Annotated in this window: 51 protein-coding genes, 6 tRNA genes and 2 other RNA genes (1 of these 59 running past the window's edge); 31 read left to right on the top strand and 28 right to left on the bottom strand. The window is 37.4% G+C overall.

Annotation, left to right across the window (positions count from 1 at the left end):
* The 9 genes from sucD to sdhC all read right to left on the bottom strand — a co-directional run.
* Positions 1-718 carry the 5' portion of a succinate--CoA ligase subunit alpha gene (gene sucD, locus C9E89_RS03170; RefSeq protein ID WP_107006987.1) on the bottom strand. 173 nt of this gene lie to the left of the window's left edge, so 718 of the gene's 891 nt are visible here — the first part of the coding sequence; the start codon lies at positions 716-718; its stop codon lies off the left edge, out of view.
* 12 nt (positions 719-730) lie between these two features.
* Positions 731-1,894, bottom strand: coding sequence for an ADP-forming succinate--CoA ligase subunit beta (sucC, locus tag C9E89_RS03165; RefSeq protein WP_107006986.1), 1,164 nt, complete (start codon positions 1,892-1,894; stop codon positions 731-733).
* Between the two features lie 168 nt (positions 1,895-2,062).
* Entirely contained in the window at positions 2,063-3,499 is a 1,437-nt protein-coding gene (gene lpdA / locus C9E89_RS03160; RefSeq protein WP_107006985.1) for a dihydrolipoyl dehydrogenase, read from the bottom strand.
* A gap of 60 nt (positions 3,500-3,559) precedes the next feature.
* Positions 3,560-4,771 (bottom strand): 2-oxoglutarate dehydrogenase complex dihydrolipoyllysine-residue succinyltransferase, encoded by a 1,212-nt coding sequence (odhB, locus tag C9E89_RS03155; RefSeq protein WP_107006984.1) that lies wholly within the window; start codon positions 4,769-4,771, stop codon positions 3,560-3,562.
* Complete coding sequence (locus tag C9E89_RS03150; RefSeq protein WP_107006983.1) at positions 4,771-7,608, bottom strand: 2-oxoglutarate dehydrogenase E1 component; 2,838 nt, start codon at positions 7,606-7,608, stop codon at positions 4,771-4,773. Before C9E89_RS03150 ends, odhB begins: the two co-directional genes overlap by 1 nt.
* A gap of 577 nt (positions 7,609-8,185) precedes the next feature.
* Positions 8,186-8,896 carry a succinate dehydrogenase iron-sulfur subunit gene (locus tag C9E89_RS03145; protein WP_107006982.1) on the bottom strand — a complete coding sequence of 237 codons (711 nt, stop codon included), beginning with the start codon at positions 8,894-8,896 and terminating at the stop codon, positions 8,186-8,188.
* 14 nt (positions 8,897-8,910) lie between these two features.
* Positions 8,911-10,809 (bottom strand): FAD-binding protein, encoded by a 1,899-nt coding sequence (locus C9E89_RS03140; RefSeq protein ID WP_107006981.1) that lies wholly within the window; start codon positions 10,807-10,809, stop codon positions 8,911-8,913.
* A 12-nt stretch (positions 10,810-10,821) separates the two neighbouring features.
* Positions 10,822-11,187, bottom strand: coding sequence for a succinate dehydrogenase, hydrophobic membrane anchor protein (sdhD, locus tag C9E89_RS03135; RefSeq protein ID WP_107006980.1), 366 nt, complete (start codon positions 11,185-11,187; stop codon positions 10,822-10,824).
* The gene (gene sdhC, locus C9E89_RS03130) at positions 11,187-11,576 is read right to left on the bottom strand and encodes a succinate dehydrogenase, cytochrome b556 subunit (RefSeq protein WP_107007113.1); all 390 of its coding nucleotides are present in this window, start codon (positions 11,574-11,576) and stop codon (positions 11,187-11,189) included. Before sdhC ends, sdhD begins: the two co-directional genes overlap by 1 nt.
* A gap of 1,067 nt (positions 11,577-12,643) precedes the next feature.
* Between sdhC and gltA the strand changes: the two genes are divergently transcribed.
* On the top strand, positions 12,644-13,918 hold the full coding sequence (gltA, locus tag C9E89_RS03125; protein ID WP_107006979.1) for a citrate synthase: 1,275 nt from the start codon (positions 12,644-12,646) through the stop codon (positions 13,916-13,918).
* 60 nt (positions 13,919-13,978) lie between these two features.
* On the opposite strand, the gene C9E89_RS03120 is transcribed toward gltA, so the two are convergent.
* Both C9E89_RS03120 and C9E89_RS03115 read right to left on the bottom strand, forming a co-directional pair.
* Positions 13,979-14,620 carry a hypothetical protein gene (locus C9E89_RS03120; protein ID WP_378227092.1) on the bottom strand — a complete coding sequence of 214 codons (642 nt, stop codon included), beginning with the start codon at positions 14,618-14,620 and terminating at the stop codon, positions 13,979-13,981.
* Positions 14,621-14,735: 115 nt separating this feature from the next.
* The gene (locus C9E89_RS03115; protein ID WP_107006978.1) at positions 14,736-15,401 is read right to left on the bottom strand and encodes a YARHG domain-containing protein; all 666 of its coding nucleotides are present in this window, start codon (positions 15,399-15,401) and stop codon (positions 14,736-14,738) included.
* Between the two features lie 163 nt (positions 15,402-15,564).
* On the opposite strand from C9E89_RS03115, the gene C9E89_RS03110 reads away from it, so the two are divergent.
* Positions 15,565-16,230, top strand: a complete 666-nt coding sequence (locus C9E89_RS03110) for a DUF2306 domain-containing protein (RefSeq protein ID WP_107006977.1) — start codon at positions 15,565-15,567, stop codon at positions 16,228-16,230.
* Between the two features lie 21 nt (positions 16,231-16,251).
* Here the strand turns inward: C9E89_RS03110 and C9E89_RS03105 are convergent, their stop codons facing one another.
* The 3 genes from C9E89_RS03105 to C9E89_RS03095 are packed head-to-tail and all read right to left on the bottom strand — an operon-like array spanning position 16,252 to position 19,911.
* Positions 16,252-18,057, bottom strand: coding sequence for a flavin-containing monooxygenase (locus C9E89_RS03105; protein ID WP_107006976.1), 1,806 nt, complete (start codon positions 18,055-18,057; stop codon positions 16,252-16,254).
* A gap of 21 nt (positions 18,058-18,078) precedes the next feature.
* A complete protein-coding gene (locus C9E89_RS03100) occupies positions 18,079-18,924 on the bottom strand; it encodes an SDR family NAD(P)-dependent oxidoreductase (RefSeq protein WP_107006975.1) in 846 nt (281 codons plus the stop codon).
* 30 nt (positions 18,925-18,954) lie between these two features.
* A complete protein-coding gene (locus tag C9E89_RS03095; RefSeq protein ID WP_107006974.1) occupies positions 18,955-19,911 on the bottom strand; it encodes a metal-dependent hydrolase in 957 nt (318 codons plus the stop codon).
* A 362-nt stretch (positions 19,912-20,273) separates the two neighbouring features.
* Between C9E89_RS03095 and C9E89_RS03090 the strand changes: the two genes are divergently transcribed.
* The 4 genes from C9E89_RS03090 to C9E89_RS03075 all read left to right on the top strand — a co-directional run bounded on the left by C9E89_RS03090 (position 20,274) and on the right by C9E89_RS03075 (position 24,348).
* Positions 20,274-20,777 (top strand): hypothetical protein, encoded by a 504-nt coding sequence (locus tag C9E89_RS03090; RefSeq protein WP_107006973.1) that lies wholly within the window; start codon positions 20,274-20,276, stop codon positions 20,775-20,777.
* Positions 20,778-21,138: 361 nt separating this feature from the next.
* Positions 21,139-22,764, top strand: a complete 1,626-nt coding sequence (locus C9E89_RS03085) for an NAD+ synthase (protein ID WP_107006972.1) — start codon at positions 21,139-21,141, stop codon at positions 22,762-22,764.
* A 5-nt stretch (positions 22,765-22,769) separates the two neighbouring features.
* Positions 22,770-23,825, top strand: a complete 1,056-nt coding sequence (locus C9E89_RS03080; protein WP_107006971.1) for a hypothetical protein — start codon at positions 22,770-22,772, stop codon at positions 23,823-23,825.
* Positions 23,826-23,853: 28 nt separating this feature from the next.
* Positions 23,854-24,348, top strand: a complete 495-nt coding sequence (locus tag C9E89_RS03075) for an endonuclease V (protein ID WP_107006970.1) — start codon at positions 23,854-23,856, stop codon at positions 24,346-24,348.
* A 105-nt stretch (positions 24,349-24,453) separates the two neighbouring features.
* On the opposite strand, the gene C9E89_RS03070 is transcribed toward C9E89_RS03075, so the two are convergent.
* A tRNA-Met gene (locus C9E89_RS03070) sits at positions 24,454-24,530 on the bottom strand.
* A gap of 166 nt (positions 24,531-24,696) precedes the next feature.
* On the opposite strand from C9E89_RS03070, the gene C9E89_RS03065 reads away from it, so the two are divergent.
* Complete coding sequence (locus C9E89_RS03065) at positions 24,697-25,098, top strand: hypothetical protein (RefSeq protein ID WP_107006969.1); 402 nt, start codon at positions 24,697-24,699, stop codon at positions 25,096-25,098.
* A 135-nt stretch (positions 25,099-25,233) separates the two neighbouring features.
* On the opposite strand, the gene C9E89_RS03060 is transcribed toward C9E89_RS03065, so the two are convergent.
* The 4 genes from C9E89_RS03060 to coaD all read right to left on the bottom strand — a co-directional run bounded on the left by C9E89_RS03060 (position 25,234) and on the right by coaD (position 26,539).
* A tRNA-Met gene (locus C9E89_RS03060) sits at positions 25,234-25,310 on the bottom strand.
* A gap of 61 nt (positions 25,311-25,371) precedes the next feature.
* Positions 25,372-25,754: RNase P RNA component class A (gene rnpB, locus C9E89_RS03055), an RNA gene on the bottom strand.
* Positions 25,755-25,782: 28 nt separating this feature from the next.
* Positions 25,783-26,046 carry a YfhL family 4Fe-4S dicluster ferredoxin gene (locus tag C9E89_RS03050; RefSeq protein ID WP_107006968.1) on the bottom strand — a complete coding sequence of 88 codons (264 nt, stop codon included), beginning with the start codon at positions 26,044-26,046 and terminating at the stop codon, positions 25,783-25,785.
* A gap of 1 nt (position 26,047) precedes the next feature.
* Positions 26,048-26,539 carry a pantetheine-phosphate adenylyltransferase gene (coaD, locus tag C9E89_RS03045; RefSeq protein ID WP_107006967.1) on the bottom strand — a complete coding sequence of 164 codons (492 nt, stop codon included), beginning with the start codon at positions 26,537-26,539 and terminating at the stop codon, positions 26,048-26,050.
* Positions 26,540-26,679: 140 nt separating this feature from the next.
* Here coaD and smpB point away from each other — a divergent pair, with 140 nt between their 5' ends.
* Entirely contained in the window at positions 26,680-27,156 is a 477-nt protein-coding gene (gene smpB / locus C9E89_RS03040) for an SsrA-binding protein SmpB (protein WP_107006966.1), read from the top strand.
* 44 nt (positions 27,157-27,200) lie between these two features.
* Here smpB and C9E89_RS03035 read toward each other — a convergent pair whose 3' ends face one another.
* The 5 genes from C9E89_RS03035 to rluD all read right to left on the bottom strand — a co-directional run bounded on the left by C9E89_RS03035 (position 27,201) and on the right by rluD (position 32,617).
* Positions 27,201-28,499 carry a hypothetical protein gene (locus C9E89_RS03035; RefSeq protein ID WP_107006965.1) on the bottom strand — a complete coding sequence of 433 codons (1,299 nt, stop codon included), beginning with the start codon at positions 28,497-28,499 and terminating at the stop codon, positions 27,201-27,203.
* Between the two features lie 257 nt (positions 28,500-28,756).
* Positions 28,757-30,028, bottom strand: a complete 1,272-nt coding sequence (locus C9E89_RS03030; protein ID WP_107006964.1) for a hypothetical protein — start codon at positions 30,026-30,028, stop codon at positions 28,757-28,759.
* 179 nt (positions 30,029-30,207) lie between these two features.
* The gene (locus C9E89_RS03025) at positions 30,208-30,762 is read right to left on the bottom strand and encodes a flavodoxin family protein (RefSeq protein WP_107007111.1); all 555 of its coding nucleotides are present in this window, start codon (positions 30,760-30,762) and stop codon (positions 30,208-30,210) included.
* 39 nt (positions 30,763-30,801) lie between these two features.
* Positions 30,802-31,542 (bottom strand): peptidoglycan editing factor PgeF, encoded by a 741-nt coding sequence (gene pgeF / locus C9E89_RS03020; protein WP_107006963.1) that lies wholly within the window; start codon positions 31,540-31,542, stop codon positions 30,802-30,804.
* Positions 31,543-31,564: 22 nt separating this feature from the next.
* Entirely contained in the window at positions 31,565-32,617 is a 1,053-nt protein-coding gene (gene rluD, locus C9E89_RS03015; protein ID WP_107006962.1) for a 23S rRNA pseudouridine(1911/1915/1917) synthase RluD, read from the bottom strand.
* Positions 32,618-32,688: 71 nt separating this feature from the next.
* On the opposite strand from rluD, the gene C9E89_RS03010 reads away from it, so the two are divergent.
* Both C9E89_RS03010 and C9E89_RS03005 read left to right on the top strand, forming a co-directional pair.
* Positions 32,689-33,753, top strand: coding sequence for an outer membrane protein assembly factor BamD (locus tag C9E89_RS03010; protein WP_107006961.1), 1,065 nt, complete (start codon positions 32,689-32,691; stop codon positions 33,751-33,753).
* A gap of 148 nt (positions 33,754-33,901) precedes the next feature.
* The gene (locus tag C9E89_RS03005; RefSeq protein WP_107006960.1) at positions 33,902-35,794 is read left to right on the top strand and encodes a DNA primase; all 1,893 of its coding nucleotides are present in this window, start codon (positions 33,902-33,904) and stop codon (positions 35,792-35,794) included.
* A 67-nt stretch (positions 35,795-35,861) separates the two neighbouring features.
* Here the strand turns inward: C9E89_RS03005 and hemA are convergent, their stop codons facing one another.
* Entirely contained in the window at positions 35,862-37,151 is a 1,290-nt protein-coding gene (gene hemA / locus C9E89_RS03000) for a glutamyl-tRNA reductase (protein ID WP_107006959.1), read from the bottom strand.
* Positions 37,152-37,228: 77 nt separating this feature from the next.
* Here hemA and C9E89_RS02995 point away from each other — a divergent pair, with 77 nt between their 5' ends.
* From C9E89_RS02995 to panD, 11 genes are all read left to right on the top strand, one after another.
* Positions 37,229-38,941, top strand: a complete 1,713-nt coding sequence (locus C9E89_RS02995; protein WP_107006958.1) for a tetratricopeptide repeat protein — start codon at positions 37,229-37,231, stop codon at positions 38,939-38,941.
* 7 nt (positions 38,942-38,948) lie between these two features.
* Positions 38,949-39,524, top strand: a complete 576-nt coding sequence (gene lolB, locus C9E89_RS02990) for a lipoprotein insertase outer membrane protein LolB (protein WP_107006957.1) — start codon at positions 38,949-38,951, stop codon at positions 39,522-39,524.
* Positions 39,525-39,545: 21 nt separating this feature from the next.
* Positions 39,546-40,373: a 4-(cytidine 5'-diphospho)-2-C-methyl-D-erythritol kinase gene (gene ispE, locus C9E89_RS02985; protein ID WP_107006956.1), complete on the top strand. Its 828-nt coding sequence runs from the start codon at positions 39,546-39,548 to the stop codon at positions 40,371-40,373.
* Between the two features lie 4 nt (positions 40,374-40,377).
* Positions 40,378-40,452: transfer RNA gene (locus C9E89_RS02980), tRNA-Gln, on the top strand.
* A 37-nt stretch (positions 40,453-40,489) separates the two neighbouring features.
* Positions 40,490-40,564: transfer RNA gene (locus C9E89_RS02975), tRNA-Gln, on the top strand.
* A 32-nt stretch (positions 40,565-40,596) separates the two neighbouring features.
* Positions 40,597-40,671, top strand: a tRNA-Gln gene (locus tag C9E89_RS02970).
* Positions 40,672-40,762: 91 nt separating this feature from the next.
* Positions 40,763-40,837, top strand: a tRNA-Gln gene (locus C9E89_RS02965).
* A gap of 37 nt (positions 40,838-40,874) precedes the next feature.
* On the top strand, positions 40,875-41,828 hold the full coding sequence (locus C9E89_RS02960; RefSeq protein ID WP_107006955.1) for a ribose-phosphate pyrophosphokinase: 954 nt from the start codon (positions 40,875-40,877) through the stop codon (positions 41,826-41,828).
* A 97-nt stretch (positions 41,829-41,925) separates the two neighbouring features.
* Complete coding sequence (rplY, locus tag C9E89_RS02955; RefSeq protein WP_107006954.1) at positions 41,926-42,222, top strand: 50S ribosomal protein L25; 297 nt, start codon at positions 41,926-41,928, stop codon at positions 42,220-42,222.
* A 20-nt stretch (positions 42,223-42,242) separates the two neighbouring features.
* Positions 42,243-42,821, top strand: coding sequence for an aminoacyl-tRNA hydrolase (gene pth / locus C9E89_RS02950; RefSeq protein WP_107006953.1), 579 nt, complete (start codon positions 42,243-42,245; stop codon positions 42,819-42,821).
* A 149-nt stretch (positions 42,822-42,970) separates the two neighbouring features.
* A complete protein-coding gene (gene panD / locus C9E89_RS02945; protein ID WP_004722504.1) occupies positions 42,971-43,351 on the top strand; it encodes an aspartate 1-decarboxylase in 381 nt (126 codons plus the stop codon).
* A gap of 227 nt (positions 43,352-43,578) precedes the next feature.
* On the opposite strand, the gene C9E89_RS02940 is transcribed toward panD, so the two are convergent.
* Both C9E89_RS02940 and C9E89_RS02935 read right to left on the bottom strand, forming a co-directional pair.
* Positions 43,579-44,832, bottom strand: a complete 1,254-nt coding sequence (locus tag C9E89_RS02940; protein WP_107006952.1) for an acyl-CoA dehydrogenase family protein — start codon at positions 44,830-44,832, stop codon at positions 43,579-43,581.
* A 13-nt stretch (positions 44,833-44,845) separates the two neighbouring features.
* Positions 44,846-46,096 (bottom strand): SfnB family sulfur acquisition oxidoreductase, encoded by a 1,251-nt coding sequence (locus tag C9E89_RS02935; protein WP_107006951.1) that lies wholly within the window; start codon positions 46,094-46,096, stop codon positions 44,846-44,848.
* 299 nt (positions 46,097-46,395) lie between these two features.
* Here C9E89_RS02935 and C9E89_RS02930 point away from each other — a divergent pair, with 299 nt between their 5' ends.
* A complete protein-coding gene (locus C9E89_RS02930) occupies positions 46,396-47,775 on the top strand; it encodes an LLM class flavin-dependent oxidoreductase (RefSeq protein WP_107006950.1) in 1,380 nt (459 codons plus the stop codon).
* 78 nt (positions 47,776-47,853) lie between these two features.
* On the opposite strand, the gene glpK is transcribed toward C9E89_RS02930, so the two are convergent.
* Positions 47,854-49,335 (bottom strand): glycerol kinase GlpK, encoded by a 1,482-nt coding sequence (gene glpK, locus C9E89_RS02925; protein ID WP_107007110.1) that lies wholly within the window; start codon positions 49,333-49,335, stop codon positions 47,854-47,856.
* A 131-nt stretch (positions 49,336-49,466) separates the two neighbouring features.
* Here glpK and ssrA point away from each other — a divergent pair.
* From ssrA to C9E89_RS02880, 9 genes are all read left to right on the top strand, one after another.
* Positions 49,467-49,825, top strand: a transfer-messenger RNA (tmRNA) gene (ssrA, locus tag C9E89_RS02920).
* A 180-nt stretch (positions 49,826-50,005) separates the two neighbouring features.
* Positions 50,006-51,235, top strand: a complete 1,230-nt coding sequence (locus C9E89_RS02915) for a tyrosine-type recombinase/integrase (protein WP_107006949.1) — start codon at positions 50,006-50,008, stop codon at positions 51,233-51,235.
* 154 nt (positions 51,236-51,389) lie between these two features.
* On the top strand, positions 51,390-52,442 hold the full coding sequence (locus C9E89_RS02910) for a hypothetical protein (RefSeq protein ID WP_107006948.1): 1,053 nt from the start codon (positions 51,390-51,392) through the stop codon (positions 52,440-52,442).
* A gap of 82 nt (positions 52,443-52,524) precedes the next feature.
* Positions 52,525-52,746 (top strand): transcriptional regulator, encoded by a 222-nt coding sequence (locus C9E89_RS02905; protein WP_107006947.1) that lies wholly within the window; start codon positions 52,525-52,527, stop codon positions 52,744-52,746.
* Between the two features lie 3 nt (positions 52,747-52,749).
* Positions 52,750-53,439 carry a Rha family transcriptional regulator gene (locus C9E89_RS02900; protein ID WP_107006946.1) on the top strand — a complete coding sequence of 230 codons (690 nt, stop codon included), beginning with the start codon at positions 52,750-52,752 and terminating at the stop codon, positions 53,437-53,439.
* Between the two features lies 1 nt (position 53,440).
* Complete coding sequence (locus C9E89_RS02895) at positions 53,441-53,839, top strand: hypothetical protein (RefSeq protein WP_228198967.1); 399 nt, start codon at positions 53,441-53,443, stop codon at positions 53,837-53,839.
* The gene (locus C9E89_RS02890) at positions 53,832-54,143 is read left to right on the top strand and encodes a hypothetical protein (RefSeq protein ID WP_107006945.1); all 312 of its coding nucleotides are present in this window, start codon (positions 53,832-53,834) and stop codon (positions 54,141-54,143) included. The genes C9E89_RS02895 and C9E89_RS02890 overlap by 8 nt, the downstream gene beginning before the upstream one ends.
* Positions 54,140-56,248, top strand: a complete 2,109-nt coding sequence (locus C9E89_RS02885) for a DUF3987 domain-containing protein (RefSeq protein WP_107006944.1) — start codon at positions 54,140-54,142, stop codon at positions 56,246-56,248. The genes C9E89_RS02890 and C9E89_RS02885 overlap by 4 nt, the downstream gene beginning before the upstream one ends.
* A 328-nt stretch (positions 56,249-56,576) precedes the next feature.
* Positions 56,577-57,572: a hypothetical protein gene (locus C9E89_RS02880; protein ID WP_107006943.1), complete on the top strand. Its 996-nt coding sequence runs from the start codon at positions 56,577-56,579 to the stop codon at positions 57,570-57,572.
* Positions 57,573-57,671: the final 99 nt, after the last annotated feature.

Here is a 57,671-nt window from a genome sequence, read left to right as displayed (position 1 = left end):
TAACACCAGCGATATAACCAACAACAGGCTTTGTTACATTTGATTTGATATATTCAGCTGCTTCTTCTTCCGCAGTACCACCAATTTCACCAATCATAATGATTGCTTCAGTTTGAGGGTCTTCTTGGAATAATTTTAAGCAATCAATTTGGTTCATACCTGGAATCGGGTCACCACCAATACCAATACAAGTAGACTGACCTAAACCAAGCTTCGTTGTTTGTGCAACTGCTTCATAAGTCAATGTACCTGAACGTGAAATTACACCAATTTTACCTGCTTGGTGAATATGACCTGGCATAATCCCAATTTTACATTCACCTGGTGTAATAATACCTGGACAGTTTGGACCAATCAGGCGAGCACCATTACCATAAGTTTCAAGGTAACGTTTTGCTTTGAGCATGTCTAAGGTTGGCACACCTTCAGTAATCACAACAATCAACTCAATACCTGAGTCAACAGCTTCAACAATTGAATCCAGTACAAATGGTGCTGGTACATAAATTGAAGTTGCATTTGCGCCTGTTTCTTTCACAGCTTCACGCATGGTATTAAATACAGGTAAATTTAAATGCGTTGTTCCACCTTTACCTGGCGTCACACCACCAACAACTTTTGTACCATAAGCAAGAGATTGCTCAGAGTGAAAAGTACCATTTTTACCTGTGAAACCTTGTACCAATACTTTGGTGTCTTTATTTACTAATACGCTCATGATCGATACTCCTTACGCTACTGCAGCAACAACTTTTTCTGCAGCATCAGCAAGACCTGTCGCAGAAATTAATTTCAAACCAGATTCATCAAGTAATTTTGCACCCAATTCCGCATTGTTTCCTTCTAAACGAACAACAACAGGAACAGTGACATTTACTTCTTGAACTGCTGCAATAATCGCTTCAGCAATCATGTCACAACGTACAATTCCACCAAAAATATTAATCAATACAGCTTGAACAGAAGTATCTGAAAGAATAATTTTAAATGCTTCGATAACACGATCTTTCGTCGCACCACCACCAACATCAAGGAAGTTTGCAGGTTGACCGCCATAAAGTTTAATGATGTCCATCGTTGCCATTGCAAGACCAGCACCATTCACCATACAACCAATATTACCTTCAAGCGCAACGTAATTCAGATCAAATTCTGATGCTTTTAATTCACGTTCATTTTCTTGAGACTTATCACGCATCGCTGCGATTTCAGGTAAACGATAAAGCGCATTTGAATCGATACCCACTTTGGCATCAACACATAAAATTTCACCATTTTCACGAACTGAAAGTGGGTTAATTTCAAATAAAGCAAAATCATTTTCAATGAAAGCTTTATATGCACCCGTCATAATCGTGACAAATTGATTGATTTGTTTGTCTTTTAATCCAAGTTGGAATGCAACATCACGTGCTTGGAAAGGTTGTAAGCCTACTAATGGATCAACTTCTACTTTAAAGATTTTTTCAGGTGTTTCTTCAGCAACTTTTTCAATTTCTACGCCACCTTCAGTCGATGCCATAAAAGTCACACGACGTGATGAACGATCTACAACCGCACCCAAATAAAGCTCGCGTTCTACAGGATAAACATCTTCACAAACTAAAATGCTATTTACAGGTTGTCCATTTGCATCTGTTTGATACGTTACTAAGTGTGTACCTAATAGGCTTTTCGCATATTCAGCTGCTTCTTCGGCAGATTTTACAACTTTGACACCACCTGCTTTACCACGACCACCTGCATGAACTTGGGCTTTCATGACAGCAAATTTGCCTTCAATCTGCTCAAACGCTGCCGCTGCTTCTTCTGGTGATGTAATTAAAATGCCTTCTTGAACTGGCATACCATATTTTTTTAACAGCGCTTTCGCTTGATACTCATGTAGATTCATTTTTTACCTTTTACTACTTTTCACGTTGTTATTACCACCAACACTTAAACGTCCATCGCTTTAAATATTGGCATTTATTAAAATTTGTTCTTCTATATTTAGATGATTATTCAAATAAAAACAACCATCTTTTTAAAAAAAGAGCGGTCGGAACCGCTCTATTTCATTTTATTTACGTTTACGCTGGATCGCGTGAATCGCACGTCCATCTACAGCAAGTGCTGCTTCATGAACCACTTCTGAATAAGTTGGGTGACCAAAAGTCATCAACTGTAGATCTTCAACACTTGATACAAATTCAAGTGCGATCATACCTTGGTGAACGATATCAGAAGCACCAGGACCAATCACATGCATACCCAATAAACGGTCAGTTTTTGAATCAGCAACAAATTTCACAAAACCTTGAGATTCGTTTGCTGCTAAAGCACGACCATTCACCGCAAATGGGAATTGACCTGTTTTAACTTCGTGACCTTTCTCTTTCGCTTGTTCTTCAGTTAAACCAACCCAAGCCGCTTCTGGATGTGTATAAATCACAGAAATGATGGTGTCATAGTTCACTTGAGCAGCATGACCGTGAATACGCTCAACTGCCATTACGCCTTCTTCCATTGCTTTATGTGCAAGCATTGGACCACGTACCAAGTCACCAATTGCATAAACACCTTCAACAGATGTTAAGCACTGATCATTCACTTCAACCAAACCACGTTCAGTCAATTTAATGCCTGAATCTTCAGCCAATAAACCTTCTGCATATGCTTTACGACCAACACAAACGATGAGTTTATCAAACGCTTCAGTTTTGTCTTCGCCAGCTTGGTTATACTGAACAGTCACTTGACCATTGTTGATTTCAGTACCAGAAACTTTAGCGCCAATACGAATATCTAAACCTTGTTTAGTCAAGATTTTTTGATATTCTTTCGCAAGTGCTTTGTCTGCCATTGGTAAGAATGCATCTAATGCTTCAAACACAACAACTTCAGAACCTAGACGACGCCATACTGAACCAAGCTCAAGACCGATTACACCCGCACCAATCACACCTAAACGTTTAGGAATTTCTTGGAATTCTAATGCACCAGTTGAGTCAACAATTAAGTCTTCATCAACTTTTGCAACTGGAATATTTACAGGAACAGAACCAGTCGCAAGGATCACATATTTAGGTTCTAAAACTTGAACATCAGCACCTTCTAATGGTGTGAATTCAACTTTTTTACCTGCAAGTAATTTACCAGTACCTTGTAACCACTCAATGCCGTTGCCTTTTAATAATTGAGCAACACCACCTGTTAAGTTATCTACAACTTTGTCTTTACGAGCAAGAAGCTTTTGAAGATCAAGTTGTACATTTTCAACAGTAATCCCGTGTACATCTAAGCCATGAAGTGTATCTTCATAGTGATGTGAAGAATCTAAAAGCGCTTTAGATGGGATACAACCTACGTTTAAGCAAGTACCACCTAAAGATGGTTTACCTTTGTGTACACGTTTTTCGATACACGCAACTTTGAAACCAAGCTGAGCAGCACGAATCGCTGCTTCATAACCACCTGGTCCACCGCCGATTACAACTAAATCAAATTGTTGAGACATGTTTATCTCCAAAAACGAGCTCAGGGGATCGCCCTAAGCTCGTATTGTTATTCTAAAGAATTAAAGATCAAGGATAAGACGAGCTGGTTCTTCTAACAATTCTTTGATTGCTACAAGGAAACCTACAGCTTCTTTACCATCGATTAAACGGTGATCATAAGAAAGTGCCAAGTACATCATTGGTAAAATTTCAACTTGACCATTTACAGCCATTGGACGTTCTTGGATTTTATGCATACCCAAAATCGCTGTTTGTGGCGTATTCAAAATTGGTGTTGAAAGTAATGAACCGAAAGTACCACCATTAGTAATAGTGAACGTACCGCCAGTCATATCTTCGATGCCTAATTTACCATCACGCGCTTTACCAGCGTATGCACGAATACCGTTTTCAACTTCAGCATAGTTCATGCGGTCAGTATCACGAAGTACAGGTACAACCAGACCACGTTCACTTGATACAGCTACACCGATGTCATAGAAGCCGTGATAAACGATGTCATCACCATCAATAGATGCATTTACTGCTGGATAGCGTTTAAGTGCTTCTGTTGCAGCTTTAACAAAGAAAGACATAAAGCCTAAACGAGCACCATGGCGTTTTTCAAATGCGTCTTTATATTGAGCACGCATTTCCATGATTGGTTTCATGTTCACTTCATTGAACGTTGTCAACATCGCAGTTTGTTGCGTTGCAGCAAGTAAACGCTCAGCAACACGCTTACGAAGACGAGTCATTGGAACACGTTTTTCAACACGTTCGCCTACAGCAACGCTTAATGGCGTTACAGAAGCTGCTGGTTTAGCTTGATGATTTGCAACATCTTCTTTAGTGATACGACCACCACGACCAGTACCATCAACATCAGCTGCTGCGATACCTGTTTCAGACAATGCTTTACGTACTGCAGGAGCTTGGTCTGCCACTTGAGCACGTTCAACAACAGGTGCATTACCTGCTTGAGTTTGTGCAACTGCTTGTTCAACTTTCTCTTCAGACTGAACAGCTTGAGTTTGTGCAGCGCCAGAAACAGCACCTGCTTCAAAAGTTGCAATCACTTCAGCAGAAAGCACAGTATCGCCTTCATTTTTGATGATTGCAGAAATAGAACCGTCAGCAGGAGCAACAACTTCTAAAACAACTTTATCTGTTTCAATATCACAAATTACTTCGTCACGTGATACAGCTTCACCTGGTTGTTTGTGCCAAGTTGCAATTGTTCCATCAGCAACTGACTCTGGAAATACAGGTGCTTTAATTTCGGTTGCCATTATTTAGATTCTCCTGATTGATCAGCGACGATCGCTAAAGCGTCATTTACAAGCTGAGCTTGTTGTTTTGCATGCAAATAAGGTGAGCCACACGCAGGTGCAGCTGAAGCTTCACGCCCCGCATAGCTAATTTGAACTTGTTGACCTGCTTTCATCACGCCTTCATATAGACGTGGAGCAATGAATAACCAAGCGCCTTGGTTTTTCGGCTCTTCTTGACACCAAACAAGTTCTTTTACGTTTGGATAAGTCGCCAATACTTCAGCAAGACGTTTTTCTGGGTACGGATAAAGTTGCTCAACACGTACGATTGCAATGTTCAAGTTTTGTTCACGACGTTTTTCAAGTAAGTCGTAATAAACCTTACCACCACAAAGTACAACACGTGTTACATCTTGTTTATTGATTTGATCCACTTCATCAATCACAGTTTGGAAGGTACCAGTTGCAAGCTCTTCTAAAGTCGAAGTTGCAAGTTTGTGACGAAGCAATGACTTCGGTGAAGTCACGATCAATGGTTTACGGATTGGGCGAACAGCTTGACGACGCATTGCATGGAAAATCTGCGCTGGTGTCGTTGGCGTAATCACTTGCATATTTTCTTCAGCACATAACTGTAAGAAACGTTCTAAACGTGCAGATGAATGCTCTGGACCTTGACCTTCAAAACCATGTGGAAGAAGCAACGTTAAGCCACACACACGTTCCCATTTGGTTTCACCAGATGAAATGAATTGGTCAATAACGACCTGTGCACAGTTAGCAAAGTCACCGAACTGAGCTTCCCAAATAATTAAACTTTTTGGAAGTGTAGTTGCATAACCATATTCAAATGCAAGAACCGCCATTTCTGACAATAATGAGTCATAAATTGCAGTACGTGGTTGATTTTCTTTTAAGTTACATAATGGAATGTAAACTGAACCATCAACTTGGTTATGTAATTTTGCATGACGATGTGAGAATGTACCACGACCAACGTCTTCACCTGTCAAACGAACAAGGAAACCATCATCAAGAATAGAAGCATAAGCAAGTGTTTCTGCTGCACCCCAGTTCAATGGCATTTCACCAGTTTGCATTTTCAAGCGATCATCAATCACTTTCGATACTTGACGTTGCATCACGAAGCCTTCAGGCAACTCACGCATTTTACGACCAAGTTCTTTTAAGCGTTCGATTGGGAAAGTTGTATCCCAGTCATCTGTATAATCATGACCAAGATATGGTGTCCAATCGACAAACATTTTTTTGTTTGGTTCAAGAACAAGTGCATTGGCAACATGACGACCTGCTTCAAGGTCTTCACGATATTTTTCAACCAAAGCATCAGCATCCGCACGATCCAACACTTTTTCTTGTACAAGCTGATCAGCATAAAGCGTACGAGTTGTCGCTTTTTTATTGATCACTTGATACATCATTGGTTGAGTTGCTGCTGGTTCATCCGCTTCGTTATGACCACGACGACGGTAACAGAACATGTCGATTACAACATCTTTACGGAAAGTATGACGGAAATCATGTGCTAACTGTGCAATAAACAATACAGACTCAGGATCATCACCATTGACATGGAAGATCGGCGCTTGGATCATTTTTGCAATGTCAGTACAGTATTCTGTAGAACGTGCATCACGTGGATCAGAAGTTGTAAAGCCCACTTGGTTATTCACCACGATATGAACTGTACCACCCACTGTATAACCACGAGTTTGTGACATTTGGAAAGTTTCTTGGTTGACACCTTGACCTGCAAATGCAGCATCACCGTGTACAATCACTGGCAATACATCATCACCACCAATGTCTTTACGGCGCACTTGACGTGCACGTACAGAACCTTCAACTACAGGTCCAACAATTTCCAAGTGTGATGGGTTAAACGCCAACGCCAAGTGAACTTCACCACCTGGAGTCATCACGTTAGATGAGAAACCTTGGTGATACTTAACGTCGCCAGAACCTTTTTTATGTAGTGATTTGCCTTCAAACTCACCAAATAAATCAGCAGGGTTTTTACCCATAATGTTCACAAGTAAGTTCAAACGACCACGGTGTGGCATCCCGATCACAACTTCTTTACAACCTACAGAACCTGCACGTTGAATCAGTTCGTTGACCATTGGAATGAAAGACTCACCACCTTCAACGCCAAAACGTTTAGCACCAACATATTTATTACCAAGGAATTTTTCTAAACCTTCGGCTGCTGTTAAACGTTCAAGTACGTGTTTTTTCTGGTCAGCAGAAAAATTGAATTGACCACGTGCACCCTCTAGGCGTTGTTGAATCCAACGTTTTTCTTTGGTATCAACAATGTGCATATATTCTGCACCAATAGAAGCACAATATGTTGCTTCCATCGCTTCAACCATTTCACCTAAAGTCGCTTCAGTTTTACCAATTGCAAGATTACCAGCATTAAATACGGTATCTAAATCTGATTTGGTTAAACCATGCGCTGCAAGATCTAAATCAGGTACGTCTTCACGTTTCGCCAAACCGAGTGGATCAAGTTTTGCTTTTTGATGACCACGGTTACGGTATGCCGCGATTAGTTGTAAAACACCAATTTGACGACGTTCATGCTCAGTACTTACTTCACTTTGCACAACAGGCTGAACACGACTTGAATTACGACCTAATAATAAAAATTGCTCACGAATATTTCCGTGTGGTTGATCACCTTTAGGGAATTTATCGAAATATTGCTGCCAATCCTCGCCTACTGAGGTTGGAGAAGATAGGTACTGCTCGTAAAGCTCTTCAATATACGCTGCACTATCAGCGGAAAGTTCAGTATCAAGACGCAGTGCGTCAGCAATTTCTTGCATTTGTGGACCCATTTCCTATTGCAAAAACATTAGAGGGTGCTTTTTAAGCACTCCCATGATTGATCATGCCAAATCGGTAAATTGACATTCACCCATCAGGTACTTATGACCATGGGGCGTTACAACATTAGCTCAACACTAATGCAAATAATGAATCATAACGCCCTCATGGCATCATCACTCACTGATATACTCAACCAAGGCTGAGCAATTTTTTGCAAATCGACTTAGAAAAAATAAATATTCAGATTTATTTTTTCTAAAACGACTTCATTTTTATTCATATAAATAGTTATAAACCTATATGAAGCAGTCTTATGTTGAAAATATGTACGATAATTAAGTACTTTTTCACACTTATGACGGTTTGTTAAATCGTAACATGAACTATAACATCAATTGATTTTTTTGACACATACCTCTTATAAATTGGCGAAATACATGTGTTAAATAATCTAATATCATTCGCCCATTTATATAAACAATCCATACAATAAATCGCTAAATTCAATTCATTTTTAAACTCAATAAAAAAGCGCACATCAAAATATGATGTGCGCTTTCTTTTTCAGCAAAATTAGCCTGCTTGGTCGAGCAACATGCTACGGATATGACCGATCGCTTTCGTTGGGTTCAAACCTTTAGGGCAAACTGACACACAGTTCATAATCCCTTTACAACGGAATAATGAGAATGGGTCATCAAGACGCGATAAACGATCTTGAGTCGCTGTATCACGAGAGTCAATAATGAAACGGTATGCATTCAACAATGCAGATGGACCCAAGAATTTATCAGGGTTCCACCAGAATGATGGGCATGAAGTTGAACAACATGCACAAAGAATACATTCATACAAGCCATCTAAGTGCTCACGGTCTGCAGGAGACTGTAAACGCTCTTTCGGTGGCGCAGGTTGATTATTGATTAAGAAGGGTTGAATCTTGTCATACTGATCGTAGAACTGATTCATATCCACAACTAAATCTTTAACCACTGGTAAGCCTGGTAATGGACGAATTACGATTTTTTCAGGTAAATCGTTTAAGTTCCATAAACAAGCAAGACCATTTTTACCATTGATGTTCACGCCATCAGAACCACAAATACCTTCACGGCAAGAGCGACGGAAAGTCAATGATTCGTCTTGTACTTTTAACGCAAGAAGAGCGTCAAGCAACATACGGTGCTTATCAGTCAATTCAAGTTTAAAAGTTTGCATGTACGGTGCTTTATCCTTATCAGGATCATAGCGGTAGATTTCGAATGTACGGGTACCTCTACTCATCTTAGTTCTCCCAATTAGAATGTACGTGGTTTAGGTGGAATTGGATCTACAAGTAACGGCTTATAGCGTACAGGCTTGTACTCTAAATGATTATCTGTAGAGAACCATAAAGTGTGCTTCATCCACTCATCATCACGACGACCATATGGGTAATCTGCATGATCAGGTGGTAACTCGTAATCTACAACCGTATGCGCACCACGACATTCTTTACGTGCAGCAGCAGAAATCAAGGTTGCTTTTGCTACTTCGTATAAGTTTTCAACTTCTAAAGCTTCAATACGTGCAGTGTTAAATACTTTAGATTTGTCTTTCAAGTGAATGTTGCGTACACGTGGTGCAATTGCAAGGATTTGTTTTACACCTTCGTCAAGCAATGCTTGAGTACGGAATACACCTGCGTGATCCTGAACGATGTCACGGATTGCATCTGCAACTTCCTGCGCATTTTCACCTGATGTAGAGTCATCAAGTTGTTTAATACGAGCAATTGTATTTTTAAGTACAGTTGTAGGTAGTGGTGTGTAGTCATCGCCATGATGTTTAGTCACGTAGTCAATGATGTGTTCACCAGCCGCTTTACCAAATACAACCAAGTCAAGCAGTGAGTTCGTACCTAAACGGTTTGCACCATGTACAGATACGCAAGAACATTCACCAATCGCATAGAAACCTTTTACAGGTTTAGTGAAGTCACGCTCACCACCATTGTGCGAATAAACACCAGTGTCCTTGTTATAGTTTGCAACAAGTTCCTGAGTTTCAGCAGACTCTGGAAGTACCACTTGACCATGAATATTCGTTGGAATACCACCCATTTGATAATGGATTGTTGGTACAACCGGAATCGCTTCTTTAGTGATATCCACGTTTGCGAATTTCTTACCGATCTCAAATACAGATGGTAAACGCTTCATGATGGTATCAGCACCCAAGTGCGTCATATCAAGTAAGATATAATCACCTTTAGGACCACAACCACGACCTTCTTTGATTTCTTGGTCCATAGAACGTGATACGAAGTCACGTGGTGCCAAGTCTTTCAAAGTTGGTGCATAACGTTCCATGAATGGTTCGCCGTCTTTGTTACGAAGGATTGCACCTTCACCACGACAACCTTCAGTCAACAATACGCCTGCGCCCGCAACACCTGTAGGGTGGAACTGCCAGAATTCCATATCTTGTAATGGAATACCTGCACGAGCTGCCATACCAAGACCGTCACCAGTATTGATATATGCGTTAGTCGATGCACGGTAAACACGACCAGCACCACCAGTAGCAAACAATGTTGCTTTACCTTGGAATACTGCAATTTTACCAGTTTCTTGGTCAATCGCTGTTACACCAAGGACATCACCTTCTTCGTTACGAATAAGATCAAGTGCGATCCACTCTACAAAGAATTGAGTGCCCATTTTCACGTTGCTTTGATAAAGCGTGTGAAGAAGCGCGTGACCTGTACGGTCAGCAGCAGCACATGCACGTGGAACTGGCTTTTCACCATAGTTCGCTGCGTGACCACCGAAAGGACGTTGGTAAATTGTACCATCAGCATTACGGTCAAATGGCATACCAAGGTGTTCAAGCTCATAAACAACTTGAGGTGCTTCACGAGTCATAAACTCGATTGCATCTTGGTCACCTAACCAGTCAGACCCTTTTACGGTGTCATAAAAATGGTAGTGCCAGTTATCTTCTTGCATATTACCAAGAGATGCACCAATACCACCTTGAGCCGCAACCGTATGTGAACGTGTTGGGAATACTTTAGTTAGCACTGCAACTTTCAAACCTGCTTGAGCAAGCTGATAAGATGCACGCATACCTGAACCACCACCACCAACGATGACTGCATCGAAAGTTTCGTGTGGAATATTTGTGTAATCTTCTTTAGGGATTATAGCGCCCATGATTGTTTCCTATCAATTCGCCCAAAAAATCTGGATTGCCCAAATTGCGTATGCAAATACTGCAATAATCACTGCAGACGTCAACACAAGACGCAGACCTGAAGCTGAAGGACCCATTTGACGTGTAGTCACATAGTCAGTGAATACCTGCCACATACCAATCCAAGCGTGTGCAACAAGAGACAAAACTGACAATAAAGATAAAATCTTCATTGGCAATGTCATCATAAAGCCTTTCCATTGTTCGTAGTCAAATCCGCCATTGCACAGAATCCAACCAAGCACAACAACAGTATAAACAGCTAAAACAACAGCACTCACACGTTGGATATACCAATCACGAGAACCTGAACCCGTTAAACCTGTAGCACTTTTCATTAGAGAACAATCCATACAAATGATGCGATAACTGAGATCGCAGCCAAGATTAATGCAATTGTAGCTGCAACACGACCACTTTGCAGTTCTTCAGCAAAACCAAGGTCAGCAAGTAAGTGCTTAATACCCATAATCAAATGGAATAATAAGCCTGCTACAAATACCCATACAACAAAACGTACAACGAAGCCGCTAAAGATTGCTTGCACTTGCGCAAAACCTTCAGGCGTAGACAGTGATTTGTCTAAAAGCCATAGAAGTACCGGTACGAGTAAAAATACGATGACACCTGAAAGACGGTGTAGAATTGATGCAATAGCCACAGGGGATTTTAAGTTTACATCTAAAACTTGACCCATGGACAAATTGACAGGTCTGTTGCTTTTCACAGCGGGCATCCTGTAAGTAAAAACTCCATCCGGAGTTTGTTGGAATTAATTCGAAGGAAAGCTGGCATTGTTAGGCAAGCAAATTGCCTAAACTTATAAACGACACTGAATTATAAATCGTGCACTGTCAAAATACAAACGATGCGATTTGGCTTTTTAATGAAAAACTCTACAAATAAGAATCATTTACAACAAAACATCTCATCATACAGAAAATTAAAATCAATAAAACCATTCTATCTATTTATTTTTTAAACGTTTAATTTAAATATGCTGATATATTTTTATTTATTTTTAAGTTTTTTAAATTTTAGACTAAAGCACAACATAAATACGAAACTCTGTTTTATTTAAAATTTCAATCATTAATGATATTCAATCATGAACTGTATATAAAGATATTTATAAATTAAACACTACCATTATTTTTAAAATAAATAGTGCATATCATTAATATAATATTTAACTTAAGAGTTTTTGAACAGAAATAAGTACTTAGTTTGTGAATAAATCAATTTTAGTTTTAAAAATAGCAAATAATTGTTTATTTTTAAGACGGAATTTAGCATATTTTTCGCGCTAAAGATCATTTTTTAAACAGTAAAAACTTTTTTCAAACTATTTTTTAACCAATCAATAATGAAAATGAAAAAAAATATTTCAATCATTTTTGTGTGGTTTTTTCACACAGTATTAATTTTTATGAATTGTAAGTCATGGTAATTAGATGGTTTTAGGTGATTTGCATACATTTAACAATATTTAAAAATTCAATAATTTTTAGGCTTTGATCACTATTCTTGTCTAGCAAGATCAATTATTTTTATGCACCAAATCCAGAATTTGCCTTATTATACTGAGCCGATACTGTAAGTTTATTTAAAATTCTTTGAATGAGATTGCATGACTAAGCTACTGTGCTAACGTCACTTTTTATCCATAAGTATAATTGACAAAATTTCAGTACTCACTAAGCTAATAGCAATTTTTGATCTGTCTAACTTGTTTGGTAACAAATAACAATTACAAGTTAGATAAAACATTCACCAGGACAGGAGATCAATTGAATGTCTGCAGCAACTGGCAAAAAAGCCGTTTTACAACTTGATGGCAAAGAAATTGAATTACCAATTTACAGTGGTACATTGGGCCCAGATGTAATCGACGTTAAAGATGTATTGGCCGCAGGTCACTTTACTTTTGATCCTGGTTTTATGGCAACTGCTGCTTGTGAATCAAAAATCACATTCATCGATGGCGGCAAAGGTGTTCTTTTACACCGCGGTTACCCAATCGACCAACTTGCAACTCAAGCTTCTTACTTAGAAACTTGCTACTTATTATTAAGTGGTGAACTTCCTACTGCTGAACAAAAAGCTGAATTTGAAGCAAAAGTACGCAACCATACTATGGTACATGACCAAGTAAGCCGCTTCTATAACGGTTTCCGTCGTGATGCTCACCCTATGGCTATAATGGTTGGCGTTGTTGGTGCACTTTCTGCGTTCTATCACAATGGTTTTGATGTTGAAGATGTAAACCACCGTGAAATTACTGCTATTCGCTTAATTGCAAAAGTTCCTACACTTGCTGCTTGGAGCTACAAATACACAGTGGGTCAACCATTCATGTATCCACGTAACGATTTAAGTTACGCTGAAAACTTCTTGTACATGATGTTTGCTACACCTGCTGACAAAGATTACAAAGTAAATCCTATCCTTGCTAAAGCAATGGATCGTATCTTTACACTTCATGCTGACCATGAACAAAATGCGTCTACATCTACAGTACGTTTAGCGGGTTCTACTGGCGCTAATCCTTATGCATGTATCGCTGCGGGTATCTCTGCGCTTTGGGGTCCTGCTCACGGTGGTGCAAACGAAGCTGTTCTTAAGATGCTTGATGAAATCGGTACCGTTGAAAACGTTGCTGACTTCATGGAAAAAGTGAAAACTAAAGAAGTTAAACTTATGGGCTTCGGTCACCGAGTTTACAAAAACTTCGATCCACGTGCGAAAGTAATGAAAGAGACTTGTGACGAAGTTCTAAGCGCTCTTGGTATCAATGATCCACAATTAGCACTTGCTATGGAACTTGAACGTATTGCACTTTCTGATGAATACTTCATCAAACGTAACTTATACCCTAACGTAGACTTCTACTCAGGTATCATCCTTAAAGCGATTGGTATCCCAACAGAAATGTTTACTGTAATCTTCGCTCTTGCACGTACTGTTGGTTGGATCAGCCACTGGTTAGAAATGCACAGCGCACCTTACAAAATCGGTCGCCCTCGTCAGCTTTACACTGGCGAAACTCAACGCGATATCAAACGTTAATTCGTTATACGCTTTGACCATAAAAAAACCACCTTTTGGTGGTTTTTTTATCACTTCAATTTATCGAATTTTAAAGGGTATTTTATCTTCTTTTATGGTCACTTTAGCACCTTTACATGCATTTGATGTTTTGCTTGTTCTCAATACATAATCTGCCTCAGAAACTACTTTTAATGTACTTTCAATATTCTCTCCAGTTTTACAATCTTCTTCACCTAATTTTTCACTATAACGCCCTGGATAACTTGAAGATTCAGCCGTCGCAACCACATAAGCTTTCCAACCATCAAAATAAACTAAGTCATCTCGACTAGAGACTTCACCCTGACCAGAACTTGCAGAAGTCAATTGCACAAGTTGAATCGGCTTGCTTTTAGCTTGAGCATTATAAACTTTAAATCTATTGGCTTGCCCGCCATATTCAAGGATTTGTGACTGCTTTAACTTTGGTCGAGTCAAAATATAACCACCCCAAAAATTGCGTCCTGCATCTCCAAACTCTACACCAGACAAGTAAGCGACTTCTCCTGATTTTAGTCGTATAGCCTGTGTCTTATTAATATCAATTGCATTTTTGGGTGTTGCATAAGAATCATCTAAATTCGTTAAAGTTGAAATAATTTCTTTTGATGTAGGCGTTGCTGCAAAGCCTATAGAACATACAAACACGCCAACCATCAAACAAATACTTTTCTTCATCATAAGTTTGCTTTCTCTATTTCAAATCAATAGCACAATAGAATTTTTGCAAAAACCAAAATAATCACAGATTGATTGAAAAATTAATATTAAAAGTCCCTTCCCGATTTCATTTTTATTAGCGCCCCCATTTCATCTTTTCCATATAAGGGCGAACTTTTTTAATTCGTTGAATATTGGTCTTTTCAATTTGTGTAAGCTGATTTTCAACATTGGTACTGCACGGCATATACCAATCTGCTTCACTAAAAGCATTTGCTATTTCTTTATTTGCAAATGAATAACCATGACGCGCATAAATACTATTACGCATATAATCAAGTTCATCAGGTGGAAGTTGCAAATCATCATCTTTTAGTAAACGATTTGAAGCCTCTGCAAATGAACCTTCATTTTTTGCATAACGACACTGCTGTGGTTTTAAGTCAAAATATTTAGGTTTTACTTTAGCCGTTGTAGATTCCCAACTCGATTGTAGTGTTTTAGGCTGATTTTCACTGACTAAAAATGTAAATGTACCACTACTTGCTTTAGGACCACTTTCAACCGCCGTGATTTTATAACCTTGTGAAGTTGTTTGAACTTTTCCTGAGAAATTCTGCTTATTTTTACCTAAAATACTGTAGCCTTTGACCTGATTACGATCAATTGACTCAATAAATACCCCTATTTTTTGCCCATCATAAATACCTGACCAAGAGGTTTTAAGCTGTTGTATATTCAATGCAAAACTCGATTGCATGACAAAAAAAGGCAAGCAAAACATAAATAATTGCTTTTTCATTGTTATACCTATGTATGTATTTATATAAATCTCCACTATAATTTTAATTCAACTTTAACTTTTTTTAAGATTGAAAACGTAAAATTTTATCAAGATTTTTAGTCATCATTTACAAAACGACTTCACTGATATTGATCTTGCATAAAGCATGCAGAATACAACCATGAAAAAAATAGAACTCAGAAACATTTTCTTGATTTTTATACTGATGATTTATCTATATTTGAGTCTTCTCATGGTTAAAATTTGCCTACAATATTTTCCTTGGCAAAATGACACTAATTTTCTAGCCTTAAAACAAGACGTCATTCACACGCAACCTTGGCGCTTTGCCTTCCAAGCTCATGTCATTGTCAGTTCATTGATTTTAATCGCGGGTTTCACTCAATTTTCGAGTCAAATTAGACAAAAACTCCCAAAAATCCATCGTTATAGTGGTTGGCTTTACATTACAACTGTCTTAGCTTTTGCCTTACCTAGCGGCTTTATTATGGCACTTTCAGCCGCAGGAGGTTGGCAAACACAGCTATGTTTTATATTACTGAGTATTTTATGGGGAATGACTAGTTGTATTGCTCTCTATAAAATTTTTCAAAAACAATGGAAAGCTCACCAAAATTGGATGATTCGTAGTTTTGCTTTAGGGCTTTCAGCCTTAAGCTTAAGAACATGGAAAATCGTTTTATATCAGCTACAACCTTATTTTGATTGGCTTACACCACTTCATATTTATCAACTTGAAGCATGGTTAGGTTGGACAATTAATCTTTTGATTGCAGAAATCATTATTTTTAGATTAAACAAAAATAAAAGCCCTAAACTAAGTTAGGGCTAAAATTCTTTCAATAACTTATGATGCTGTATCGTAATGCTTCAAATCTAAATCTTTTAACTGATTTTTTAACTCTTGCAATGACCACGGCCAAGCTGCAAAGTTACGACCATTTTGATCTAAATAATAAGACTTACAACCACCCGCATTAAATACTGTCGTTTTCAGATTTCTTTGCACTTTCAAATTATGATAACGCACAACATTTTTCTTAATTTCAATACGTTTAATTTTTTGATCACGCATTTTCAATAAGCCACTGATAATATAATCCAGTTGTGCTTCTGCAATACCAATAAAAGAGTCATAAACTAAAATATTTGGACCTAACACCAAGAACGCATTTGGTACTTTTTCAATACTTGCACCCAAATAAGCCTCAGGAGAACTGTCTTTCCATAACTCAGACAATAATACACCGTCTGAATTCGTGACACGCTGCCCAATAGGTGGATGAGAAACCTCAAAACCTGTTCCCCAAATAATTACATCAACTTCATGACGCTCACCATTGGCAGCAACCACTGCATTACCATCAATTTCAACCAAACCATGTGGAATGAGGCTCACATTCTCTTGTTGTAAAGCAGGATAATAGTTGTTAGCAAATAATAAACGCTTACAACCAATATCAAAGTTTGGTGTTACATCTTGACGTAGTTTTTCATCTTGAATTTGTAATTTAAGCAATTGTTTACTTAAAAAATTAACAGGCTTTAAAATCTTTGGATGACGTAAACCAAAATTAATACCATTCAAAATTTGTGCAATACTATTACGCCAAGTTTGTTGAATCACAGGGAAACGTTCAACAATGCCTTTTGCCGTATCTCCTAATTCACGATCAGCTTTTGGTAAAACCCAAGGAGCTGTACGTTGGAATACAAATAACTCTTTTGCTAATGGCTGCACTTGCGGAATAAATTGAATCGCTGATGCACCTGTACCAATCACTGCCACTCGTTTACCTTTGAGATCATAATCATGATCCCAACGTGCAGAATGGAACATTTTACCTTTAAAGCCTTCAATACCTTTAACTTTTGGCATAGAAGGCTCTGTGATCGGACCTGTTGTGAAAATAGTCGTTTTTGCTTGATATGAACCTTTTGAGGTTTCTAAGTGCCAAACTTGCTGAGCTTCATCCCATTTCGCACTCAACAGCTCATTGCCAAATTCAATTTTCCCACCCAAATCATGCTTTTCTACAACCTCTTCTAAATAGCTGAGAATTTCTGGTTGCTTCGCAAATAAATGACTCCATTTATGACTTGGCGAAAAAGAAAATGAATACAATGCTGAAGGCACATCACAACCACAGCCTGGATAATTATTATCACGCCATGTACCACCAACGCGTTCAGCTTTTTCGAGCACAATATAATTATGATAACCTGCTTGATTCATTTTATAAGCAGCGGCAATTCCTGAAATACCCGCACCCACCACAATCGTGTCATAGACATGAACAGGTTGAGATTTTTTCACTGTTGCTTTTGCTTCAGCCACAGTTGCTTTTTCTTCAATCGCTTGTGATTTTGTAACTACTTTTGGTACTTCAGCTTTTTCTTCCACAACTTTTTCAGGTTGAATCTGTGGCTCTACTTTTGCTTCAAGCTTAGCTTCAACTTTAGGTGCTTTTGGCTCAACCGCTGTTTGCTTTACCTCAATTTTTGGATCAGCTTTTACTTCAGCTTTCGCTGCTGTTTTCACTTCTTCTGGTTGAGTCACTTGCTTGATCTCTTCTACAGTCGTTGTTTGTGACGCTTTTTTCGCTGTTGATTTATCTTCTGGTAACTGATCTACGGTACTTTCTGTTGTCATTTTTTTATCTCAAATGTTGGCTTATTTCATAAACTTATCAAATATTGGATAACCAATTCCCAATGCTTTGGTATACAGTGCAGGCGATGCACGTTTTAAAATCCAAAATAATTTAGCATCAGGTTGAGGAATGGTATAAAGCTTGCCTGCATCTAAATTATTAAGCGTTTTAATTGCTACAGCATCACTTGTCGTAAAAGCATGATTCATTAATAAATCATCTGCTACGCCAGAATAACTATCAGGCAAGCGTCCATTTTTCATAATATTGGTCGGTACAAGTGTTGGACAAAGCACATTGACACTGATTTTATCTTTACGTAATTCAGCCGATAAAGTTTCAGATAGCGCCAAAACACTTGATTTGGTTACATTATAAGCCGTCATTTCAGGCGCGGCAGTATAACCTGCTGCTGATGCGACATTAATAATTGCACCATATCCCTGCTGTTTAAACTTAGGTACAAAATAATGACAGCCATAAATCACGCCCCAAAGATTAATATTGACACACCACTGCCAATCCTCAAGGGAAACCTCGTCAAATTTGCCTCCCAACCCTACACCCGCATTGTTGATAACCAAAGTGACTGCATGATTCATTAACTTTTCAGCATTTTCAGACAATGCCTTAACTTGTGTCTTATCCGTCACATCACACTGTACGGCAAATGCTTTACCTGAAGTTTGGTTTGCGATTAACTGTACAGTTTCTTGTGCAGCATCTAAATTAATATCTGCACAAATAATGGTTCCACCACGCTTTGCAAGTTCCAAAGCAAAGCTACGACCAATTCCACTTCCTGCACCTGTAACTACAGCATATGCATTTTGTGTTGGCTTTTTCTTTTTTGAAAAAAATCCCATTGAGTTCTTCCATTTAACTTTTAAATTATTTTAAACACGGAGTGCAGGAATAAATTCTTTAACAAAAAATGGAGTTAATACGCCATTTTCAGGGTTCAATAAAGTTTCTTTGTAATATTCTAAGAACTCGGTTGTATCATGGTCATTTGGATGAAAATCTGGGCGTAAATAGTCAAAAATATGTCCCCATGAACTTCCATATACACCATCTTTTAAACCAAAAATTAAGCTAAAGCTGCGTGGAATATCTTTCCAATAACTCCAACTAATTAAATTACTTGGTTTACGATAAAATGGAACCAATAACGATGCGACTGAAATAAGCACTAAAATCGTAATCAAAGCAGGGAAAAAGCCCGCAATACGTAATGCATAATTATTTGATAAAGTTTGGAACACATCATAAGCGATATCTTTATGCTCAGACTCTTCAAGCATGTGCCACATCCAAATTGCACGTTGCTTTTCATCTGTAGATCTAAAGAAAATTTCTTCGTGGTTCATCATATATTCAGCAAGTACCGCAGTAAAATGCTCAATTCCTGCCATCAAAGATAACTTCATCGGTTGTGGCAAACGGTTAAAACCATAATCAAATACATGACCTGCTAAGAAACGGAATAATTTAACAGGTAAATCACGTTCCATATAAGCATCATTTAATTCTTCATGCATTTTGGAGTGAATCGCTTCTTGTCCAATTAATGATGTCACACGCTGTTTTAACAACGGATCTTTAATAAAATCACGATGATAACGCGCTGTATCAATCACTAAATCCTCACCTAAAGTCAGAAAAATAGACAACGAAGCAAAGTATGCGCTTGCCAATTCAGCATCCATATAAAATTTGTGATCCAATTTTTCTGGTTCAAAATTAAATTTCATATGACGAATTGGAATAATCGGGGTTTGCTCATCTAAACTAAAAGGAGAATTAGAAAATACTTTTGAAAAGATAGATTTAACTGGCTTAGTGAATAACATGGCTACATACTCTTTATTCGATTAATGTATAAACAGCAATTCATCCTGTGATCTACTGCTCATGTTTTGAGTAAAAACTCTATTGAATATGTAAAAATTACGCTAAGCTTTATTAAATACCATTAGCATTTGAGGTCATTGAGTTTGCATTTTATGACTATTTAAAAAATTGTTAGACAATATTTTTTGAGTTAACACCTATTAACAATTTTTGACCTCTAAGGCTATTTTCTTTTTCATATTTTTACGTTTTGTTCACTTTGCAATGCTACTTTCAATATGAAAATTCAAGCAAAATATCAGCTTCACGTCGAAATTTGATGATCATTTTTATCCATAATTTCATCCTAGGATTAAGATAAATGTTGTACTTTTATTGGTGGTTATTTAGGCTACTCGATATTGAAACATTTAAATGCCGTCGTTTAAGTCTAGGCGAAATCAAAATCAGTCAAATGGTTTTTGGAGATCTTATTGATTACTCTAAAGTTTTGATTATGAATCAGCCTTATCTCCCTTGGCAACCTGCTGGTATTTTAATGGCACCCAACGGCTGTATTCATATGAAAGATGCTGATTTTTTTGAGGATTTTTCTCAGAAAAATTTATCAACTCAAGCACTTTTTATTCATGAAATGGCACATATTTATCAGCATCAAAAACACGTTAATGTACTTCTCAAAGGCGCTATTTTACAAATTGCATTCTATATCACTTATGGAAAATATAATCCCTATACATATAATTTAGAAAATCACAAAAAATATGAAGACTATAATATTGAACAACAAGGAGATATTGCTCGAGATATCTTTCTAAGAAAAATAAAGAACATTATTTTAGAAACTCCTGAAAATCATTTTTAAATATGTGCAGGTTTATACAAAGAGTTCGATTTTCTCAGCATTTTTAATACATAAGAAACAAAATTAATCATCAAAAATCTTCGTTTTTTCATCAAAAACCTGTTAAATTCAAAAAGATGATAGATAAGTTTTAGACAATCTTTTTAAACATCTAGCATCTGGCATGATTTTCGTTAAAATAGCTCAAGTCTGTAATTTTTGCCGTGCAAGAAATAAAGATTTTTTGTCATGAAAATGATTTTTTATTTTATGCCTTTTGGCAGTGTTTTAAATTTCCGAATCACACACTATTGAATAATTATATATAAATCAATCTATTGTGTGTACACATACTACCCTATAGGAATAGGACAAGGTTTAAATGAAAAGTTTTAAAGTTGCTCTCGCGCAATTCTCTCCACATATTGGTAATATTGAAGCAAATGTTCAAAAAATGATTGAACAAGCGAATCAAGCAAAAAAACAAAATGCTGATATTATTGTTTTTCCTGAACTTTCAACAGTAGGCTACCCTGCTGAAGATTTGTTGTTACGCCCAAGTATAAGTAAACGTACAGCTCAAGCTTTTGAGCAATTACATACGGTTAAAGATATTGTTATGGTCTTTGGCTTTGTCAACACAACCGAAGATGGGCAACGTTATAACTCAGCAGCAGTCATGAAAGATGGGCAAGTACTTGGTGTATATAACAAACAAAACCTTCCAAACTATAGTGTTTTTGATGAAAAGCGTTATTTTAATGAAGGTCATCAACACCTTGTATTTGAGTATTTAGGTCATAAATTTGGTGTACTTATTTGTGAAGACGTATGGTCACTTCAAACTGTGCAACAACTTGCTCAACTTAATGTAGAAAGCGTTTTAGTTCTCAATGCATCACCTTATGAAGTAGGTAAACCACAACATCGTATTGCAACATTGCAAGAACTTGCGAGACAAATCAACATTCATCTGGTTTATACCAACCAAGTAGGTGGTCAGGATGATCTCATTTTTGATGGTTCAAGCTTTGTAATTAACAATACAGGTGATGTTGTCTTACGTGCAGAAAGCTACAAAGAGCAAGTGTATTTCATTGATTATGAAATTGAAAACAAAGCCTACAAAGCGGTCACTACTGCACCTGCTCTAGATACAATGGCTGAAATTTATCAAGCTCTAGTCATGGCAACACGTGACTATGTCGAACGTTCTGGTTTCCCAGGTGTCATTTTAGGTCTTTCAGGTGGAATAGACTCTGCGCTTACTTTAGCGATTGCTGTAGATGCAATTGGTGCTGAAAAAGTACAAGCTGTCATGATGCCATATACTTACACTTCTCAAATCAGTGTTGAAGATGCCGCAGAACAAGCAAAACGTATGGGCGTGACTTTTGGAATTGCCGAAATCCACCCAATCGTAAATAGCTTTATGCAAACACTGTTCCCATTCTTTGGTAACTCACCTGCGGATACAACAGAAGAAAACTTACAAGCACGTGCACGTGGCACATTGCTGATGGGGCTATCAAATAAATTTGGTAATCTGGTTTTATCAACAGGAAATAAATCTGAGTTATCAGTTGGTTACTGCACACTTTATGGCGACATGGTTGGTGGCTTTGCAGTACTGAAAGATGTTTATAAAACCATTGTATTTGAATTAGCAAAATACCGTAATAGTCTTAGTGAAACACCTGTGATTCCTGAGCGCGTGATTACCCGCCCACCATCTGCTGAGTTACGCCCTGACCAAAAAGATCAGGACTCTTTACCTGCTTATGATGTTTTAGATGCAATTCTTTATGCATATATCGAAGAAGATCAAAGCCAAGATGACATTATTGCCAAAGGTTTTGACAAAGATGTTGTAGAAAAAATTATTAAGCTTGTTGATCGTAACGAATATAAACGCCGTCAAGGTGCGATTGGTCCACGTATTACATCACGCGCATTTAGTCGTGAACGTCGTTACCCAATCGTGAATGGCTGGAAAGCAGGTGTTTAATCCTTGTGAGTAGCGAAAGCGCTTTATCATTCATGAGCTTTGCTCAACAACTTGCTCAAGCACTTCAGCTTGAGCAAGTTCGCTTTATTAAAAAACAGTTACTTGAAACTCAAAACCCTATTTATATTGAAGGTTTCATCGCTCAGTCCTACCAAAATGCAGATAAAATTTTACTGCGTGATTTCATCAAACTAGAGCAACTTCAAGCAGTTATACAAAAGTATGCATTTGAGCTTAATTTAGGACCCGATATACTTGAGTTTATTGGCGTTGCAGCACAAAAAATCCATCATTATGCTGCTCACAACTCGACTGTACTCAATGAGTTATTATCTGATGAAAATTTTGAATTATGGTTATTTAAAATTTTAGAATTAGAACAACTGAAAACCTATTTACAAGATCATCTTGAACATAACCCACAAATTCAACATATAAGCATTCAGCTTGCTAATCAAATTTTAGAACAAAATACACCTTGGCTGAGACAATTACGCCAATATACCGTCAAACAAGATCATCTGCGCTCTAAAGTACTGAGTTTCATTCAAGAACAACATCAAAATCTGGAACTCAAGCTAGAACAACAACTTGCAGCAGCAATCCGCTCGCAACTGATTCATATCATTCAACTTCCAAATGAAGACCTTGCAAATCTTGCCTATTTGATTTGGTCTGATCTTAAACAACGTCCATTAAAAGAAACTTTTTCTCAGTTCCAATCTATCGATTTTGAAGAATTTTTTATTTTAGTCTATGAAACATGGAAAGGACTACGTCAAACTGATTTTATGCAACACATTATCCTGCATGTCGTTGCTGCATTTTATGAATATTTTGGTGAATTTAGCTTACAAGAATTATTACATTCTGTCGGTTTAAATGAACATGATCTGCGTCTAGAAGCATATCGCTTTATTCCATCTTGTATTAAAGCACTGGATGAACATGATCTACTCGACTCAATTATTGCCTCATTAATTGCACCTTTTTATCAAAATGAACATACTCAACAAACAATTGCCCATTTAATGAGTACAAATTTACCATTTAAAACTTAAAATTTAACAAATATAAATAGAGTGAAAAATGATTTTAATTATTGATGTTCATTATCGAGAAACAGGTGCTTATGCTGTTGCAGGTTTAATCCAAGATTGGGATAGCCAAGAATTTGAACAATGTTATACCCTCCATATTACCGAAGTTGCTGAATATATTGCAGGAAATTTTTACAAAAGAGAACTTCCTTGCATATTGCAACTTCTTGAATGTATTGATAAAGATTTTAAATATATAGTGATTGATGGCTATGTACAACTTGGTGCAGAACAACAAGCAGGCTTAGGCACACATTTATGGAATGCTTTAACCCATAAAAAAGCAATTATTGGCGTAGCAAAAAATTATTATAAAGATACACCTGAAAACTGTGCGTTATATCGAGGAAATAGCAAAAAACCACTTTATATTACTTACAAAGATATTCACTTAACAGATGCAAAAAATTATATTGCAAAAATGACAGGTCAATATCGAATTCCTGATTTAATCAAAAAAATTGACACTTTAACCAGAGTATAATCTTTTTCTATAGATGCTTTGAACGCATAAATTTTACCAAGCATTAAAAAATTATATTTTTACGCACAAAAAAAGAGACCATGCGGTGAGCATGGTCTATAAAAATGGTGGCTATGACGGGACTTGAACCTGTGACCCCCGCATTATGAGTGCGGTGCTCTAACCAACTGAGCTACATAGCCGTAAACTGTGTGCGCATTATCTAAATTTATAGATAATACGTCAAGCCCTCTCACGCACTAATGATCATGCTTTAAACAATTGAAAAACAAATGTTTAAAATTAATACATATTTCATTTTATTTATCGGACAATAGAGCAAAGTAAATCATCCATCTGGTCATAAAAATGAAGTTTAAATCTATTTTACTTATCGTTAATCTCTCTTTTTTAATCACTGCTTGTCAGATGATCAGTCCTATTTTTGTAGACTATAATGGCGTTCGCATGGATGTTGCAAAATGGATTAATCAACAACAACTCTTAACGATGCAGCAAAAACGTAGCTTGGCTCAACTCAGCAAGGCTCAACAACGTTTTTATCAGCTTGAACAAGCAGATGAAGCTCAAAAATTTGAAATTAACAAACAAAATGCGATAGCACTGCATTGCGCTCACTTGCATGTAAGTGAAAGTAAAATTGAAAAATTACAACAACAGATTTTCTCTGAAGAAAGCGCTCATTATTTACAAATGGCACAGCAATTACCAAAACTTAAACTTGATGAAAAACAGATTCAATGTGAATAATTAACAATCTGACCAATTCTCAATCTAAAATCATATAGTCTTCTGCTTTCAAAAGCAGCAGATTAACTTTATCTCATTATTTTTCATGTTGAATAGATAAAAAAAGACCACGTTTTGGAACGTGGTCTATAAAAATGGTGGCTATGACGGGACTTGAACCTGTGACCCCCGCATTATGAGTGCGGTGCTCTAACCAACTGAGCTACATAGCCGAAAACTGTGCGCGAATTATCTACTGTTATTACTAACTCGTCAAGCACTATTTTAAAAAATGTTTGAAGTGAGCCGATAAGCCGGGTTCTGTCGTGAACGATCATTCCTCTAGGCGTACAATCACTCATACGCTCAAGCGACCTACCCGAATCCAGCACGGGCCGTGCCTCAGGATTCCTATTTGGTCTTGCTTCTGGTGGGGTTTACCTTGCCATGAACTGTTACCAGCCATGCGGTGCGCTCTTACCGCACCCTTTCACCCTTACCATCTCTCTTGGTTTCCCCGAAAGGAAATTGCAAAGATGGCGGTCTACTCTCTGCTGCACTTGCCGTCGACTTTCGCCGCCCAGGCGTTACCTGGCACCCTGCCCTATGAAGCCCGGACTTTCCTCCCCTGCTTCAATCACGGAGATCTCCACAGCAGCGATCGTCTAGCTCACTTCAAGGGGCGCATATTAACAAATTTTTATATCAATTGCTTGTACTTTTTTGCGCAATCAGCCTTTTATATTTATCCATAAGCTGTTCTTGACTTTCAACATGCTCTGGATCTAAAGGAATACAATCAACTGGACAAAAAAGTGCGCATTGTGGCTGCTCATGATGTCCCACACATTCTGTACAAAGGCTTGGATTTATTTCATAAATCAACTCCCCCATATAAATTGCTTCGTTAGGGCATACAGGTTCACAGACATCACAATTGATACATTCATCAGTTATATATAAAGACACACTACCAACCTTGTTGAATTTTTTGTTCAAAAGCATTGACAACACATTGTGGAACAAATTTGTGTACATCACCTTTTAAACGTGCAATTTCCCTCACCATCGTGGAGGAAATAAAAGAAAATTGTTCCGAAGGTGTTAAAAACACAGTTTCAAAATGATGGTCTAATTGGCGATTCATATTTGCCAATTGAAATTCATATTCAAAATCTGAAACTGCTCTTAAACCACGGAGCACCGCTGTTGCCTTTTGTTCATTAAAGAAGTTTACCAAAAGTCCATCAAAACCGACAAATTCTACATTCGGTAAATGGCTTAAAGATTCTTGTGCTAATGCCACGCGTTCTTCTAAAGTAAATACAGGATTTTTATGATGTCCAATTGCGATAGCGACGACGACTTCATCAAACATTCGTGAAGCACGAGCCACTAAGTCGACATGTCCATTTGTTATAGGATCAAAAGTTCCAGGATAGATGACACGAGTTTTAGACATCCATTTATACTCTAGTTGTTTATGTAGATGCCTAGTTTAGCAAAAACTTATTTTGAAGCGAACTCTTCAATACATTTGAAAGCACTTCACCTACAGCCAAGTTTGAGGCAAAATAAGATTAATCTTGGAAATTTTGAATTATGTCTAAAAATATTGTGGTTAAAAAAAATAATGGTGGCACCATTGCACAAAATAAACGTGCACGCCATGATTATTTTATTGAAGAAAAGTTTGAAGCAGGTCTAGCTTTACAAGGGTGGGAAGTCAAGTCTTTACGTGCTGGTCGCATGACGATCACTGAAAGCTATATTATTTTTAAAAATAACGAAGCTTTCTTATTTGGCTCACAAGTTCAACCTTTATTGTCGGCTTCAACGCATGTTGTCCCTGAAGCCACACGCACACGTAAATTACTGCTTTCTAGACGTGAAATTGAGAAACTGCAAGGTGCAGTAAATCAAAAGGGCTATTCTTGTGTGCCTTTAGCATGTTATTGGAAAGGTCATTTGGTCAAAATCGAAATCGCTTTAGTGAAAGGTAAGCAACTTCACGACAAACGTGCAACTGAAAAAGACCGTGACTGGCAACGTGATAAAGCTCGCATTATGCATAAATAAAAGCGGTAAAAAAACCTCCAAATTGGAGGTTTTTTATATCAGCATTAGCAAAATTTTAGGCTGCCGTAGCAGTTTGGGGCAAATGTTTGATTTTGAAGCTCTAAGTCTTTTAATGGGAAATTAACTGTAGTATTTGGTAAATTAACATTTCCAACAGTCAAATCGGCACCCCAAAGACAATTTAATACAGTACAGCTAGGAGGATTATTTGTAATATAATTGCTAATTGGATTAACAACTTGCTTTAGGACATCATTGGTAATATCAATTTTTTTAGTTGGATTAACATTACCAATATCAATTGGATCTTCAATGGCTAACCACCATCCACGTTGAGCTGCAACAGCAGCACCATTCCAAAAAATATCTTGCTTTTGCATAGAAAGTGAAAAAGGATTATTTAATTTAAGTTTATGAATGTAGCCTAAATTTTCATTGACCGTAATATTCGCTTTTAATCCTGTGATATTCCCCGTTACTCTCTTTTGTAATGTAAGTAATCCAAAAGACTCTGTAATCGTTGCACCTAAATTCCCACCGAAATTAAGTTGATTAATATTTGCGTAACCATCGAGTTGTACACTAGATAATCTTTTACCAGATATTGTCGTACCATTTATAAAAATATCAGCTTTTGCTGAATCTAATGCTAAATTATAATCAGTTGAAGAAAAACCTAAGCGCATTGAACCAAAACAAAATATTACACAAATTTTTGCATCCACTTTACCATTAATGGACATTTGTGTATCACCATATGACATATTTCGTTCAGCTGTGTAACCTACCCCAGTTGTATCTTGAATTTTCATATAACCACTGAGGCTATTAATCCCATTAGGTGTACCTGTATTTTCCTCACCAAGAGTCAACATCCCCAAGACTTTTTCCGCACTCAGACGAAAACCCATCATTTCACGAGTAGAGGCAGAGTTTGGATTTTTAATGGCAAACTCAATAAAAGGATTGGTCATTTTTGCAGAAGAACCGACCCGCTCTTCACGTGTTTCACCAAGACCTGACAGACTTAAATGATCAATATCAATATCACAACCACCTGGTCCATTTATACCACCACAGCCCAGTTGTAACTTTTTAATATTGGCATTTAATTCCACATTCGCTTCCATACCCAGTTTATAAAAACCGATATTTTGTGAAGCCATCGAAGCGTTTGCTTTTGAAGGATCGGTATAAGTAAGATTCATTAATGCCTGACCCTGCACCTGAGAAAGTTCAGAATCTGATAATGATTTGAATGTTAAGTCATCTGCATGGGTTAGACCACTCGCTAAAAAATAGACAGCGCTAGAGATAACTAAGCTCTTTTTTATTTTTATCATATTTACTCCATTTTTTATTTCTTACTCGATACACTCAATGACACAAGTTTTATCATTATTAAGCAAAACTAACATTATTAAATAAATAAATCAAACACATAAAACAACATTAACGTGATAAATATCACAATTAAAAACCCATTATTTATTCCATAAATTAAACACACTAGACATTTTTATTAACAGGTAAAATACATATTTTTCATAAATAAAAGCAGTAAAAAAAACCTCCAAATTGGAGGTTTTTTATATTACTACTAACAAAATTTTAGACTGCCGTAACAGTTTGGAGCAAAGTTTTGCGTGGCGAGTTGCAAATTGGATACTGGGAAATCTAATGGTTTAGATCCTGTTAAATTTACAGGTAAATTAATTCCTGCTAAACATGATCCCCAAGTACACTGAACCGTATTTTCTGATTTTGCTAAATAATCATTCAATTTAGGAACGACTTGCTTTAGAACATCATTTGTAATTGCTATAGGATTCTGTGGAACAACATGACCAATATCAACCTGATCCTCGATTGCTAGCCACCATCCTTTATTTGCTGCAACTGATGCACCATTCCAATGAATTGACTGTTTTTGTAGCGAAAGAGAAAAAGGATTATTAAGCTCTAATCGATGAATAAACCCTAGATCTTCTTTAATTTTTACATCTGCTGTTAATCCTGAGATACTACCATCAACAGATATATTAATAGGAATAGTCAATCCTATGATTGTAGGTACGATAGAGCCACTAAAACTTAAAGGATCAATTTTTGCACTCCCCGTTAAATCCGCAGATTCCATACGGGTACCAGATAAAACTTTTTGATTTAAAGACATATGTGCATCAGCACTGTTTAATCTTAAGTTATAATTTTGTGTCGAAAATGATGGTGTCCAAGGAATAAGTGCAAATGTCTTTAATCTACCCTTTATTTCCATATTAGTATCACCATATTGCATATTTCGTATACCAGTTTTAGCTGTACCTGTAGTTTCTTTAATATTTAAATAGCCACTAAGCGTATTAATCCCATTAGGTGTACCAGTATTTTCCTCACCAAGGGTCAACATGCCTAATACTTTTTCCGCACTCAGACGAAAACCCATCATTTCACGGGTAGAGGCTGAGTTTGGATTTTTAATCGCAAATTCAATAAAAGGATTGGTCATTTTTGCAGAAGAACCGACCCGCCCCTCCCGTGTTTCAGCAAGCCCCGAAAGACTTAGATTATCAATATCAATATCACAGCCACCTGCACCATTTACACCACCACAGCCCAGTTGTAACTTTTTAATATTGGCATTTAATTCCACATCGGCTTCCATACCCAGTTTATAAAAACCGATATTTTGTGAAGCCATTGAAGCATTTGCTTTTGAGGGATCGGTATAAGTAAGATTCATCAGTGCCTGACCTTGCACCTGAGAAAGTTCAGAATCTGATAATGATTTTAATGTTGAGTCATCTGCGTGTGTTAAACCTATTGTTAAAAAAAACAAAGCACTAGAGATGACTAATCTCTTAGTTATCATTACATTTACTCCAATTTTTATTTTATTTTTTTACATGCTGATTCCATCAAGCAAGTCAGAGTATTATTAATTAAAATTAAACTTTTGAAAGTAAATAGGTTTACAAAATCTATATAGAAATATAAATTATATGAACCAAATCACAGTTGTTGATTTTTAACCAACTGTTTAAAAAAACATTATTTAGATATTCTTATTAACAATAAGGCAACATATTCACCAAACCAAATTGCTGTTTCTAAATCTCCTTTGGGTGGCGTAATGTCTGTTGGTGCATTATCTGATTGAGTCATTAATCCTAGAAAACTCGACATCCGATTTAAGTCTTCTGTATTACGACCTGTCGGCATTAAAGGTAAACCTGTCCATAACATGCCGTGTTGCATTGCAAATAAATTGATTTGCTGAAGTACAGCCAGTTTGTCTCCACTCAGACCGCCGCCATTGGTAAAACCTGCTGCAAGTTTGCCTTGCCATGTACGTGCTAACCAACGTTTTGAAGATTGCTCCATGAATTGTTTTAAACCAGAAGTTAAATTACCCATGTAGGTTGGGCAACCGAAAAGAATGGCATCTGCTTGATCCAAAACATCCCAATCTATATTTTCAATATTCATAAGATGAACTGTTACGCCAACTTGAGTTGCGCCTTGAGCAATATGTTGAGCAACTTTCGCTGTATGCCCATAAGGGCTATGATAAACAATCGCAAGAGATTTAGCAGATAAAGACATATCAATTAAAACAAACAAATTTACTCAAGTTTACATGAATTACTGCATAAAGACGAATGTCGCCATACGTCCTGTCTTTGCATTTCTACGATATGAATAAAAATCTTTCTGCTGTAAATATGAACACTGCTCTCCACCTAAAATCAAATCTACACCCTTTAATTTGAGAATGAATCGGGCAATATGATAAAGATCAGCATAATATTTACCTGTTTGCTGACCCGCTTGAAAAGCTTGCTCTAATTCAGGATATTTCGCACAAAAAGCTGCTTTTACTTCTGCACCAACCTCAAAACAAGGTTGACTAATTGCGGCTCCAAGCCATGCCCAAGTCGGTTGTGTTTGCATTTCTTGAATTGTATTTTCAATAATACCACCTGCTAGCCCACGCCATCCTGCATGTAGGTTAGCAACTTCTGTGCCGTGTGCATTTCCTAAAACCACAGGCAAACAATCAGCCGTCATCATCATTAATGCATGACCTTTAGTTTGAGTTACTAGACCATCCCCTTCGAGTGCCTGTAATTCAATTTTGTCATTTACTGTATGGCAAATCGTGCTGTGCGTTTGAGTCATCCATGTGATTTTATTCACCGCATATTGTGAAAATTCATCCAATAAAATCATACGATGTTGTTGCACACGTTTCGGGTCATCATTCACATGCAATGCCAAGTTAAAACCTGCAAGTTCAGCTTGCTTTGAGGGTAAAGCTTGCGGATGTTGTATTTGAGTTTGTCCAACAAAGACGCCTTGTGGTAATCCTTGAACAAATTGCATGTGATTCTCCTTTATTTCTACATTAATACGCTTTATTTTCAGTGCGTAAAACATCAACCAACTGTGCAAAATCTTCCGACCAAGGTGCTTCGAACATCATCTCTTCTTTGGTACGAGGATGAATAAGACCCAATTTTGCAGCATGTAACGCTTGGCGTTTAAAACCACGTAATGTATTAATCAAAGTTTCAGATGCCCCCGCAGGCACTTTAACGCGACTCATATAAACAGGATCACCCACTAAAGGATAACCAATATAAGAAAAATGCACACGAATCTGATGTGTACGACCTGTTTCTAGTTGCGCTTGTACACGGGTAAAGTTTTGGAAACGCTCTTTGACATTATAATGTGTCACAGCATCACGCCCACCTGGTAAAATCGCCATTTTAATACGATCAACAGGATGACGCTTAATTGGCTCATCAATCGTGCCACCTGCGATGATATTGCCATAACAAATCAAATCATAAATTCGGTAAACAGATTTTTTTGCTAACTGCTTACTTAAGGCAAATTGAGCTTCTAAATTTTTTGCAACAACCAGTAAGCCACTGGTGTCTTTATCAATACGATGGACTAAGCCTGCTCGTGTTAATTCTGCTGATTTTGGGAAATGATGCAATAAAGCATTCACCAAAGTTCCTGTTGGATTACCCGCACCCGGATGAACAACCAGACCTACTGGTTTATTAATCACTAAAATATCATCATCTTCATATACAATATTAAGAGGAATATTTTCAGGTTGTGCTGAAGTTTGTGCTGCTAATTCAACCTCTAAAGTAAGAAGCTCATTACCTTCACATTTGTACTTTGGCTTAACAATGTTACCATTTACCAACAAATGACCATCCTTCATCCACTGCTTGAGTTTTTCACGCGAAAACTCATTCCAAACAGTCGCTGCGACTTGGTCGATACGTTGCCCTAAGTAACCGTCATCCAATTGAAATTGCAACGATAAACGTGTTGCAGTTGTGGCTGAAGTATGATTATCTGCATCCTCAGAATCTTCAAGTAAATTGAAATCATTTTCTGAGAAATTAGAATTAGAAGATTGTGCTGAAGTCATTTGCTCATTCGGACAAAAGTGGTTTAATAGCGCAATTGTAGCCTATTGCCCGTATAAACAGAGGAATTTTTATGTCGCTACCACGTTATAAAGTTACAATGCTCGCATTATCTTTGAGCATAGCAACGGTATTTGTAGGCTGTAGCAGCAATCCGAGTAAAAAAGATATCGTTGATACTGGTCCTAAGTCAAGCGAGCAAAGCTACTACGACAAAGCGATGAAAGCCTTAGATAAAGGACAATACGGTGATGCTGAAAAATCATTACAAGCAATCGATACCTATTATCCAACTGGACAATATTCGCAACAATCTCAGTTAGAGCTGATTTATACCAAATTTAAACAAAAAGATTATGAAGCAACAATTGCTCAAGCAGATCGTTTTATTCGCCTAAATCCACAGCATCCAAATGTAGATTATGCTTACTATGTGCGTGGCGTGGCAAATATGGAACAAAACTACGATGGCATTATGCGTTATACGTCATTAAAGCAATCGCATCGTGATATTGGATATTTAAAAGTCGCTTATCAAAACTTTGTTGACTTCATTCGTCGTTTCCCAAGCAGCCAATATGCCGTTGATGCAGCACAACGTATGAAATTTATTGGACAAGAACTTGCTGAAAGTGAAATGAATGCAGCGCGTTTTAATGTCAAACGTAAAGCTTATTTAGCTGCTGTTGAACGTTCACAATGGGTAATTGAGCATTATCCGCAGACTCCTCAGATTCCTGAAGCACTTGCAACAATGGCATATGGTTATGACAAACTCGGTGACAAAGCAACCTCTCAACAATATGTTGAACTCCTGAAACTCAACTATCCAAACCTTATTAAATCAAATGGTGAAGTTAATTTACGCGCTGCACGTAAAGAAGGAAGTTTCCTGAACCGTGCAACTTTAGGGATCTTGGGGCGTGGTGAAAAAACACGTGGTGTTGTTGAAAGTACTGAATCTAGTGCCAAAGAAAAAAATGACAATCAAGCAAGTTGGCTAAATCGTGCAACTTTTGGTTTACTTGACCGTCCAGACCGTGAAGTTTCTTCTGAACCTGCACGTGCAGATGAAAGTTTGTATGACCGCCAACGTACTCAACAAACACCTGTAGAACCAAAACAAGCTGAACAATAAGTTCGCACATTTATATCAATATACAAAAGGCAGAATTAAATTCTGCCTTTTTTATGTGTAAGCAAATTCAATACGCATATACGCCTTGCTAAATCTAAGCTAAACTTATCGACCCGCTTCTTTTTAGATGTATATTTGGCTTTGACCTATGGCAATTCCTCAACACACGATTGATCAAATTTTAGATCGAACTGATATTGTCGATCTGATTGGTCAACGTGTGAAATTGAAAAAGACAGGACGTACTTATTCAGGTTGCTGCCCTTTTCATCAGGAAAAATCGCCCTCCTTTCATGTCTATCGTGATAAACAATATTTTCATTGTTTTGGCTGTCAAGCGAACGGTAATGCGATCCGTTTTTTAATGGATATTGATCATCGCAACTTTGTTGATGTGATGAAAGACTTAGCCAATCAAACAGGTATTGAGCTACCTAAAGATAATCAAGACAATAAAAAAATATCTTATAAGCGTGAAGCTGCAAAACCATCAACAGCGCCTAATTTTACTGCACCATCTAAAACACCTGATCTAAACCAAAACGATATTGCACCTGAAATTGATCCTTTTGAAGCATTCAGCCAATATCCTGACCCTGAAGATTTTGATCCAACTCAGTTTAATATGATGAGTGATCAACAAATTCCACAAGAAGGGAATTTGTATGATCTTTTAGAAAATGTAGCGCAATTTTATGAAAAACAACTGCCTTCAAGTCAAAGTGCTCAACAGTATTTTAAACATCGGGGCTTAGGTAAAAATACAATCCAATATTGGCGTTTGGGCTATGCACCTGAAGATTGGCAACATTTAGAAAAAGCCTTCCCACAAGATATTGAAGGCTTAAGATTGCTGGGTTTAATTCGCACCAGTGATAATGGTCGTGACTTTGACTTACTCCGTGATCGTGTAATTTTTCCTATTCGAGACAGTAAAGGTCGTGTGGTTGGCTTTGGTGGTCGTGCGCTCAATGATGATATTAAACCTAAATATATCAACTCGCCTGACTCTGAAGTATTCCATAAAAATCAGCTACTTTATGGTTTATATGAAGGTCGTAAAGAACGTGCTCAAAACTGGCTCATGGTTGAAGGCTACATGGACGTCATTGCCTTACAACAATATGGCATTTCAGGCGCTGTTGCTACGCTAGGTACTGCAAGTAATGCAGACCATCTGGGAATTTTATTTAAACAAAATAATCAAATCACAATTGCTTTTGATGGTGATATCGCAGGTCAAAAAGCAGCTCGTCGAACACTAGAAATTGCTTTACCCTTACTTAATGACGGACGAGAACTTAAGTTTTTTGTCCTACCTAAAGAGCATGACCCAGATTCTCTGATCCGCAAAGAAGGCGTAGAAAGTTTCCATCGCTTATGGCAAAACGCGCCTTTACTTTCAGACTTTTTGTTTGCACTTCTCAGCCAAAACTATGAAATTACAACACCTGAAGGTAAAAGTCAGGTCATGGCTGAACTCAATCAATTGATTGAACTGCTGCCTAAACAAGGTTCATATCGCTATTTATTACGTCAGTTCTTCCGTGAAAAGCTTGGATTTAACAAAAAATGGCAACCTCAAGTCAGCTTAGACGCAACTTTATCTTTTGCGCAAAATACAGGTAATGAAGAATTTGCTATTGCAATTTTAATGCAGCATCCTTTTCTCTATATTCATTTTGAAGTGTTACGTGCTTTTATTCAACCCAATGATTTTATTGCACAAATTCTAACGATCTTTGATGTGATTTTTGATGACTTACCTGATGATCAAGAACTTGCAACCTATTATATTTTAGGCGCATGTAGTGCCTATCATTTGCAACTTTCAGAAATTATACAACGTACAAATATTCAAGCTTTAACTGATTCACCAGAAATGGCAGATAAACTCGCCTCAGATTATTCTCTCGCCTTACAAGAGAAATATGTTAAACAAAAGCTCAAATCTCCTTCTTCGCTCATTGAAATGCGAAATTTACGTCGACAACTCAATGAACTCACCAAGAAAATTAGTTTAAAATTGGTGCATAGTTAATCTAAAAATAAAACCGATCAAAAGATCGGTCTTTTTTATTCACATATTTTATCAAATATATTTAAGATCAAGGCTTCAACTTCACCTTACGACCATTAGCAAAAATATCCTGAATATTTTCTTTCAACCATTCAAAATGTGAAGGGTCTTCATCTTTAGCAGCATTGCGTAGCAAAATTGAAGTAGGATGTAAAAGTTTTTGTGTCAGACGATGTTGAAAATCTTTTAAAACCTGTTCCGTATTTTCGCCTGTTTGAATACGTTGCAACGCATCTTGTAGTTCAAGCTGACTTAAATTTTCACCTTGTTGACGATAGGCATGAATTGTTTCACCTGCATCATTAATTTTTTGCTGTGTCACTAACTGTATCACGAGTTGATTGACCATCACTTCAGCTTCAACCGCCGCTTGACGACGATGTGCTAAATTTTCATCAATTACCGATTGTAAATCATCAACCCCGTACAAATACACACCATCTAAACTTTCAACTTTTGAATCAATATCACGTGGCACAGCCAAATCAACCAATAACATTTGTTGATAACGACGCTTTTTCAAAGCTGTCTTCACATCTGCAAAAGAAATGACTTGATACAAACTACCTGTACAACTTGAAATGACATCTGCTCGATGCAAATTTTCAGCTAATTCTGAAAATGGAATAATTTCAACTTCAACCCGATGTGCAATTTCTTGTGCTAACTTTTCAGCACGCTCTCGCCCACGGTTACAAATAAGAACTTTAGCAACACCCATTTCAGCTAAATGTTTTGCCACTAAGCTGTTCATTTCACCTGCTGCAACCACCATTACAGTCAGTTTTTCAGGTTTACTAAATACTTGTAATGCAAGCTGAGCAACAGCATAACCCATCGAAACAGCATGACTACCCACCGCAGTTTCAGAGCGTACACGTTTAGCTGCATAAAATGCATATTCAAAAATTTGATTTAGATTTTGCGAAACAATATGAGCATCTTTTGCCAAAGCAAGTGCAGATTTTACTTGACCTAAAATTTGAGGCTCACCCAACATTAAAGAGTCAAGACCACTTGCAACACGCATGAGATGTGAAACAGCATCTGTATTTTCATAACGATATACATGATTTGACAATTGTTTTACATCAATACCATTTGATTGGGCAAGCCAATCTAATACCATATCAGCATTTTCAGCCATGGCATAAACTTCGGTACGGTTACAGGTCGAAACCACCACCATATCGTTCATTTCGTGATGTTGACCTTGTCCTGCAAACAAATTGCTTAATCGCTCTGGATTAAACGCAATTTTTTCACGTAACTCTACGGAAGCAGTTTGATGGTTGACACCCAATGCAAAGAAAGACATATCAGATCATCATTTCGCTAAATTTATGTTATTGTGCAATAACGGTGTCATAAAAAGCATACTTGGATAAAGAAAAATTGCGTCAAATAAGCAGCCGAATTAACGGCACGACAATTAAGCAATATTCTACCACATTCTTACTTGTCGGTAGTATGGCTTCTAGCGCTCATCTTCAAGCGGCTGGAGGATTGTATCATGCAAATTATAATACAGAAGCATTAAAACAAACCATGATCGCCGAATTTGCCCTAGCGTATCATGATACACCAACTGCACTACATAACTATACCGTACTTGCTATTCGAAATAATTCAACTTCAATTAAACAACGTGCATTAGACATTGCGATTGAGCAACATGATTTGCAAGCAGCACTCGATATTGCAACACATTGGGTTGTACAAGAGCCTGAAGATGTGCCAGCTAAATTTTATTTAGCTCATATCGCACTCAAAGCACATGAATATCAACTTGCTGCTGAAACCTTAGATCATATTTTAAATATTGATGCCAATGCTGATCTAGAGCAAATTTTAGCAGGAATCACTCCCGAATCAGAAGAAGATCGCCTCAATCTACTCAATACCTTATATGCAAGCAAAGAGAAAAATAATCCCTCTGTTCTCATTTTAATTGCAGGGCTTGAAGCACAAAATAATCAAATTGAAACTGCTTTAGCAACAGTCAATAAAGCACTTAAAAAACGCCCTAAAGTCACAGGCTTTATTCTCATGAAAGCCAATCTTTTGATGGCTTTAGGCGATGAAAAACAGACTTTAGAATGGTTTGAATACAGTAGCCGTAAACATAAATACAACCTAGAAGTTCGTTTGGCTGAGGTGCGTTATCTGATCAAAATCAACCAATCTGAACAAGCTTTAGACAAACTCGAAAAAATTATTAAAACTTGGCCAAATGCTGAGGAAGCATTATTTATCGGTGGCTTAACAGCGATTGACCTTAAACAATATGACTTAGCTGAACAATATTTAGTCGAATTGCGCTATTCGAGTAAATATCAAAATGATGCCTATTTTTACCTTGCTGTAAATGCAGAGCGCAAACAACAACTTGAAACAGCAAAAGCATATTATCGCTTAGTCGATGGAAATTTATATACCGTTTCTAGGCGTAACCTCATTTCAATCTATGACCATCAAGGTAAACTCAATGATGTATTGCGTTTTTTAACGCAAGAGCGTGTAAATTATCCACAACATGCGAGTTTTTTATATCAAGCACAAGCTGAAATTCTAAAAAAAATGAACAATAAAAAAGCAGCCTTACGCTTACTCAATGAAGCAGTGCATAATTTACCCGATGATCCAGAATTACTTTATTCAGAAGTTTTATTGTTAGATCCCTATGAAAATAGAGATCAGCTAGATAAAGCACTCAAACAATTACTTATTTTAGAACCCAATAGTCCAACATATTTAAATGCTTATGCGTACACTTTAGCCTTACAGAACCGCCGCCTAAAAGAAGCACGGAGTTATGCTGAAAAAGCGCTTGATTTTGCGCCAGAACAAGCCTCTATTTTAGATACTTTAGGCTATATTACCTTTTTGCAAAATGATTTTACGACCTCATCTCGAGTCTTACAAAAAGCTTATGAGATGAGTGGCAGCATCAATATTGGATTACGTTATGCAAAATCTTTATATATGCAAGGTTCTCTCGACAAATTTAATCAAGTGTTACAACAACTCAAAAAAAATCATCCAAATGATGCTGAATTACATCAACTTGATTCGTTATTGTTACCCCAACACTTAAATAAGAGTTAATTTCTTTATGCGCTTCATCGCTAAAACCGCTTTTGCATCTATAACTATGGCAGTCTTTGTTTTAACGGGTTGTCAACAATATGTTCAGCCGCAACAAAATCCACCCCAGATCGAAACAGCTCAAAATTTTCAGCTTGAAGGGAAAATTGGCGTTAAAACACCTAAACAATCAGGCAGTGCTTTTTATACATGGCAACAAAATAACGAAAATTTTGACATTCAACTCACTGGAATTTTAGGTATTGGCAAAACTGTTATTCAAGGCAAATCGGGTGAAGTGACATTAAACAGCTCAAAAACTGGAGAAATTACTGCAGAAACGCCTGAAGAGCTACTTGAACGAGCAACAGGCTGGATCGCACCAATCACACATATTATTGACTGGGTACAAGCAAAACCTGCAACCACAGCGGCAATTGTACAAAAAGACTCACAACAACGCCCTATGAAAATTGAAGAAGATGGTTGGACGGTTGATTTAAGCTACAACGATGCAGCGAACTTGCCAAATAAGTTGATTTTAAAGCAAGCGCTTGAAGCAGGACAAGAAAATCGTATTACAATGATCATTCAAAACCGCTAATTGATATAAGTTTAGGCTCTCATGATTCGTGTCCCTTCCCCTGCTAAGCTCAATTTATTTTTACATATCACAGGCCGTCGTGCTGATGGTTATCATGAGTTGCAAACTATTTTTCAGCTCATCGACTTATATGATTGGATGGAATTTCAACAAACAGATCACGCTCAAATCACAATTGATGGTTTAAGCAATGTCGATTTGGAACAAAATTTAATCTACAAAGCCACACAAATTTTAAAGCCTTATGCAAAAAAGCAAACGGGTTTAAAAATTAACATTGAAAAAAATATTCCGATGGGTGCGGGTCTAGGTGGTGGCTCATCTAATGCAGCAACAACGCTGCTCATCGTCAATCAATTGTGGCAATGCGGATTAAATATTGAACAATTGGCTGAATTGGGCTTAAAATTAGGTGCTGATGTTCCCATCTTTATTCATGGTAAAAATGCTTGGGCAGAGGGAGTTGGCGAACACTTAACATTCATAGACTTAGCTCAAAAACAATACATTGTGTTAAAACCTGATTGTTTTATCAGCACTCAGTTGCTTTTTTCACAAAAAACATTGACAAGAGATACAAAGCCCACTAAATTTTGCGCCTATCAACAAAACTCATTTAATTTTAGAAATAACTTTGAGCCTATCGCTCAAAAATTATATCCAGAAGTAAATGAAGCGATGCAATACTTAGATCAGTTCGGTAAAGCAAAGTTAACAGGTACAGGTGCTTGTGTTTTTGTTGAAGTCACTGAACATATGATCACTGATGAGATTTTAAAAAATTCACCATGTAAAGCTTACTTGGTTAATAGTTTAAAAGAATCACCACTGATTCATGTTAAAGTGTAATGATAGGGGCGTCGCCAAGTGGTAAGGCACCGGGTTTTGATCTCGGCATCCGTTGGTTCGAATCCAGCCGCCCCTGCCATCATTTTCATCTGTAGATGTTTGTTCATCACTGTAATAGGGGCGTCGCCAAGTGGTAAGGCACCGGGTTTTGATCTCGGCATCCGTTGGTTCGAATCCAGCCGCCCCTGCCATTACAGAGTATGAAAGAACAACACATCAAATTAGGGGCGTCGCCAAGTGGTAAGGCACCGGGTTTTGATCTCGGCATCCGTTGGTTCGAATCCAGCCGCCCCTGCCATTTTCTCAAAAAAGACAGAACATGGTAATTTGTTTAAAATGTCGATATTCCTTGACATGAACAAGCAAAAATACTAAAATTCTGCCGCATTAGGGGCGTCGCCAAGTGGTAAGGCACCGGGTTTTGATCTCGGCATCCGTTGGTTCGAATCCAGCCGCCCCTGCCATCTATTTTCAAATTTTGCCAACCGCCAAGGGTGCTTCATGCCCAATCTTGTCGTTTTTAGTGGATCAGCGCATCCGCAATTCGCCCAAAAAGTCGTAAGCCATTTGCATATCCCATTGGGAGCTGCTGCCGTAGGTAAATTTTCTGATGGTGAAATCACTGTCGAAATTACTGAAAATGTGCGTGGTAAAGACGTATTTATCGTACAGCCTACTTGTGCCCCAACCAATGACAACCTTATGGAAATCTTGGTTATGGCTGATGCTTTGCGTCGTGCAAGTGCTGGTCGTATCACTGCCGTGATTCCTTACTTCGGTTACGCTCGTCAAGACCGTCGTCCTCGTTCTACACGTGTTCCAATTACCGCAAAAGTTGTTGCAGATATGCTAACAACAGTTGGGATTGACCGTGTGGTGATGATCGACTTGCATGCTGACCAAATCCAAGGTTTCTTCGATATTCCTGTAGATAACATCTACGGTACACCTGCGTTACTTGCTGACTTACGTCAACAACAGCATCACAACTTAATGGTGGTTTCACCTGACGTTGGTGGTGTAGTTCGTGCACGTGCAGTTGCAAAACAAATGGGTGATATTGATCTTGCAATCATCGATAAACGTCGTCAAAAAGCGAATGAATCACAAGTGATGCATTTGATTGGTGATGTGAAAGACCGTGATTGTGTGATTGTCGATGACATGGTCGATACAGCAGGTACATTGTGTAAAGCTGCTGATGCACTCAAAACTTTTGGTGCTCGTAAAGTGGTTGCTTACGCAACTCACCCAGTACTTTCTGGTAAAGCACTTGAAAATTTAAGTAAATCTGTGATTGATGAATTGGTTGTTACTGACACCATTCCACTTTCTGAAGAAGCTTTAAAACTTGGTAAGATTCGCCAAGTTTCAGTAGCAAGTATGGTTGCTGAAACAATTCGTCGTATCAACAACGAAGAATCTATTAGCGCAATGTTTGATTCTTATCTATAATAGCGCGAAATTTTCAAAGCCCTGCCCTTTGGTGGGGCTTTCTATCACTGGACTGGTCGAAAGTTCAGTCAATTAAACTTAAATAGGATGTCTAATCATGGCAAACTTCGTATTAAATGCAGTAGCACGTGAAGAAGCAGTTCAAGGGAAAGGTTCGAGCCGCCGCCTTCGTCATCAAGCTAAAGTTCCAGCAATCATCTACGGTGGTGCTGCTGAGCCTGTAGCAGTTACTTTAGAACTTCGTGAGCTTGTTAAAGCTTTAGAAAGCAATGCTTTCTTTGAAGAAGTTGTTGAAATCAACATCGAAGGTAAAGTTGAAAGCGTTAAAATCCAAGCGTTACAACGTCACCCTGCTAAAAACACGCCAATGCACGCTGACTTCAAACGCGCATAAGTGTTAAATGGTGTAAATGAGTGAGTAAACTTTCACTGATTGTCGGTTTGGGTAATCCAGGTTCTGAGTATGCCCAAACCCGCCATAATGCTGGCTTCTGGTTCGTGGAACGCCTTGCAGAACAATATGGCATTCAACTCAAAGCTGATCCTAAATATAAAGGCATCAGTGGTCGTGGTAACATTGAAGGTCAAGACGTTCGTCTGTTATTACCAACAACCTTTATGAACCTTGTCGGTCAAAGTGTTGTACCTTTCGCCAAATTTTACCAAATTAAACCTGAAGAAATTTTGATCGCACATGATGAATTGGATATGGATCCAGGTATCATTCGCTTAAAAACAGGTGGTGGTCACGGTGGTCACAATGGTTTACGTGATATCGTCCCACATATTGGTGCAAACTTTCATCGCTTACGTATTGGTATCGGTCATCCCGGCTCAAAAGAAAAAGTTTCTGGGCATGTCTTAGGTCGTGCACCAAGTAGTGAGCAAAATTTAATGGATGATGCCCTGCATCATGCTTTAAGTAAGGCTAAACTTTTAGTCAATGGTGAGATTCAACAAGCAATGAATCAAATCAATGCATATAAACCTTGATTTCCATTTATTAAAATAAAGCTTTGTTAAACAATTTTTCTTGCTATGTGGTTATTTTAAGAGCAAAATGCGCTTTCGAAAGTATCCCATTGTAAAGGTTATTGTTTAATTACATATAACTGTCGTAGGACAACTAGGAGACGCAAGCCATGCTATCTCGTTTATTAAAAGCTAAAATCCACCGTTGTGTCGTTACACAAGCAGAATTACATTATGAAGGTTCTTGTGCAATCGATGGCATTCTTTTAGATTTAGCTGGTATCCGCGAATATGAAGAAATTCATATGTGGAATGTCACCAATGGTAAGCGCTTCACAACTTATGCGATTCGTGGTGAAGAAGGTTCAGGCATTATTTCAGTTAATGGCGGTGCTGCACTTCAAGCTGATGTTGGCGATTTAATGATTATCGCAACATTTGGTGACTTTACCAATGCAGAAGCAGATGCACATAAACCACGTCTTGTATATGCAAATCCAGACAATACAGTCAATCACACAGCGAACTGTATTCCTGTACAAGTTGCTTAAACTAAAAATACTCATCTAGAATTGAATTCAACCCGCCCAAATTAGCGGGTTTTATTTTTTCGTTTCATTGTTGCTTTTTAGACTTATCTTGGCATTTTAAACTGTGAAATTTCCATCTTTTCATTCTCTATTTTACATTTATGTTATAACGCCACTTGTTAGATGATCACCATAAAAAAAGAGCCTTCATTGTAAAATGAAAGCTCCGAATTAGCCAAGTACGGATATTAAGCAGAAATATGTTTTGCCAATGGGCTATTTCCGATCTGCCAAACAAAAGGTAAAGGTGTTTGATTTACCAACCAATCCCCGATCACTTTTTCTTTATAAATAAGTGGATTATGTGAAGAAACTACACGTGCATTACGCCAAAAACGGTCTAATTGTTTTGCTGTTGTACTTGCAGATGCGCCTAAAGCATTAAATAAAGATGTAGTTAAATCTAAAACCAAATCTGCAATCACCACCTGCCCTTGTGATGACTCTAGCTCAGCTGCATTGTTGGCTTTTTGATCTAAAATATCATTATTTTGAAAATGACTTAAATATGCGGTATCTAAAGTTTCTGCCGCTGTTAATGCAATAGATTGACTCGCAAAAGCTTGTGCAGATGCTTTACCAATCACTTGTAAGACTTGTGGATCATGACGAACCAGATCTGCATTGCCATGACTAAAAATACGTGTGCGTTGGCGAACTTCCTCTGAAAAAGTTTCAACTGCACTCAATGCAATACCTGCCAAAGTGGCTAAATGAAAGACTTGATAATAGGCTGTTTGATATTTAAAACGCTGTTCAAATGACAAAATATGATCACGCTCAATCGGAACTTGATTAATTTTGAGTGAGCCACTGCCCGTGGTTTTTTGCCCAAATCCATCCCAATCATCTGTTATCAAAATACCCTGATCATGTGTCGATACAGCCGCAATCACATGTTGATCTAAGGTTTCATCATAAGCAAAAAGGTCGATCCAATCTGCAAAAATAGTTCCTGTTGAATAGAATTTTTCACCATTTACCACTAACTTACCTTGTTGATTTTGTGAAACACGTGTAACGACATCGCCAATTTCAACTTTGCCAATTTCAGTCCATGCATTCCCCACCAAATCACCTTGTACAAAACGCTTAAACCAAATTTCTTGGGAAGAATCTCTATGGACAACCAAACGATCCTCCACAAAAGCAAAATGCCCACGCAATGCTTGTACAATATTTGAGTCAGCCGTTGCTAATTCGATCAGTAGCTGAAATAACTGACGTTGAGATAAACCTTCACCGCCATATTGTACAGGGACACGCACAGCCCCAAAGCCCGCATGCTTCAACCACTCAATTTGCTCGGTTGGTAAAATACGGTTTTTTTCTCGCTCTAAAATACCCTCTGCAATTTTAGAAAAAATTGGGCGAAACTTTTGGGCAACTTGCTCATAGTTTCCACCCAAAGAAAGCTCATGATTTTGTGTAAATGTTGTCATTGTTATTCTCCTATTAGCTCCAAGCATGACGTGGTGGTGGAATATCATTTAAATAATAATTGCCTACGATATTTAATTTCCAACGTACAGGATCATGCAAAGTATGTGTTCTTGCGTTGCGCCAATGACGGTCTAAATTTAATTCTGACAAAGTAGAACGTGTACCCGAAAGTTCAAATAATTTATTGGCTGCTAATAACGCAATTTCGGTGGTTAATACTTTCGCTTCAGCATTTAACAAAGTTGCTTCATTAACATGATGCTCAGAAGGTTCGGCTAAAGCCGCATCTATTGCCAATGCAGCTAAGTCTAAAACAGCTTCAGCAGCACGTAGTTTTATTTTTAATTCGCCAATATTGGCAATGGTATAAGGATCATCTGTCGCTTTTTCTAAACCAGAATCAATCCAAGGGCGAGTATATTGGCGTACATAATCAATGGTTTCTTGAATTGCACCACGTGCAATGCCCGCATCAACTGCGGCTTGAATAAACTGAGAAATAGCACCTGCCGCAGTATGACGTTCAAAGGCTTGATAAATTGGAACAATATTTTCCAAATCAACTTTTACATGATCTAGAGTGACAGAACCACTCACCGTTGTTCGCTGTCCAAAACCACTCCAATCATTGCTAATGGTTAAACCTTCACGATGTTGTGGAATTAAAGCGGCAAAAGGTTTTCCTTCAGAACTCACAGCAACCACAGGAATCCAATGTGCTAAAAGTGCACCTGTTGCAAAAAATTTCTGACCCGTTACTACAGCATGATCCTCCTTAAATTCAATTGTTGTGGTTAAATCTGCAACAGTTTTCGAACTTTTTTCTGAAAATGCATTACCTAAACGATGTCCTTGTAGCACTTGATCAAAGAAAAAAGCTTGCTGTTCAAGTGTTGCATCTAAACGAATATGTTCAACAAAAGCCCAATGATTTTGGGCGATTTGCCCCAATGAAGAGTCAGCACTCGAAATCGTTTTCACAACTTCAGCAAGCGTTTTATAACTCACACCTGCCCCACCAAATTGCTTAGGAATGGTAATTCCCCATAAACCAGACTGTGAATATTTTTCAATTTCGATTAAGGGTAAACGCCGTTCATGGTCTCGAATTGCTGCTTCCTTTTTAAATTCTTGCGCCAAATTTTGAGCAATTTGGATTGCCTCAGCATCATTTTGAATAATATGTGCTTTATTTTTTAATAAATAAAATTCTTTTGGAATATTTTCTGCTGAATTTAATTGGATATTAATCTTTGCTGTCATTTAGATTTCCCTAGTTTGATTTTCTATATTAAAACTAGCACCAATATTATTATTCACTTATATATTAAGATGAAAAGCAATTCATTTTAAATAGAATAAAAAAATTAAAAATAAGAAATATTCAATTAATAATCAAAATATTAAGTAAAAAATCTTTTTATTTATAAATAAAAAGATTAACTGATATCATTTACAAGTATTTTCATAAGTAAAAAAACAGATTTATATCTCAGCTTTAAATATAAAATAATGCATTTATTTTTTATAAGATAAAAATATCCACTAAGATTTTTATTATTATGACCAAACAAATCCGCTTTAATGCTTTTGAAATGAATTGTGTTGCGCATCAATCACCTGGTTTATGGCGACATCCGCTTGATCGTTCTACAGAGTATAAAGATCTAGAATATTGGACTGATTTAGCTAAAATTTTAGAACGCGGTAAATTCGATGGTATTTTTCTTGCCGACGTTTTAGGCATTTATGATGTTTATCATGGCAATGCTCAACATGCGCTAACAGGTGCAGTACAAGTTCCAGTCAATGATCCCTTACAGATTGTGCCTGCAATGGCAGCTGTCACCAAACACTTAGGCTTTGGTGTAACAACATCCATTTCATTTGAGCATCCCTATCCTTTTGCAAGAAGGATGAGTACTTTAGACCATCTGACCAAAGGACGTGCAGGTTGGAATATTGTCACCTCTTATTTAGAAAGTGGTTCGAAAAATCTTGGTTTAAAAACTCAAGTTACACATGATAATCGCTATGATATCGCTGATGAATATTTAGAAGTTTTATATAAGCTTTGGGAAGGTTCATGGGAAAATGATGCCGTAATACGTGATAAAAAGCGTGGTGTTTTTGCCGATTTCAATAAAGTTCATCCCATTGAACATGAAGGGCAATATTTTACAGTCCCAGGCATTCATATTTGTGAACCATCACCACAGCGCACACCTGTTTTATATCAAGCAGGTGCTTCTCATCGTGGTCAAAGTTTTGCAAGCCAAAATGCTGAATGTGTATTTATTTCTGCACCCACCAAAACTGCGGTTAAACAACTTGTACAAGGCATTCGTTCCAAACTGGTCGAAGAAGGTCGAGACCCAAAATCCGTTTTAATTTATACCATGCTTTCTATTGTTGTTGATGAAACTGATGCTAAAGCACAAAGTAAATTTGAAGAATATCAAAGCTATGGCAGTTATGATGGTGGACTAACGCTAGTTTCTGGTTGGACAGGTGTAGATTTTTCTCAATATCAATCAACTGATCAAGTTGAATATATTGAAACCAATGCGATTCAGTCTTTATTAAATTCTTATGTTAAAGCTGACCCAAATCGAGTTTGGACGATTGAAGAAATCGCAAAATGGACAAGTGTGGGTGGTAATGGACCTGTTATTGTCGGTGCTGCTCATACTGTGGCAGATCGTTTACAGGAATGGGTTGAAGATACAGACATTGATGGACTTAATTTAGCGTATATCTTGGCGCATCAAACTTTTGAAGATGTGGTGGAATATGTTGTTCCTGAACTACAAAAACGCGGCGTCTATCAAAAAGATTATCGTGAAGGAACTTTACGTGAAAAGCTTTTTGGGCGTGGGGCGTATTTACCAGAAGAACACCGAGGCGCTTCATTTCGCTTTGAAGCGCTCAATACCGTTTAAATCCAAGATCTAAAAAGATGCTGTAAATAATCAGCATCTTTTTTAGGTTAATGAATGAAATAAGCACCTGTAAATCATTTAATGACTTTTTGCTCTTTGCAAAGCATCATTCCATTGTTGTAAATGGAACTGTCGTTCATCTTCTTGCATATTGGGTTCAAACGCTCGGTCTAACTGCCAAGACTCAGAGATTTCATTTAGATTTGAAAATACCCCCATTTTCAAACCTGCCATCGCTGCTGCACCCCAAGCCGTTGACTCTAAAAGTTTAGGGCGCAGTACAGGAACATTTAAAATGTCTGCTTGAAATTGCATGAGCATATCATTTTGACTTGCACCACCATCTACACGCAGCTCTTTTAATGGTTGTGAAATATCAGATTGCATGGCAGTCAGTACATCTGAAACTTGAAATGCGATGGATTCTAAAGCTGCTCGTGCAATATGAGATTTATTTGTACCTCGTGACATACCACAAAGTAAAGCACGCGCCTCACTATCCCAATGTGGCGCACCTAAACCCGTAAATGCAGGAACCAATACAACACCATCGGTATCTTTCACCTTACACGCCAATTTTTCGACTTCAGTGCTATTTCGGATAATGCCTAAACCATCTCTAAGCCATTGTACAATCGCACCAGCCATAAACACACTGCCTTCAAGTGCATAATTCGACTGATTTTGGCAGCGCCATGCCAATGTACTTAATAATTGATTTTGACTGTATTGAATGTCATGACCTGTATTAAACAGCATAAAACAGCCCGTGCCATAGGTATTTTTTGCTGTTCCGACTTCAAAACATGACTGACCAAATAATGCAGATTGTTGGTCTCCTAAAATACCTGCAATCGGAATCTCAGCACCCAATAAACCTGCTGCTGTGTTGGAAATATATTGATCTGAATCAATAATTTTAGGTAAAACTGATTGTGGAATATTAAATAACTCAATCAGTTCATCATCCCATTGCTGACTTTTTAAATTCATCAACATTGTTCGAGATGCATTACTGGCTTCAATGACATGTTCTGAACCTTGCGTTAAGTTCCAAATCAGCCAGCTATCAATTGTACCAAAAGCCACATGCCCTTGCTCTGCAAGTGCTCTGAGTCCATCAATATTTTCCAATAACCATACTAATTTTCCAGCACTAAAATAAGGATCTATTCTTAAACCTGTTTTATCTTGTATTTTTTCTAAATAGTTTTTTTGTAGTAAGTCATTACACCACTCTACTGCCCGCCGATCTTGCCACACAATTGCAGGAGCTAAAGCTCGACCTGTACGTTTATCCCAAATCACAGTAGTTTCACGTTGATTGGTTACACCTAAAGCTTTGACATCCTTGGCTAATAATCGTGCAGATGCGATTGCTTGTTGTACCACAGCAATTTGAGTCGTCCAAATTTCTTGCGCATCTTGCTCTACCCAACCTGATTTAGGGGTCTTGATTTGTATTTCACGTTGTGCGGTTGCATGGATTTTTCCATGCTCATCAAAAATAATTGCTCTACTAGAGGTTGTTCCTTGATCAAGTGCGAGTAAATAGCTCATCTTTTTTGTTTTTGACCCTTGAAAAATACTCATATTAACGCAATGATGTAAGCAATTGCATCATTTCACTTAAATGTCGTAAATTCACTGCGTAATTTTCAACATGTATGTTATGATTGCATTGTTATCTAGGGGATGTTTTTGGCTTCGACGCTGATGATGAAGCTCATAGATGCATGCCGAGAGCGCATTTTCTCTCGTAAATCAAATTTGCATATTTTAGTCGCAAACGACGAATCTTACGCTCTAGCTGCCTAAGGGCAGTTTGTCCGCTTCACTGAATACTTGTGGTCAGTGAACCCGACCGAAGCGCACGCACACAAGTCCGTATAAAGTCAAGCCTCGGGGCTTTATACCAAACTTAGAGGATCGCGGCTTGTACCCTGTTCGTTGGGTCACTTGTCGTTAAAATAATTAACGATATCTAAGCATGTAGTATTCTCGAGTGTAGTGTTGGCGGACGCGGGTTCAACTCCCGCCATCTCCACCAAATACCTTCCAAAACATGGCAAAATATGCCAAGTTTTAAAGACAAAAGGCTTGATTCTAAAGGGATTAAGCCTTTTTTCTTGCCTAAACATAACCAAACATAACTAGCTATAGTGTTGCTTTCCATGTATCCCCTTGTGTATCCTTTGAGAAATATTGAACTCAAGGGATACACGGATAAATGAAAAGATCAGAAATAAAACGCCGTCCTTTGTCTGATACTGTAATTTCCAATCTTGAACCTGAATTAAAAGAGTATCGGGAACTCGATGGCAATGGTTTATACATTCGTGTCAAAACTGATGGTAATAAGTCATGGCAACTTCGATATAAAAAGCCTGATGGTAAGTGGTCATGGCTAGGTTTAGGTGGCTATCCTGAAATCAGTGGACAATTAGCACGTAAGAAAGCCAAAGAACTTTTGGATGATGTGTCTAAGGGTGAAAACCCAATTATTTCAAAACAAGAACGTAAACGCCAAGAGTTAGAACAAAATAATGCTACTTTTGAATTATTGGCTAGAGAATGGTTAGACACCAAAGTAAATACTTGGGTGAATGACACCATGACCCGAAATAAAGGCGCATTGGAAAAGCACATATTCCCTGTTTTTGGCAAACGCTTGTATACCACGATCAAGCCGATTGAATGGATGAATCATTTACAAGGTATTCAACAGAAGCAAGGCATCTATGAACAGATCAACCGAGTTCGGGCAATGTGCCGAGATATTTATGACTATGCAAAGGTCACTGGTCGTATTGACTACAATCCTTTAGAGGGTATTCAAAAGTATTTGCAACAAGGTAAAAAAGAAAACATGGCGCATGTCAGTGAACAGGAGTTACCGACATTGATCAGAGCCATTAATAACTACCCTACGATGGACGTAAGAATCGGTTTACAGCTTTTGGCAATGTTGTTTTGTCGTCCAAGTGAATTAAGACAAGCAAAATGGGATGAGTTCAACTTTGATCATGCTATATGGAATATCCCTGAAGAACGTATGAAGAAACGCCGTGAGCATGTTGTGCCTTTATCAAAACAAGCCGTTGCCATTCTGCAAGAATTAAAAACGTATGAAACTAATTCTGAGTTTTTATTTCCAAGTAGATCAGACAAGAGTAAACCTAAATCAGATACCGTTTTCATTATGGCTTTGCGCCGTATGGGATATGAGGGACGACAAACTCCACATGGCTTTAGGCACATTGCAAGTACCCTTTTAAATAATCGTGGTTTTGATGAGCGTCATATTGAAGCTGCATTGGCACACGTAAAGGATGGTGTAGCAGGTGTTTATAACAAGGCTCAGTATTTAGAGGACAGAGCCAATATGATGCAGTGGTATGCAAATTATTTGGAAGAGATTGCAGACCAAAGCATTATCCAATTTAAGAAAGCTAAGTGACAACTGATGTCGCATAATATACCAAAGTATGCACAATCATAATTAAATATCGTTTATATTCAGTTTGCTAAGTCTAGGTTGATCCCCGAAAGTCAGATACCCAATCTGATTGGCTTAGTCTTGTCTATTTTGGGTGATGCTATGGGAAGCATGTATGAGTTTGCAGAATTTAATTAATCAAGAAAATGACGAAAATTATATTAGTCTATTTAATGCTATAAATTTGTTGGCAAAAAATTCAAATATTTATGACGTTGCTATATATCTGCTTAATAAAAACATCCATATTGATCTCGATAGTTATAAAGAAAATTATGATTGTAAAATAATCCAATCCAGCTTTACAGATATACCTAATAAAACATGGTCAGGTGATAATTTTGCTCATTCATTACTCAAAGAAATAGTTGATATAGAAATAGAAAAACTTTTTCCACAGACAACTATTAGTGGGTTTGATAGATATTCAGAACTAAGCCAATCAACGTATTGGGATAAGAAACAATTTTTTAGTAATAGTTTTATTATGAGAGCATTAAATCATAAGACTAATAAAAACTGTGGTTCTACAGAATTACAGCCTGAATCCCAGTTAATGCAAACTAAAGAAGTCCCTTTATTGTATTTGAATGATATATTTTCACTAGTAGAAGCATCATGTATATTAAGCAACGATAACCCTATCCTAATGAATAGATGTTTCAATGATACAGATTTTGATCAAAATTATCCAAGTTTTAATGAAGCGTATAATTTTTTAAATTCAGCTATATATGCAGGGAAATTATCCGAACCTATTTCATCCACACAGTTAAAAGAATATCTATCTAGTAAAGGTAGAATTATTGATGGCTTTAATGACCAGTTAAAAAATGAATTCACAGATCAAAACTCAATAATTGACCAGCTCAAAAAAGAAAATGAAAAACTGAAAGCCGAACTTTTAGAGAAAGAGCAGAAAATTAAAGAGATGGAATTAATCCAAACTACTGAAAATAAATCCAAACTAGGAAGTACAAGAGCTGAAAATAATGTATCAAAATTGATTTTAGCCTTATCAACTCAAGCAAAAATCGATACTTCAAAACCATATGCACAATATGAATCATTAAAAACACAAGCCGAATTACTAGGTATTGATAAATTTCCAAGTGATGAAAATGTTGCCTCATGGCTAAAAAAGGCAAATTCCCAAAATCCTACCTAGGATACTGCTTAGTCCTAACTAGGGTTACTTAATAAAATCATAAACATACTAAGCCCATATCTTTTCATATATGGGCATTTTTATGACTATTAAACCAATCCGAGTTCAATTTAAAACAGTTTGCCAAATCCTAGATATAAGTCGTGAATCATTACGCCATCTAGTCTGTACAGACAGTACCTTCCCCAAAGCAATTAAGACAGGTGAAACAAAACAATCCCCTGTTTACTTCGATTATGCCCAACTCGTTGAGTGGCATAAGAATCAAATGAAAAGCCTAGCCAATGCAGAATTGGAGGCTTAATTTATGAACCAATTAACAACAATATTAACGATGTCTAGCCGTATTATTACAGAGCTGACAGACAAACCACATGACAATGTATTAAAACTTATTCGTTCATTGATTGATGGGGGTATCGTAAATTCTACGACACCCCAAGAATATGTGCATCCACAGAACAATCAGACCTATATTGAATATCTTTGTAGTAAGAGAGATTCATTAATTATTGTTGCTCGATTATCACCTGAGTTCACGGCGCATATCGTGGATAGATGGCAAGAATTGGAACAACAGTTGAACCCTGTTTTTAATTTACCCCAAGACCTACCAAGTGCATTACGAGCATTAGCCGATACCCATGAGCAGCTCCAACAGGCACAACTTGAACGTGAAATAGCAGTTAAGACCAAAGCATATATCAGTAATAAAAAGACCGCTACAGCAATGGCAACGGCAAGTAATGCCGTACAAGAAAACCAACGCTTAAAAGATCAAATCGGGCAAAGCAAAAAGAACGCCACCGTTTTAGCTGTTGAGCGTTTAACAGGTCAAACCTATACATGGCAACCATTAAACAAGTGGTGTAAATCTCATGGTGTAAAACCTCAAAAGGTACATGATGATCGTTACGGAAAAGTAAATACCTACCCATCACAAGCATGGTTAGACGTTTATAACGTCAATTTGTCTACATTGTTTGGAGGTGTATAGCATGTTGTTTTTAAAGATCAATCCAAAACTGGATTTATACTTAAACCTATTAAAACTCGCTTTCGTTTGGGCAATTGCTATTTTTCTTATTGCAAGCTGTGGACGTTCCGCTTATGCTGTAGACCTCTCAAAACTTACTAGCGTCACCCCACAGCGTCATTGTGGTTTTATTGTGCCTAAATTTTGCATAGGCTCTCAATCTATGCTCAAAATACAGGGTGCAAGTGTTTCAGCTACACACACAAGGCTGCAATCCCTCTATGAGGGGATGACATTGCAAAATATGGCTATGCCTAATATGCAGGGCGGTTCTAGTAAGCCGAGAGTGAATCCCCTCACCCTAATCTCTCAAATTAGCGTGATTCTCAACTCAAAATTACTAGGAGGCAATCATGCCTAAACAAATCAACTCTAAAAATTTAGAATTATCATTAGGATTAGTTAATAATTTTTTTGTAATACACCCTAATGCAAACAGTGCGAATGCTAAAGATATTGTTGAAAACTTATTAGATCAGTCTATGAGTTTAGTATTGGCTACTTGGAGCTGTTTTGAAAATCAAGACGGGCAAGTGGTTAATAAGTTCAATAATGATCTTATTGCTAATCTTCTTTTAGACATAAAAGTGAAGCTACAGTTAATTGAAAAGGCTTTACCACTAGCTTTTGAAGATTCACAAAATAAAAAGGCGGTGACATTATGAATATCACCGCCTCCACCATCAAACCTGATTCAATCTTAGCAAATTGCACGGTACTTAATCCATCGAATGACACATATTTAAGCCATCCCATCATTGAACGCTTTGGTAGTCCATTACAGCCGATCTATGTAGACCAATGCAATGTAGATATTAACGGCATGATGTATGAGCAGCCCTTAATTCTACCGATCTATAACACTCAATTGGAACTCGTACAATGTGCGGTATTACAAGATAAACAGCGCGTTCAAATCATCCCTGATGGTTTAGCAAAAGGCTTTGCCTGTTATGGTGATTTACACCTGAATAAACCTGTCATCATTACCCATGATGTAGAGGCATTTTTTAAAGTGGCTCAGACAGGTTATCCCGTTGTACTGGTCATGTTGCCTAATCTCACTAGTAAGAATCTAACAGAACTCAAAGCATTTGATTTTGAACAAATACAATATGTCATTCAGCAATTGTCTAAAGCAGGTTATCAACAGTTATACATGCCTGTCAGACCTGAACAGATACAGCTTGATCCATTTAAGCAGCTTAAACAAAACACCCCTGTCCGTTTACTTAATCAATATATCAAGATCGGTGAAAGCGAGTTTTTTACTGAGTTGAATAAAGATAATGACACTGAGGAAGTACAAGCTTTTATTCATGAAGCGATTGCTTTGTTGCCTAAACACGGTCAATGGGGCGAGTTATTGCCATTGGCACAAGCCGAAACAGCAGCCAATACACCTTATCCTATTCATGCCTTGCCACCATTGGCGAAAGAGGCTGTACTTGCCATTGCTGAATATGTGCAAGCCCCTATTGCAATGGCTGCTCAGTGTGTTATTGGCGCGATGTCCCATATTGCCCAAGCTCATGTAAATGCACCACACCCATTTAATGCTCTAGGTGAACCATGCAGCCTATATTTATTGACTGAGGGACAAAGCGGAAGCCGTAAAAGTACAAGCCGTAATATGGCAGATAAAGCCATTATTCAATATGAACGAATGCAATACGAATCATATCGCAGTGACCTTGAGCAATGGAAAAGTGAACAGGCTTCATTAAATAAAAAAGAGCGTGAAGCCTATTGCGCTGAGAACCCACCACCACATGACCCCAGTACGTTATATAGTGACATTACGCTTGAATCTATTGCAGGGCTTTATGTGGACGGTGTACTCAATAATGCCTCTATTGCCAGTGATGAAGCAGGTCAATTTTTTGGTGGCTATACAATGAAAGGTGACACACGTACTCAAGCCATTGGAGGCTATGCCAAGTTATTTGATGATGGTTTTGTAGAAAGAACGCGCTCAAAGTCCAATTTAAACGGTAGTGGTCGTGCTTATGACGTTCGCCTGACGTTTAATCTACAAGGACAGCATGAAGTATTAGCCGATGCACTGAAAGACCCAGTGTTAAGAGGACAAGGCTTTTTACCTAGATTTATTCTCACTATTCCTGAGAACTTGGCAGGTACACGGCTACAGGATGCAGTCTATCAAAATAAAAATGCTAATCATGACCATCGCTTAATTGCTTACTGGACACGTTGCGAATACTTATTAGATGGCTGCCCTCGTCCTCATGCAGATCAAGAGCTGTATAACGGTAGATACGTCATTCCAATGAGTGAACAAGCAAGAGAAATAGACCTTGCTTTTTACAATATGTTTGAGGAGTTACAGGGCAAAGGTAAATGCTATGAATACCTACAGGCATTTGCCAGTCGTGCAAGCCAATTAGCACGCCGTTTAGCAACTGTATTTGCATATTTTGAGGGCTTACAGGAAATCGATGGCAAAACCCTACAAGGAGCTTGTGGAGTTATTAAGCATTCATTAAATGAGTGGGCAATGTATACAGATATTGAAGTCAAAGCGGAAAGTGATACAGAGAAGTTGATTCGGTGGATTATTCGCAAATGTAATACAGATAAGGTTTCTTCTATCCCTAAGGTTGTTGCATTGAAAGGCGCACCATCACATTTAAGAAAGGCTAAAGCATTCGACCCATGTTTAAGCGAGTTGATTGAACTTAATTATGTTCGATTAGTGACTATCAATAAGACAGCACATATTGAATTAAATCCCTTACTACTAGAATAACTGCGATTTTGCGATTTTCCTTTGTATGCCTTTCCATATAAGGGTTTAAGAATCGCAAACTAATTGCGATAGCATTGTGACAGTTTGCGATTCTATTGCGATTTCATTAAAAATGCTATTAAGAATCGCAAATCGCAAAATCAAAAAAGGTATAGTTGCGAAATAGAAAGCCTTACATAGCAAGGAATACAGGGTGAAATCGCAAAATCGCAAAGATTCCTAAGAAATAAAAACAAACAAAATCCTTTTAGAGTATGAACGTCTGTTTAACTCTCGTTATAATCCCTTTTTATAAATAGCTTAGAAATTTTAATTAAGGAAAAGTCTATTGTTTAATAATAAAACTCGTAATCAACATTATGTTTCTCAGGTAGAGCAGAAACTCAATTGCATAGATCCATCGATTGATAAAAAGAAAAGACGCATATATGAATTTGAATCTCTTAACCGTGATACACAGGAATATAAAATATGTGTAGAAGATGGGGTAAAGATTGAAAAAAATCTAACTTTTAATGACTTGTATTCATTAGAAATATTTGATGATGGGACGAGAGATAATTTTGAAAAATACTTTTGTAAATTAGAAGAAAAAATTGAAGAATTAACGAAAGAGGTATTAGCTAGTGAACAACTGGATAAAGAGATTCTTCTTACTTTGTTTAATGCAAAATTAATGAATGTAATTCGTAATCCCTATTGTATTTTATCCACGATTAACACGTATTTTAATCTTTGTAACTATACTCCACTAGATCAAAATTTAGCTCATTACTTCGAAAAGATAGACACTTTAAAAGTTCCTGAATCAGTCTTATCTGAATTTAGCATAAACCAAATACAGTTTACAAAATGGTTAAAAATTATATTCTATATGGTAGTTCCTATTAGGCTTAGTAATGGAAACTATCTAAATTTTGCACCTGAAATAATTAAGAATATTTTTAACCCTGAAAATATATGTATAGGAATCCATCTTGCTACTCATGATAAAGAGGTTTGTCTGCTTTCAGATAGGGGGCATGTTGATTGGTCAGCTGCTTTACAAGGCGATGGTTTTGGATATGAATTTAATTTGACAAAAAATGCATTTATACACTTTATTTTTATTGAAAATAACTTAGATAACTTATCTAAATTTATGCATATACCAGCCGATATTTTAGCTACTATGAAAAATAGAGGAGTAAATAAAATTGAATCCTTCTCATTACGAATTAATAAATTTGTAAATGATGATGAAGTGTTTAAAAGTTACAATTCAAGAGTAATGTATCAATGTCATAATTATTTTTATGCAGCAGATAAGAATTTTTTAAAATAAAAACAAGTTAGTTAGCCTCTTAATTGAGGCTTTTTTATTAAACTACTATGTTTTATGACGTAACAAAAATATGACTGGGTAAAACTCGCGGTGAGTAAC

It is taken from the genome of Acinetobacter sichuanensis (assembly GCF_003024515.2).
Classification (GTDB): Bacteria; Pseudomonadota; Gammaproteobacteria; order Pseudomonadales; family Moraxellaceae; genus Acinetobacter; species Acinetobacter sichuanensis.
Note: the sequence above shows the minus strand (reverse complement) of the source record. Positions and strands in the feature narration are given on the sequence as shown.

Excerpts from the sequence above, each read along its gene's own strand:
- C9E89_RS03145 (WP_107006982.1), bottom strand. The coding sequence starts at position 8,896 with ATGAGTAGAGGTACCCGTACATTCGAAATCTACCGCTATGATCCTGAT.
- C9E89_RS03030 (WP_107006964.1), bottom strand. The coding sequence starts at position 30,028 with ATGATAACTAAGAGATTAGTCATCTCTAGTGCTTTGTTTTTTTTAACA.
- C9E89_RS02900 (WP_107006946.1), top strand. The coding sequence starts at position 52,750 with ATGAACCAATTAACAACAATATTAACGATGTCTAGCCGTATTATTACA.
- C9E89_RS02960 (WP_107006955.1), top strand. The coding sequence starts at position 40,875 with ATGCCCAATCTTGTCGTTTTTAGTGGATCAGCGCATCCGCAATTCGCC.
- C9E89_RS03095 (WP_107006974.1), bottom strand. The coding sequence starts at position 19,911 with ATGTTATTCACTAAGCCAGTTAAATCTATCTTTTCAAAAGTATTTTCT.
- odhB (WP_107006984.1), bottom strand. The coding sequence starts at position 4,771 with ATGGCAACCGAAATTAAAGCACCTGTATTTCCAGAGTCAGTTGCTGAT.
- C9E89_RS02895 (WP_228198967.1), top strand. The coding sequence starts at position 53,441 with ATGTTGTTTTTAAAGATCAATCCAAAACTGGATTTATACTTAAACCTA.
- C9E89_RS02910 (WP_107006948.1), top strand. The coding sequence starts at position 51,390 with ATGAGTTTGCAGAATTTAATTAATCAAGAAAATGACGAAAATTATATT.
- pgeF (WP_107006963.1), bottom strand. The coding sequence starts at position 31,542 with ATGCAATTTGTTCAAGGATTACCACAAGGCGTCTTTGTTGGACAAACT.
- rluD (WP_107006962.1), bottom strand. The coding sequence starts at position 32,617 with ATGACTTCAGCACAATCTTCTAATTCTAATTTCTCAGAAAATGATTTC.
- panD (WP_004722504.1), top strand. The coding sequence starts at position 42,971 with ATGCTATCTCGTTTATTAAAAGCTAAAATCCACCGTTGTGTCGTTACA.
- C9E89_RS03005 (WP_107006960.1), top strand. The coding sequence starts at position 33,902 with ATGGCAATTCCTCAACACACGATTGATCAAATTTTAGATCGAACTGAT.
- C9E89_RS02885 (WP_107006944.1), top strand. The coding sequence starts at position 54,140 with ATGAATATCACCGCCTCCACCATCAAACCTGATTCAATCTTAGCAAAT.
- sucC (WP_107006986.1), bottom strand. The coding sequence starts at position 1,894 with ATGAATCTACATGAGTATCAAGCGAAAGCGCTGTTAAAAAAATATGGT.
- C9E89_RS03115 (WP_107006978.1), bottom strand. The coding sequence starts at position 15,401 with ATGAAAAAGCAATTATTTATGTTTTGCTTGCCTTTTTTTGTCATGCAA.
- C9E89_RS03085 (WP_107006972.1), top strand. The coding sequence starts at position 21,139 with ATGAAAAGTTTTAAAGTTGCTCTCGCGCAATTCTCTCCACATATTGGT.
- C9E89_RS02890 (WP_107006945.1), top strand. The coding sequence starts at position 53,832 with ATGCCTAAACAAATCAACTCTAAAAATTTAGAATTATCATTAGGATTA.
- lolB (WP_107006957.1), top strand. The coding sequence starts at position 38,949 with ATGCGCTTCATCGCTAAAACCGCTTTTGCATCTATAACTATGGCAGTC.
- glpK (WP_107007110.1), bottom strand. The coding sequence starts at position 49,335 with ATGAGCTATTTACTCGCACTTGATCAAGGAACAACCTCTAGTAGAGCA.
- C9E89_RS03140 (WP_107006981.1), bottom strand. The coding sequence starts at position 10,809 with ATGGGCGCTATAATCCCTAAAGAAGATTACACAAATATTCCACACGAA.
- C9E89_RS03065 (WP_107006969.1), top strand. The coding sequence starts at position 24,697 with ATGAAGTTTAAATCTATTTTACTTATCGTTAATCTCTCTTTTTTAATC.
- C9E89_RS02915 (WP_107006949.1), top strand. The coding sequence starts at position 50,006 with ATGAAAAGATCAGAAATAAAACGCCGTCCTTTGTCTGATACTGTAATT.
- gltA (WP_107006979.1), top strand. The coding sequence starts at position 12,644 with ATGTCTGCAGCAACTGGCAAAAAAGCCGTTTTACAACTTGATGGCAAA.
- C9E89_RS03025 (WP_107007111.1), bottom strand. The coding sequence starts at position 30,762 with ATGTCTTTATCTGCTAAATCTCTTGCGATTGTTTATCATAGCCCTTAT.
- C9E89_RS03150 (WP_107006983.1), bottom strand. The coding sequence starts at position 7,608 with ATGCAAGAAATTGCTGACGCACTGCGTCTTGATACTGAACTTTCCGCT.
- C9E89_RS03090 (WP_107006973.1), top strand. The coding sequence starts at position 20,274 with ATGTTGTACTTTTATTGGTGGTTATTTAGGCTACTCGATATTGAAACA.
- C9E89_RS03105 (WP_107006976.1), bottom strand. The coding sequence starts at position 18,057 with ATGACAACAGAAAGTACCGTAGATCAGTTACCAGAAGATAAATCAACA.
- C9E89_RS02935 (WP_107006951.1), bottom strand. The coding sequence starts at position 46,096 with ATGACAGCAAAGATTAATATCCAATTAAATTCAGCAGAAAATATTCCA.
- lpdA (WP_107006985.1), bottom strand. The coding sequence starts at position 3,499 with ATGTCTCAACAATTTGATTTAGTTGTAATCGGCGGTGGACCAGGTGGT.
- C9E89_RS02940 (WP_107006952.1), bottom strand. The coding sequence starts at position 44,832 with ATGACAACATTTACACAAAATCATGAGCTTTCTTTGGGTGGAAACTAT.
- C9E89_RS03010 (WP_107006961.1), top strand. The coding sequence starts at position 32,689 with ATGTCGCTACCACGTTATAAAGTTACAATGCTCGCATTATCTTTGAGC.
- coaD (WP_107006967.1), bottom strand. The coding sequence starts at position 26,539 with ATGTCTAAAACTCGTGTCATCTATCCTGGAACTTTTGATCCTATAACA.
- C9E89_RS03035 (WP_107006965.1), bottom strand. The coding sequence starts at position 28,499 with ATGATAAAAATAAAAAAGAGCTTAGTTATCTCTAGCGCTGTCTATTTT.
- C9E89_RS02930 (WP_107006950.1), top strand. The coding sequence starts at position 46,396 with ATGACCAAACAAATCCGCTTTAATGCTTTTGAAATGAATTGTGTTGCG.
- C9E89_RS03100 (WP_107006975.1), bottom strand. The coding sequence starts at position 18,924 with ATGGGATTTTTTTCAAAAAAGAAAAAGCCAACACAAAATGCATATGCT.
- hemA (WP_107006959.1), bottom strand. The coding sequence starts at position 37,151 with ATGTCTTTCTTTGCATTGGGTGTCAACCATCAAACTGCTTCCGTAGAG.
- C9E89_RS03075 (WP_107006970.1), top strand. The coding sequence starts at position 23,854 with ATGATTTTAATTATTGATGTTCATTATCGAGAAACAGGTGCTTATGCT.
- smpB (WP_107006966.1), top strand. The coding sequence starts at position 26,680 with ATGTCTAAAAATATTGTGGTTAAAAAAAATAATGGTGGCACCATTGCA.
- C9E89_RS02905 (WP_107006947.1), top strand. The coding sequence starts at position 52,525 with ATGACTATTAAACCAATCCGAGTTCAATTTAAAACAGTTTGCCAAATC.
- sdhD (WP_107006980.1), bottom strand. The coding sequence starts at position 11,187 with ATGAAAAGTGCTACAGGTTTAACGGGTTCAGGTTCTCGTGATTGGTAT.
- rplY (WP_107006954.1), top strand. The coding sequence starts at position 41,926 with ATGGCAAACTTCGTATTAAATGCAGTAGCACGTGAAGAAGCAGTTCAA.
- ispE (WP_107006956.1), top strand. The coding sequence starts at position 39,546 with ATGATTCGTGTCCCTTCCCCTGCTAAGCTCAATTTATTTTTACATATC.
- C9E89_RS03120 (WP_378227092.1), bottom strand. The coding sequence starts at position 14,620 with ATGATGAAGAAAAGTATTTGTTTGATGGTTGGCGTGTTTGTATGTTCT.
- C9E89_RS03110 (WP_107006977.1), top strand. The coding sequence starts at position 15,565 with ATGAAAAAAATAGAACTCAGAAACATTTTCTTGATTTTTATACTGATG.